54 protein-coding genes and 1 riboswitch (2 of these 55 cut by a window edge) are annotated in these 55,653 nt (G+C 71.7%); of the genes, 26 read left to right on the plus strand and 28 right to left on the minus strand.

The window, feature by feature from the left end; translation table 11 throughout:
• On the minus strand, positions 1–22 hold the 5' end (the start) of the coding sequence (locus tag EOT10_RS23205) for a phosphatidylglycerol lysyltransferase domain-containing protein (RefSeq protein WP_223281154.1). The gene continues 1,724 nt to the left of window position 1, outside the view; the window shows 22 of its 1,746 coding nt (coding positions 1–22); its start codon is at positions 20–22; its stop codon lies beyond the left edge, outside the window.
• Between the two features lie 157 nt (positions 23–179).
• Between EOT10_RS23205 and EOT10_RS23210 the strand changes: the two genes are divergently transcribed.
• Both EOT10_RS23210 and EOT10_RS23215 read left to right on the plus strand, forming a co-directional pair.
• The gene (locus tag EOT10_RS23210) at positions 180–1,454 is read left to right on the plus strand and encodes an alpha/beta hydrolase (RefSeq protein ID WP_127830213.1); all 1,275 of its coding nucleotides are present in this window, start codon (positions 180–182) and stop codon (positions 1,452–1,454) included.
• Positions 1,455–1,610: 156 nt separating this feature from the next.
• Positions 1,611–2,087: a YybH family protein gene (locus tag EOT10_RS23215; protein WP_127830214.1), complete on the plus strand. Its 477-nt coding sequence runs from the start codon at positions 1,611–1,613 to the stop codon at positions 2,085–2,087.
• On the opposite strand, the gene EOT10_RS23220 is transcribed toward EOT10_RS23215, so the two are convergent.
• Entirely contained in the window at positions 2,084–2,800 is a 717-nt protein-coding gene (locus EOT10_RS23220) for a class I SAM-dependent methyltransferase (RefSeq protein ID WP_127830215.1), read from the minus strand. The genes EOT10_RS23215 and EOT10_RS23220 overlap by 4 nt on opposite strands.
• Positions 2,801–3,142: 342 nt before the next feature.
• Between EOT10_RS23220 and rho the strand changes: the two genes are divergently transcribed.
• Genes rho through EOT10_RS23235 form a run of 3 tightly spaced genes read left to right on the plus strand, consistent with a single transcriptional unit; the run spans position 3,143 to position 5,445 of the window.
• Complete coding sequence (gene rho, locus EOT10_RS23225; RefSeq protein ID WP_127830216.1) at positions 3,143–4,309, plus strand: transcription termination factor Rho; 1,167 nt, start codon at positions 3,143–3,145, stop codon at positions 4,307–4,309.
• A 59-nt stretch (positions 4,310–4,368) separates the two neighbouring features.
• Positions 4,369–4,857 carry a GNAT family N-acetyltransferase gene (locus EOT10_RS23230; protein ID WP_127830217.1) on the plus strand — a complete coding sequence of 163 codons (489 nt, stop codon included), beginning with the start codon at positions 4,369–4,371 and terminating at the stop codon, positions 4,855–4,857.
• A gap of 48 nt (positions 4,858–4,905) precedes the next feature.
• Positions 4,906–5,445 (plus strand): inorganic diphosphatase, encoded by a 540-nt coding sequence (locus EOT10_RS23235; RefSeq protein ID WP_223281155.1) that lies wholly within the window; start codon positions 4,906–4,908, stop codon positions 5,443–5,445.
• Between the two features lie 25 nt (positions 5,446–5,470).
• Here the strand turns inward: EOT10_RS23235 and EOT10_RS23240 are convergent, their stop codons facing one another.
• Positions 5,471–5,833 (minus strand): ArsR/SmtB family transcription factor, encoded by a 363-nt coding sequence (locus EOT10_RS23240; protein ID WP_127830218.1) that lies wholly within the window; start codon positions 5,831–5,833, stop codon positions 5,471–5,473.
• Positions 5,834–5,922: 89 nt separating this feature from the next.
• Positions 5,923–6,145: riboswitch (cobalamin riboswitch) on the plus strand.
• A gap of 28 nt (positions 6,146–6,173) precedes the next feature.
• Here EOT10_RS23240 and nicT point away from each other — a divergent pair.
• The 5 genes from nicT to EOT10_RS23265 all read left to right on the plus strand — a co-directional run bounded on the left by nicT (position 6,174) and on the right by EOT10_RS23265 (position 10,245).
• Positions 6,174–7,268: a Nickel transporter NicT gene (gene nicT, locus EOT10_RS23245; RefSeq protein WP_127830219.1), complete on the plus strand. Its 1,095-nt coding sequence runs from the start codon at positions 6,174–6,176 to the stop codon at positions 7,266–7,268.
• A 42-nt stretch (positions 7,269–7,310) separates the two neighbouring features.
• Complete coding sequence (locus EOT10_RS23250) at positions 7,311–8,036, plus strand: YoaK family protein (protein WP_189491971.1); 726 nt, start codon at positions 7,311–7,313, stop codon at positions 8,034–8,036.
• A 116-nt stretch (positions 8,037–8,152) separates the two neighbouring features.
• Positions 8,153–8,791, plus strand: a complete 639-nt coding sequence (locus EOT10_RS23255; RefSeq protein WP_127830221.1) for a hypothetical protein — start codon at positions 8,153–8,155, stop codon at positions 8,789–8,791.
• Between the two features lie 265 nt (positions 8,792–9,056).
• Positions 9,057–9,632, plus strand: a complete 576-nt coding sequence (locus EOT10_RS23260) for a LuxR C-terminal-related transcriptional regulator (protein WP_348539244.1) — start codon at positions 9,057–9,059, stop codon at positions 9,630–9,632.
• Between the two features lie 229 nt (positions 9,633–9,861).
• On the plus strand, positions 9,862–10,245 hold the full coding sequence (locus EOT10_RS23265; protein WP_127830223.1) for a hypothetical protein: 384 nt from the start codon (positions 9,862–9,864) through the stop codon (positions 10,243–10,245).
• Positions 10,246–10,591: 346 nt separating this feature from the next.
• Here EOT10_RS23265 and EOT10_RS23275 read toward each other — a convergent pair whose 3' ends face one another.
• The gene (locus EOT10_RS23275) at positions 10,592–11,815 is read right to left on the minus strand and encodes a cytochrome P450 (protein WP_127830225.1); all 1,224 of its coding nucleotides are present in this window, start codon (positions 11,813–11,815) and stop codon (positions 10,592–10,594) included.
• Positions 11,816–12,449: 634 nt separating this feature from the next.
• Between EOT10_RS23275 and EOT10_RS23280 the strand changes: the two genes are divergently transcribed.
• From EOT10_RS23280 to EOT10_RS23295, 4 genes are all read left to right on the plus strand, one after another.
• Positions 12,450–12,962, plus strand: coding sequence for a transglycosylase SLT domain-containing protein (locus EOT10_RS23280; protein WP_127830226.1), 513 nt, complete (start codon positions 12,450–12,452; stop codon positions 12,960–12,962).
• 56 nt (positions 12,963–13,018) lie between these two features.
• Entirely contained in the window at positions 13,019–14,155 is a 1,137-nt protein-coding gene (locus EOT10_RS23285) for an LCP family protein (protein ID WP_127830227.1), read from the plus strand.
• Between the two features lie 235 nt (positions 14,156–14,390).
• A complete protein-coding gene (locus tag EOT10_RS23290) occupies positions 14,391–15,452 on the plus strand; it encodes a right-handed parallel beta-helix repeat-containing protein (protein WP_127830228.1) in 1,062 nt (353 codons plus the stop codon).
• Positions 15,453–15,503: 51 nt separating this feature from the next.
• Complete coding sequence (locus EOT10_RS23295; protein ID WP_127830229.1) at positions 15,504–16,550, plus strand: methyltransferase; 1,047 nt, start codon at positions 15,504–15,506, stop codon at positions 16,548–16,550.
• Positions 16,551–16,626: 76 nt separating this feature from the next.
• Here the strand turns inward: EOT10_RS23295 and EOT10_RS23300 are convergent, their stop codons facing one another.
• From EOT10_RS23300 to EOT10_RS23330, 7 genes are all read right to left on the minus strand, one after another.
• The gene (locus EOT10_RS23300) at positions 16,627–16,959 is read right to left on the minus strand and encodes a TcmI family type II polyketide cyclase (protein WP_127830230.1); all 333 of its coding nucleotides are present in this window, start codon (positions 16,957–16,959) and stop codon (positions 16,627–16,629) included.
• A gap of 28 nt (positions 16,960–16,987) precedes the next feature.
• The gene (locus EOT10_RS23305; RefSeq protein WP_127830231.1) at positions 16,988–17,464 is read right to left on the minus strand and encodes an SRPBCC family protein; all 477 of its coding nucleotides are present in this window, start codon (positions 17,462–17,464) and stop codon (positions 16,988–16,990) included.
• Between the two features lies 1 nt (position 17,465).
• Positions 17,466–17,726, minus strand: a complete 261-nt coding sequence (locus EOT10_RS23310; RefSeq protein ID WP_127830232.1) for an acyl carrier protein — start codon at positions 17,724–17,726, stop codon at positions 17,466–17,468.
• A 26-nt stretch (positions 17,727–17,752) separates the two neighbouring features.
• Positions 17,753–19,000, minus strand: a complete 1,248-nt coding sequence (locus EOT10_RS23315; protein ID WP_127830233.1) for a beta-ketoacyl synthase N-terminal-like domain-containing protein — start codon at positions 18,998–19,000, stop codon at positions 17,753–17,755.
• Complete coding sequence (locus EOT10_RS23320) at positions 18,997–20,265, minus strand: beta-ketoacyl-[acyl-carrier-protein] synthase family protein (protein WP_127830234.1); 1,269 nt, start codon at positions 20,263–20,265, stop codon at positions 18,997–18,999. Before EOT10_RS23320 ends, EOT10_RS23315 begins: the two co-directional genes overlap by 4 nt.
• Entirely contained in the window at positions 20,262–20,666 is a 405-nt protein-coding gene (locus EOT10_RS23325; RefSeq protein WP_127830235.1) for a cupin domain-containing protein, read from the minus strand. The genes EOT10_RS23320 and EOT10_RS23325 overlap by 4 nt, the downstream gene beginning before the upstream one ends.
• A 66-nt stretch (positions 20,667–20,732) precedes the next feature.
• Positions 20,733–21,857, minus strand: coding sequence for a SchA/CurD-like domain-containing protein (locus EOT10_RS23330; protein ID WP_127830236.1), 1,125 nt, complete (start codon positions 21,855–21,857; stop codon positions 20,733–20,735).
• A 235-nt stretch (positions 21,858–22,092) separates the two neighbouring features.
• Here EOT10_RS23330 and EOT10_RS23335 point away from each other — a divergent pair, with 235 nt between their 5' ends.
• Positions 22,093–23,763 carry an FAD-dependent oxidoreductase gene (locus tag EOT10_RS23335; protein WP_127830237.1) on the plus strand — a complete coding sequence of 557 codons (1,671 nt, stop codon included), beginning with the start codon at positions 22,093–22,095 and terminating at the stop codon, positions 23,761–23,763.
• A gap of 86 nt (positions 23,764–23,849) precedes the next feature.
• Here the strand turns inward: EOT10_RS23335 and EOT10_RS23340 are convergent, their stop codons facing one another.
• Both EOT10_RS23340 and EOT10_RS23345 read right to left on the minus strand, forming a co-directional pair.
• The gene (locus tag EOT10_RS23340) at positions 23,850–24,533 is read right to left on the minus strand and encodes a class F sortase (protein ID WP_127830238.1); all 684 of its coding nucleotides are present in this window, start codon (positions 24,531–24,533) and stop codon (positions 23,850–23,852) included.
• Between the two features lie 130 nt (positions 24,534–24,663).
• Positions 24,664–25,530: a hypothetical protein gene (locus EOT10_RS23345; RefSeq protein ID WP_127830239.1), complete on the minus strand. Its 867-nt coding sequence runs from the start codon at positions 25,528–25,530 to the stop codon at positions 24,664–24,666.
• 509 nt (positions 25,531–26,039) lie between these two features.
• Between EOT10_RS23345 and EOT10_RS23350 the strand changes: the two genes are divergently transcribed.
• Positions 26,040–27,431 carry an MFS transporter gene (locus EOT10_RS23350; RefSeq protein WP_127830240.1) on the plus strand — a complete coding sequence of 464 codons (1,392 nt, stop codon included), beginning with the start codon at positions 26,040–26,042 and terminating at the stop codon, positions 27,429–27,431.
• An 87-nt stretch (positions 27,432–27,518) separates the two neighbouring features.
• Here the strand turns inward: EOT10_RS23350 and EOT10_RS23355 are convergent, their stop codons facing one another.
• The 4 genes from EOT10_RS23355 to lnt all read right to left on the minus strand — a co-directional run bounded on the left by EOT10_RS23355 (position 27,519) and on the right by lnt (position 32,497).
• Positions 27,519–29,471 carry a helix-turn-helix domain-containing protein gene (locus EOT10_RS23355; RefSeq protein ID WP_127830241.1) on the minus strand — a complete coding sequence of 651 codons (1,953 nt, stop codon included), beginning with the start codon at positions 29,469–29,471 and terminating at the stop codon, positions 27,519–27,521.
• 90 nt (positions 29,472–29,561) lie between these two features.
• Positions 29,562–30,353 (minus strand): 3-hydroxybutyrate dehydrogenase, encoded by a 792-nt coding sequence (locus tag EOT10_RS23360; RefSeq protein ID WP_127830242.1) that lies wholly within the window; start codon positions 30,351–30,353, stop codon positions 29,562–29,564.
• Between the two features lie 55 nt (positions 30,354–30,408).
• Positions 30,409–30,888, minus strand: coding sequence for an NUDIX hydrolase (locus tag EOT10_RS23365; RefSeq protein WP_127830243.1), 480 nt, complete (start codon positions 30,886–30,888; stop codon positions 30,409–30,411).
• A 10-nt stretch (positions 30,889–30,898) separates the two neighbouring features.
• Positions 30,899–32,497 carry an apolipoprotein N-acyltransferase gene (gene lnt, locus EOT10_RS23370; RefSeq protein ID WP_127830244.1) on the minus strand — a complete coding sequence of 533 codons (1,599 nt, stop codon included), beginning with the start codon at positions 32,495–32,497 and terminating at the stop codon, positions 30,899–30,901.
• Positions 32,498–33,154: 657 nt separating this feature from the next.
• Here lnt and EOT10_RS23375 point away from each other — a divergent pair.
• Positions 33,155–34,231, plus strand: coding sequence for an O-antigen ligase family protein (locus tag EOT10_RS23375; protein ID WP_127830245.1), 1,077 nt, complete (start codon positions 33,155–33,157; stop codon positions 34,229–34,231).
• Between the two features lie 64 nt (positions 34,232–34,295).
• Here the strand turns inward: EOT10_RS23375 and EOT10_RS23380 are convergent, their stop codons facing one another.
• Both EOT10_RS23380 and EOT10_RS23385 read right to left on the minus strand, forming a co-directional pair.
• Positions 34,296–34,847, minus strand: coding sequence for a hypothetical protein (locus tag EOT10_RS23380; protein ID WP_127830321.1), 552 nt, complete (start codon positions 34,845–34,847; stop codon positions 34,296–34,298).
• A gap of 103 nt (positions 34,848–34,950) precedes the next feature.
• On the minus strand, positions 34,951–35,739 hold the full coding sequence (locus tag EOT10_RS23385; RefSeq protein WP_127830246.1) for a glutamate racemase: 789 nt from the start codon (positions 35,737–35,739) through the stop codon (positions 34,951–34,953).
• 58 nt (positions 35,740–35,797) lie between these two features.
• On the opposite strand from EOT10_RS23385, the gene EOT10_RS23390 reads away from it, so the two are divergent.
• On the plus strand, positions 35,798–36,973 hold the full coding sequence (locus tag EOT10_RS23390) for a glycosyltransferase (RefSeq protein ID WP_127830247.1): 1,176 nt from the start codon (positions 35,798–35,800) through the stop codon (positions 36,971–36,973).
• 12 nt (positions 36,974–36,985) lie between these two features.
• Here EOT10_RS23390 and EOT10_RS23395 read toward each other — a convergent pair whose 3' ends face one another.
• Entirely contained in the window at positions 36,986–38,269 is a 1,284-nt protein-coding gene (locus EOT10_RS23395) for a TerD family protein (RefSeq protein ID WP_127830248.1), read from the minus strand.
• Positions 38,270–38,528: 259 nt separating this feature from the next.
• Between EOT10_RS23395 and EOT10_RS23400 the strand changes: the two genes are divergently transcribed.
• From EOT10_RS23400 to EOT10_RS23415, 4 genes are all read left to right on the plus strand, one after another.
• Positions 38,529–38,966 (plus strand): DUF6643 family protein, encoded by a 438-nt coding sequence (locus tag EOT10_RS23400; protein WP_127830249.1) that lies wholly within the window; start codon positions 38,529–38,531, stop codon positions 38,964–38,966.
• Positions 38,967–39,011: 45 nt separating this feature from the next.
• Entirely contained in the window at positions 39,012–39,836 is an 825-nt protein-coding gene (locus EOT10_RS23405; protein ID WP_127830250.1) for an MOSC domain-containing protein, read from the plus strand.
• Positions 39,837–40,011: 175 nt separating this feature from the next.
• On the plus strand, positions 40,012–40,617 hold the full coding sequence (locus EOT10_RS23410; RefSeq protein ID WP_223281157.1) for an Rv1733c family protein: 606 nt from the start codon (positions 40,012–40,014) through the stop codon (positions 40,615–40,617).
• Positions 40,618–40,732: 115 nt separating this feature from the next.
• A complete protein-coding gene (locus EOT10_RS23415; RefSeq protein WP_127830252.1) occupies positions 40,733–43,141 on the plus strand; it encodes a right-handed parallel beta-helix repeat-containing protein in 2,409 nt (802 codons plus the stop codon).
• Here the strand turns inward: EOT10_RS23415 and EOT10_RS23420 are convergent.
• A complete protein-coding gene (locus EOT10_RS23420; protein WP_127830253.1) occupies positions 43,111–45,456 on the minus strand; it encodes a hypothetical protein in 2,346 nt (781 codons plus the stop codon). The genes EOT10_RS23415 and EOT10_RS23420 overlap by 31 nt on opposite strands.
• A 216-nt stretch (positions 45,457–45,672) precedes the next feature.
• On the opposite strand from EOT10_RS23420, the gene EOT10_RS23425 reads away from it, so the two are divergent.
• Together EOT10_RS23425 and EOT10_RS23430 are read left to right on the plus strand one after the other, a co-directional pair.
• Positions 45,673–46,500, plus strand: coding sequence for a DeoR/GlpR family DNA-binding transcription regulator (locus tag EOT10_RS23425; RefSeq protein WP_127830322.1), 828 nt, complete (start codon positions 45,673–45,675; stop codon positions 46,498–46,500).
• A gap of 65 nt (positions 46,501–46,565) precedes the next feature.
• The gene (locus EOT10_RS23430) at positions 46,566–47,063 is read left to right on the plus strand and encodes an SRPBCC family protein (protein WP_127830254.1); all 498 of its coding nucleotides are present in this window, start codon (positions 46,566–46,568) and stop codon (positions 47,061–47,063) included.
• Here the strand turns inward: EOT10_RS23430 and cds1 are convergent.
• Positions 47,060–48,199 carry an L-cysteine desulfhydrase Cds1 gene (cds1, locus tag EOT10_RS23435; RefSeq protein ID WP_127830255.1) on the minus strand — a complete coding sequence of 380 codons (1,140 nt, stop codon included), beginning with the start codon at positions 48,197–48,199 and terminating at the stop codon, positions 47,060–47,062. The two genes, EOT10_RS23430 and cds1, sit on opposite strands and share 4 nt — an antisense overlap.
• Positions 48,200–48,482: 283 nt before the next feature.
• On the opposite strand from cds1, the gene EOT10_RS23440 reads away from it, so the two are divergent.
• Together EOT10_RS23440 and EOT10_RS23445 are read left to right on the plus strand one after the other, a co-directional pair.
• Entirely contained in the window at positions 48,483–48,827 is a 345-nt protein-coding gene (locus tag EOT10_RS23440) for a hypothetical protein (RefSeq protein WP_127830256.1), read from the plus strand.
• Between the two features lie 209 nt (positions 48,828–49,036).
• The gene (locus tag EOT10_RS23445; protein WP_127830257.1) at positions 49,037–49,564 is read left to right on the plus strand and encodes an ATP-binding protein; all 528 of its coding nucleotides are present in this window, start codon (positions 49,037–49,039) and stop codon (positions 49,562–49,564) included.
• Between the two features lie 26 nt (positions 49,565–49,590).
• Here EOT10_RS23445 and EOT10_RS23450 read toward each other — a convergent pair whose 3' ends face one another.
• The 6 genes from EOT10_RS23450 to EOT10_RS23475 all read right to left on the minus strand — a co-directional run.
• Positions 49,591–52,161, minus strand: a complete 2,571-nt coding sequence (locus EOT10_RS23450) for an ABC transporter permease (RefSeq protein WP_127830258.1) — start codon at positions 52,159–52,161, stop codon at positions 49,591–49,593.
• Complete coding sequence (locus tag EOT10_RS23455) at positions 52,158–52,946, minus strand: ABC transporter ATP-binding protein (protein WP_127830259.1); 789 nt, start codon at positions 52,944–52,946, stop codon at positions 52,158–52,160. Before EOT10_RS23455 ends, EOT10_RS23450 begins: the two co-directional genes overlap by 4 nt.
• The gene (locus EOT10_RS23460) at positions 52,943–53,224 is read right to left on the minus strand and encodes an SHOCT domain-containing protein (RefSeq protein WP_127830260.1); all 282 of its coding nucleotides are present in this window, start codon (positions 53,222–53,224) and stop codon (positions 52,943–52,945) included. Before EOT10_RS23460 ends, EOT10_RS23455 begins: the two co-directional genes overlap by 4 nt.
• A 153-nt stretch (positions 53,225–53,377) precedes the next feature.
• Positions 53,378–53,968, minus strand: coding sequence for a DUF1097 domain-containing protein (locus EOT10_RS23465; protein ID WP_127830261.1), 591 nt, complete (start codon positions 53,966–53,968; stop codon positions 53,378–53,380).
• Between the two features lie 103 nt (positions 53,969–54,071).
• Complete coding sequence (locus EOT10_RS23470) at positions 54,072–55,322, minus strand: amidohydrolase family protein (protein WP_127830262.1); 1,251 nt, start codon at positions 55,320–55,322, stop codon at positions 54,072–54,074.
• A gap of 31 nt (positions 55,323–55,353) precedes the next feature.
• Positions 55,354–55,653: the end of an acetamidase/formamidase family protein gene (locus EOT10_RS23475; protein WP_223281158.1), read on the minus strand. 765 nt of this gene lie beyond the right edge of the window; the window shows 300 of its 1,065 coding nt (coding positions 766–1,065); its start codon lies off the right edge, out of view; its stop codon occupies positions 55,354–55,356.

The raw sequence follows: 55,653 nt of genomic DNA on the forward strand, positions 1-55,653 counted from the left end.
CGGCGGCGGGGCGTTGTTTCACAGTGACTGAGCGTAGAAGCGCGACACCACCGGGGAGTAAGAGCGACACAGGGGCTCGGTAAGAACACGGCCGAAGGCAAACCGTCCGTGTCCATCCTGCCTCTTTCCCCATGAAAACTGCTTAACAGTGCAGATGACGGCTGAAAGTTGAGGAAGACATGGGCCTGACGAGCCGGTCACTGGAATACGCAACGGTGCTGGCCGCACTGGTGTGCGTGGGGCTCACTGTCTGGGTGTGGCCCCGCCTCGCCCGGCGCGGGCCCGTGGCGGTCCTCGGACGACTCGGGGTGATCGCGGTCACGCAGTTGACGATCATCACCTCGTTCGCCGTGGCGGTGAACACCCAGTTCGACTTCTACGGTTCCTGGGGCGAGCTGCTCGGCCATGTCGACAAGGCTCCGGCCACGGTCACCGCCCTGGGCAAGTCCGGTGTCTACTCCACCGTCGGAGCGGTCCAGGGCCGGCTCGTGCAGCCGGCCGGACCGCAGGGCCTCGACCGCGTGAAGGGCCTGCCGCACGGGCCCGCCGCGCAGGTCGGCCGGGTCGAGTCCGTGCGCATCATCGGACGGCGCACCCGGGCCGTCGACCCGGGGTTCGTGTACCTGCCGCCGCAGTACTTCCAGAAGCAGTACCACCGCCAGCGCTTCCCGGTGATGGTCACGATCAGTGGCTATCCGGGCGGCATCATGAACCTCGCCCAGTATCTCCAGGTGCCGCAGACCGCACAGCGGCTGCTGCAGCAGAACAAGATGCAGCCGACGGTGATCGTCATGGTGCGTCCGACGATCGCGCCGCCGCGTGACACCGAGTGCGTGGACGTCCCGGGCGGCCCGCAGGCGGAGACGTTCTTCACGAAGGACCTGCCGGAAGCGATCAAGCAGACGTACCGCGTGGGACACGACCCGAGCGCGTGGGGCGCCCTCGGTTACTCGTCGGGCGGCACGTGCTCGCTCCAGCTCGCGATGCGCAACCCCAACGTGTACACGTCGGCCGCGTCCCTGTCCGGGGACTACAAGATCGCGGACGACCTCACCACGGGCAGCCTCTTCGGCTCGGGTCCGGCCGGCGCCCGGCGCCGGCGGGAGCACGACCTGGTGTGGCGTCTGAAGCACCTGCCTGTCCCGAACGTGTCGGTCCTGGCCGCCAGCAGCCGGCAGGGCGAGAAGGACTACGCCGACACGATGAAGTTCCTGCACGCGGTGAAGTCGCCCATGACGTCGGCCCAGATCATCCTGCCGCGCGGCAGCCACCACTTCACGACGTGGCTGCGGGAGATCGCGCCGGCGATGCAGTGGATGAGCGGTCAGCTGACGTTCCCGCAGGACATCACTCCGGCCCCGGCCAAGCACCGCCCGGGTGCGACCGCCCACAAGCCGGCCTCGGCGCCGGCCCACTCGCCCACGACCCAGGCCGCGGGGCGTCCGCGCCGGTGACGGCCCCTCCGAGTCCACCCCGGCGCGCCGGTGCCCGGGGCGGGCGGAGGTCCTCGCGCGGGGGCCGACCGGCCGCCGGTGATCGACGACCCGTTACGGTGGCCTGGCAGCACCGCCGTCCCGGCGCACCTCCCCCGCCCGACCAGGAGCACCCGCATGCCCCAGTCCGCCCGCCCCGCACTGGCCAGGCCCGGCGCGGCACCCGGTGACGTGGCCGCCGTGTGGTCCGTCGTGACGGGCATGTACGAGGCGTACGCAACCGGGGACCGGGCTCAGGTCGACGCGCGGCTCGACCCGGAGGCCACGATCTGGGACCCGTCGGCCGAGCCGCTGCTGCTCGGCAAGCCGGACCTGGACCGCGTACGGTCCGAGCGGCCGGCGGACGGGGACGGCCCCGTGAGCAGCGGGCCGCGCCCCTACGACCCGGTCGTCGACGTCTTCGGCGACACGGCCGTCCTGCGGTACTGGCTGCGCGCCGCGTTCGCGCCCGGGCCTGACGGCGCCCCGCTGCGTCCCGAACTGATCCGGAACACGGCGGTCCTGCGCAAGGATCCCGCGGGTGGACGCTGGCTGATCGTCCATCTCCACGAGGACGTCCGGCAGGCGGGCGGGGTGCCCGACACCGCGCGTTAGCGCCTTCTCGTGGCCACCAGGAGCCGGCACCTGGGGCTGCCGTCCCGCCGCTCACCTAGTTCCGGGAGCGCGTGGAGCGCCACGTCGAACCCGGCCCAGGCCAGCTCGCCGCGCACGTCGCCGAGGCGGAAGCCGCGGTAGTACATGACAAAGGGCGGCCGCCACAGCGCGTTCCGCACCCGCATCGCGCCGTCGAAGGCCAGCATCGCGAAGTAGCCGCGGGAACCGGGCCGCGCGGGCGCCGGCATCGGGAACGCGAAGCGGCCGCCGGGCTTCAGCACGGAGTGGACCTGGGCGAACAGTGCGGGCCGCTGCCGTGGCAGGAAGTGCCCGAATGCCCCGAAGCTGACGACCAGGTCGAACACCGGCCCGAAGGGCAGCGCGAGCGCGTCAGCGCGCACCAGGTCCGCGTCGCTCCCGTGCGCGGCGCGGCCCGCCGTGAGCATGCCCGCGCTGATGTCGACCCCTACGGGCCGCTCGCGGCACACCTGTCGCAGCACGCCGAGCCCCGCGCCGGTCCCGCAGCACAGGTCGAGCCCGCGCTCGAAGGGGCCGAGGCCGTGCAGGGCGCGGGTGACGGGGGCGAGGACGGAGCGGGGCGTCCGGAACGGCGTGTGGTCGAACCGGGGGGCGAGCAGGTCGTAGCCGTGCTCGACGGAGGACAGCGCCTGGACGGCGAGCTCCCGGACCGTGGGACCTTCGGGTGCGAACATCGGGGCCAGCATAGGGCGCCCTCGCCGGGCGCTCTTGCGGGGCGGCGCCCTCATGGTGTTACAGTGCAAATGGCACGTGTGCTAGCCGCCTCTTCGGCGCCGGTGCCAGTCTCCCTCCTCGAATCGCCGCGATTCCGGCGTTCGACGAATCGATGTCAGCGATGCGCCAGGCGGCGCCGACGCGCCGTACCCCGCATCGTTTCTCCCCCGGCCACAGGCTTCTGAGGGGCGTGTTGTCACCGCCCCGGCCCGCCGGATCCCCCACCCCTCCCCTGCTTCACCTCGTACGAACGACCTCGTACGAACTACCTCGTACGAACGTCCTCGAAAGGACTGATTCCGATGACCACCACACTCGAACCCCCCACCGCCACAAAGGCGTTCACGACGGCGCCGCCGAAGGAAGCGGTCGCGGTCCGGGCCGCGGGCGTCCTCGACGTCCCGGGCAGCGGGCCCGGGTTCCTGCGTCGCACCGACCTGCTGCCGACCTCGCACGACGTGCAGGTCCCGGTCGCACTGATGCGCCGACTGGGCCTGCGCAAGGGCGACTTGGTCGAGGGGACCTGCGGCAGGCCGCGTGTGCTCGCCGAGGCCGAGCGCGTCAACGGGCGCCCCGTCCACGAGCTGCGCGCGCGGCCCCGGTTCGGCGACCTCACTCCCCTGCACCCGCGGCAGCGGCTCCGCCTCGAAACGGCGACGGGCGGCGTGACGCCGCGCCTCGTCGACCTGTTCACCCCCATCGGCAAGGGACAGCGCGGGCTCATCGTCGCGCCGCCCAAGACCGGCAAGACCGTACTGCTGCAACAGCTCGCCGCGTCCGTCGCCGCGAACCACCCCGGGGCCCATCTGATGGTCGTGCTCCTCGACGAACGCCCCGAGGAGGTCACCGACATGCGGCGCTCCGTGCGCGGTGAGGTCTTCGCGTCGACCTTCGACCAGCCCGCCAGGACCCATGTCGCCCTGGCCGAACTCGCCGTCGAGCGCGCCAAGCGGCTCGTCGAGGACGGCCGGGACGTCGTCATCCTGCTCGACTCCCTGACCCGCCTGTGCCGCGCCCACAACAACTCGGCGTCGTCCGGCGGCCGTACGCTCAGCGGCGGTGTCGACGCCTCCGCGCTGATCGGGCCCAAGCGGTTCTTCGGGGCGGCCCGGCTCGCCGAGGAGGGCGGCTCGCTCACCATCCTCGCGACCGCGCTCGTCGACACCGGCTCCCGCGCCGACGACTACTACTTCGAGGAGCTCAAGAGCACGGGCAACATGGAGATCCGCCTCGACCGCGGCCTCGCGGAGCGCCGGATCCACCCCGCCGTCGACCTCGCCCGGTCCGGCACGCGCCGCGAGGAACTCCTGCTCTCCGAGGGCGAGTTGACGGTGATACGAGGTCTGCGCCGCGCCCTGCTGTCGCGGGACGGGCACGCCGGGGTCGAGACGCTCGTCGAGCGGATCCGGCAGACGCCGGACAACGCGACGTTCCTGCGGCAGGTGCAGTCCACCGTCCCCGGCGCGTGAGACGTCCGCCGTACACCTTCCCGGTCGATCGGCCGGCCAGGATGCGTAATACTCAGCCTATGAAGTCGAGCATTACAGCCGCGGGGAGCGCGGGGGACGGCGGGGCGGTCCGGGTGCGCCGGGCGACGGCCCGCGACGCCAAGCGGCTGACCCGGCTCGTCCGCACGTCCCGCGCCTACGAGGCCCCGTACGCGTCGATGGTGGCCGGCTACCGGGTGGGCCCCGACTACATCGAGACCCATCGGGTCTTCGTCGCGGTCGGCGCCGATGACCTGGTGCTCGGGTTCTACGCGCTCACGCTCGTACCGCCGGAGCTCGACCTGATGTTCGTCGCCGACGTGGCGCAGGGGCTCGGCATCGGGCGGCTGCTCGTCGAGCACATGAAGGACGAGGCGCGCGCGGCCGGGCTCACCTCGGTCCGTGTGGTCTCCCACCCGCCGGCCGAGGGCTTCTACCGGAGCGTGGGAGCCGTACGTACCGGCACGGTCGCCGCCGACCCGCCCGCCGTGATGTGGGACAGGCCCGAATTGGAGTTCCCGATCGGCTGACGCGCCCGCACTCCCGGGCGCACACTCGGGGTGGACGAGGAGGCCGGTTTGGACAACGAGGTCCGTCACACCGACGAAGCCCGCACCCCCGACGGGATCCACGCGTTCGACGTGACCGTGGAGATCCCCCAAGGCTCCCGCAACAAGTACGAGATGGACCATTCCGTCGGCCGGATCAGGCTCGACCGGATGCTGTTCACCTCCACCCAGTACCCCGCGGACTACGGATACATCGAGGGCACGCTCGGGCGTGACGGTGATCCGCTCGACGCGCTCGTACTCGTGGGCGATCCCACGTTCCCCGGCTGCACCGTGGAGTGCCGCGCGATCGGCATGTTCGTCATGCGGGACGAGAAGGGCATGGACGAGAAGGTCCTGTGCGTGCCCGCGCACGACCCGCGCCACGCCGCCGTGCAGGACATCGAGGACCTCTCCGAGTTCGACCGCCTGGAGATCACGCACTTCTTCGAGGTCTACAAGGACCTGGAACCCGGCAAGTCCGTCGAGGGCTCGCACTGGGAGGGCCGCGACCTCACGTACGCGGAGATCGCCGCCGCGCGCGACCGGGCCGCCGCCCGACGGGGCTGAAGGCGGCCACGGCGGCGCGCACGTGTCAGTGCGCGCCGTCCGTCGCGCAGTGCTTGAGCAGGTCCTCGGTCGCCGCGTCGACGACGCGGTAGCGCACGATCCTGCCCTCCTTCTCCCCCTCGACCACACCGGCCGCGCGCAGCAGCCGCAACGCCTGGGAAACCGCGGGGTCGTTCATGCCCGTGGCCACGGCGAGGTCCGAGACGGCCAGCGGCCCCGCGCGGTACAGGGCGAGCAGCAGTGCGAGCCGCCTGGCGTCGGCGAGGAGGGAGAACCGGTCGGCCCAGGCGCGGACATGTCCTGGCTCACCGATGGCGGCGATGGCGTCGCAGACCCGGTGGCCGTCGATCGTGCGACGGTCGGCGCGCTCGGCAGGGACGAGATGCATGGCCCCATCTTCTCAGCCGCCGATGTGATCTTGAATACCCGCGCACACCTACGCAGCTGTGCAGCCTTGCAGGCGTCGCGGCCCGGCCTCTACTGTGGGCGGGCCGTGGTGCTCGGGAATTCGGTGACAGTCCCTCAAGGACTCAGACCGAAGCGGCCCTCGCCACTGTGATCGGGCCCCGGGCCCCTCGGCAACGAGACGACCCGGGACGCCTCGCCCCACCACGCCACTGGCTGCTTCGCGCGGCTGGGAAGGCCGGGGCGGACGCGGACACCCGTCAGCCAGGAGACCGGCCACGGCATCTCACGAAGTGATCCACGAGGTGTTGGAGCGTGACCGAATGACCCTGCCTGTGAAGACCCCTGAAACCGGACGCTCCGCGTTCGCCTGGCGGCGCGAGGACACCGTCCGCACCGCCGGACTCCTCGCGGTGATCGCCGCACTCCATGTCGTCGCGTTCGGCATCCTGTTCCTGCTCGTCGTCCCGGAGCACTACGAGGTCGGCTCCAAGGCCTTCGGGATCGGCCTCGGCGTCACCGCGTACACCCTGGGGATGCGGCACGCGTTCGACGCCGACCACATCGCCGCGATCGACAACACCACCCGCAAGCTGATGGCCGACGGCAAGCGCCCGGTGTCGGTGGGCTTCTGGTTCGCGCTCGGGCACTCCAGCGTCGTGGTCGTGCTCGCCGCGCTCATCGCCGGCGGCACGCAGCTGGCCGGACGCATCATGAACGAGGGGTCGGCCACCCATCAGACGCTCGGCGTCATGGGCACCACGATCTCCGGGTCCTTCCTGTACCTCATCGCGGCGCTCAACCTCGTCGCCCTGGTCGGCATTCTGCGGGTGTTCCGGGCCATGCGCGGGGGCTCGTACAACGAGGCGGAGCTCGAACAGCACCTGGATTCACGGGGGTTCATGAACCGGATCCTCGGCCGGTTCACCAGGTCCGTCAGCCGCCCCGGCCAGATGTTCCCCCTCGGCTTCCTCTTCGGCCTCGGCTTCGACACGGCGACCGAGGTCACGCTGATGGTGATGGCGGGCAGCGGGGCCGCGGCCGGACTGCCCTGGTACGCGATCCTGTGCCTGCCGCTCCTGTTCGCCGCCGGGATGAGCCTGTTCGACACCCTGGACGGGACGTTCATGAACTTCGCGTACCAGTGGGCGTTCTCGAACCCCGTGCGCAAGGTGTTCTACAACCTCGCCATCACCGGCCTGTCCATCGCCGTCGCGTTCCTGATCGGGACCATCGAGCTCGTGGGTGTCCTGCACGACAAGCTCGACCTGCGGGACTCGGTGACCGGCTGGATCGCGGGACTGGACCTGGACAACGTCGGGTTCATCATCGTGGGCCTCTTCGTCGTCGTCTGGGCGGCGGCCATCGGGTACTGGCGGTTCGCGAAGGTCGAGGAACGGTGGGCCCTGCGGTCCTGATCCGGGAGGCCGCGGGGGCCGGGACTCCGTAAGGTCGTGCGGGTGAGCGAAGGCAGCGGTCCCGCGGCGGCTTCCGCGCCGGCGGCGCACCGGTCCGGCCTTCCCGCGGCCCTCACGGTGCTCACGCTGGTGAGCGGCTTCGTCGACGCGGTCAGCTATCTGGGCCTCGGCCATGTCTTCGCGGCGAACATGACCGGGAACGTCGTCATCATCGGCTTCGCCGCCGCCGGCGCTCCCGGATTCTCCGTCCTCGGGTCGCTCACGTCCCTCGGCGCGTTCCTCGCGGGCGCGGTGTGCGCGGGGCGGCTCTCGACGGCGTTCGCCGGGCGCGCCCGGCGAGCCTGGGTGCGGTCGGTCTTCGTCACCGAGGCGGTCCTGCTCGCGGTGGCGGCGGCCATCGCGTTCGACCGGCCGGGCGGGGCGACGTACGCGCTCATCGCGGTCCTCGCCTGGGCGATGGGGCTGCGCAACGCCACGGTCCGCAAGCTCGCGGTGCCCGACATGACCACCACGGTCCTGACCATGACGCTGACGGGGCTCGCCTCGGAGTCCTCGCTCGCCGGCGGGACCGATCCGCGGGCGGGGCGGCGGCTCGTCTCCGTGGCGGCGATGCTCGGGGGCGCCGCGCTCGGCGCGCTGCTCGTCCTGTACCACGGCCTCGGCTGGCCCCTCCTCGCCGGCGCCCTGCTCGTGACGGGCGCGGCGGCCTGTTGTCGCGAGTCCGGCGCCGCCGGGGACACGGGCGCGGGTGACCACCGATCGGCCTAATCCTGCGGGCGCCGTCCTCCCGGGCTAACTACCGTCCTGAGCAGGGCCGCAGCGATCTGCCGCGGCGCCACAGGGACCCGGAGAGGCGCCTCATGTTCTGCCCGATAGCCACCGTCATGACGACGACCGCGTGCCTGACCGCACTCGCGCCCGGGACCGTCAGCGCACCCCACCCGATGACCGCGCCCGCCAGGGTCACCGCGCCCGCCGCGGTGACCTCACAGGACTCCGCGGGCTCCATCGGCTCCGAGGTCCCTCGGGACAGCGTGGGCCCGTCCGGTGACAGCGCCACCGCGCGCGCCACGAGCGTCGCGGAGGTGTTCCTCTCCCCGACGACCGTGTCGGCCTCGTCCACGGTCGAGATCACGGTCTCCTGCGGACGCAGCGGGCAGGGTTCCATCACGGCCAGCTCCCACGCCTTCGCCGAGGGCTCCGTCACGCTCCCTTCGAGCGGCGGTGCGCGGGGCCAGGACGGCGACCGCACGCAGTACCGGGGGACGGCGCGCCTCGCCGGGGCGAGCGGCTTCACGGCCGCGGCCGGCTCACAGTTCGCCGTGGACGGGTCCTGCCCCGACGGCAAGCGGTGGAGCGCGCCGATGACCGTTGAGCACGACACCCCGCGTGCCGCCCGGGCCGGCGTCGGCGGCAGCGCGGAGAGCGGCGTCGACCTGGGCAGGATCGGCCTCGGCACGGCGCTCGCGGGCGGCTCGGCCTTCCTGCTGTGGCGCAGGACGCGCGCTCCGCGGGAGGGCTAGAGCCTGGTACTTGGAAGCCCGGGGCCTTGGGACTCAGCTCGTCAGCCAAATGGGCGGCACCTCGGACGGGCTAGCCCGACGGGCTGAACTCTCCGGTCCCGCCGAAGCTGAGGGCCAGGCGCCCGCGCGCGAGATCGGAGATGTCCATGAACGGTTGCGCTGAGGCGATGTCCACGGTCGTGCCGGAGCCGGACAGGCGTGCCCGCCTCTCCGCTCTGCCAGGCACCGGTCGCGGCCTGTGAGTACCAGATTCACGCGGATCGCGGTGATCGGGGACTGTCCCCTCTTCCGACACGGCGTTTCGCAATTGGTCCGCACGGCTCCCGACCTCCACCTGGTCGCCACGGCGTCATCTCTCCAGGCCGCGGACGGCACACTGCGTGGCGCCGATGTGGTCCTGATGGACCTTCAGCAGTCGCCCGCGAGGCTCGCCGCGACCGTGGCGGAGCTGCGGAAGCGGGGACACGCCGTCATCGTCACGTCGTCCGCTGTGCAGATCGACGCGGCTCAGGTGATCCGGGCAGGCGCCGACGGATATCTGAGCCGGCAGGCCGAGGGGGACGAATTGCTGACGGCGATTCGGGTCGTGGGCTCGGGCCGCAGTTACGTGTCCGCGCCCGCCGGCTATTTGCAGGAAAAATCACTGCACTTCACGGACCGGGAGCAGGAGGTCCTGAGGCTCATCGCCAACGGCGCGACGGACAGCGAAATCGCCGACAAGCTGTGCATCAGCAAGCACACTGTGCAGTCACATCTCGACCGGATCCACGGGAAAACGGGTTATCGGCGCCGCTCGGACCTCACCCGGCTCGCGATCGAATACGGGCTCACCGGCCCATGAAAGAGCCGCCGTGCACGGCTGCCGTGGCTAGTCGTACCCCGCCACTCGTGGGTAGTTGTCCCCCTTGACCACCACGGCGCGAAGCTGGACCTTGGTAGGGGAAAACTTCGCCGGACCAGTCGGAACAGCGAATCGGCATTCATTCCCGGACACGCTGCACCTTGACAGCCGAACGGGAATTCCATTCGCGTTTCGCTCTGCAGCGCGAGCCGATAAGCTAGGAGAAGTCATGCGCAATCGCATCGCAATTCTCTGCGCCACAGCGATACTCCCTCTGACAGCCGTGGCGTCGTTCGCGGCCGCGAACCAGGCAGCAGCCGACCCGGCAAGTGGTGAGGTCGTGGTCACAGGGTCGGTCGACGACTGCGGGACCGGATCAGCCCCCCGGTCGGTGCAGATATCCACGAACCTGGAAACCCAAACCGACGGAAATAAGGGCGTGGTGAGGGCGGGCGCGTACTCGGTCACATTCCAGAACATCCCCAGGCACAAGCACGTGAGGGCCACGGCCCTCGTGACCTGCAGAGACGACTCGTACACGGACCACCTCACGATCCAGCGGCCGCCCACATCGGGTGACCTGGTTCAGAGGGTGGATCTCACGGCGCCGTAAGGCCGCGCAGCCCCGGTCGGCATGACCGCCGCCGCACGACGACCGCTCGCACGCCGGCAGCCACCGTACAGGCGGTCGGCCGGGTTTCGACTCCGCGACCTGGCCGACCGCTTTTGCCGCGTACGGCTCCGTCCGGTCCGGCCTTTCTTTGCCCGGACCGGCGACGAGACGTCGTCCATGCTGGAGTTCTACCGCACCGCCCTGCTCCGTCGCCGCGAGTACCCCGCCCTCGGCGACGGCACCCACGCCGGCTGGAGGCCCCAGCCGGCGTCCTCGCGTCCAGCCGCGCTCCCGGCTTACGTTACGCGACCGACCCCCGCCCAATTCCCGCTGCCCGGCGTGCTGTTCACGCCCCCACGGGGGTGAACAGCACCGGCAGGGACTTCGGGCCGCGGGTGAACACGCCCTGCTCCACCGGGTCGAACCCGTCGGCGAGCCGCACATCGGGCATGGCGTCGAGGAGTTGGCCCACGCCGATCTCGACCTCCGCCTTGGCCAGGAGCGCGCCGACGCAGAAGTGCCGGCCGAGCGCGAAGGAGAGGTGGCCGGCGGCCGCCGAGAACGCGTTCGTGGCGGTGAGGTCCTCGCGGAAGATGTCGAAGCGGTCGGGCCGCGCGTAGCGGTCCTCGTCACGGTTGGCCGCGCCGATCAGACAGGTGACGGTCGCTCCCGCGGGGATCGTTCCGCCGCTCACCTCCACGTCGGTCGCGGACTGGCGCATGATCATGTGCACCGGCGGGGTGTGGCGCAGCGTCTCGGCGAAGGCGCGGGCGATCAGCGTGCGGTCCTCGCGGACGGCGTCGAGCTGGTCGGGGTGGGTGAGCAGGTTGGCGAAGATGCTGGCGATGGCCTTGTCGGTGGTCTCGCCGCCGGCCGCGAGCAGCAGGCTGCAGAACGCCTTGATGTCCTCGTCGCTCATGCGGACGCCGTCGACCTCGGCGGCGCACAGTGAGGAGAGCAGGTCGTCGCCGAGGTCGTCCCGGCGCCGCCGGATGACCGGGATCATGTACTCGGCGAACTCGACGCGGGTACGCTCCCCGGCCGCCGCCACCTCGGGGTCACCTGAGAGGTTGCCGAGGAAGGCGATGACGGTGGTGTACCAGCCGTGGAACCGCGCGTGGTCGGCCTTGTCCAGGCCCAGCATGTCGGCGATCACGTTGACGGGAAAGCGCGTCGCGTACGCGTCCACGAGGTCGACGGCGCCGTCGGCGCGGAACGTGTCGATCAGTTCACGGGAGTTGCGCTCGATGACCGGCAGGAACTTCTCCTGGAGGTCGCTCCCGCGGAAGGCCGGTGCGACGAGAGCGCGCCGCACCGCGTGCTCGCGCCCGCTGAGCTGAAGGATCGTCCTGCCGTGCACGGGCTCGATCTGCCAGTTGTAGTTGTCGGTCGTGAACTGCGACTCCTTGTCCTTGAAGACGCGCTCGACGTCGGCGTACCGGGAAATGATGTAACTCTGCGTGGGCTCATGCCAGATGAGGGGTGCGTGCTCGCGCATGGCCGCGTAGACGGGGTACGGATTCGCGGCGAACTCCGGCGACAGTATGTCGGGGACCTGTGCGGTGGACATGTTGCTCCTCAAGTCGGTGACTCGGTAACTGGCAAGGCCCTTCAGGTTATTGACACTCCGTCGACACAGACACCCCGTGGGGGTTCCCGCGGGAGGGTGTGCCGCACGGGCGGGCAGCAGGTCGCGTAAGCGGTGTGTCACGTAGGGCGATGGGGGCGCCCCTGCACGGGGCGATGAAGGCACCCCTGCACGGAGAGCCACACCCCCGGCACAGAAGCGGGGATGCGCTCGCCCTCGGGGTGCCGTCCAGCCTCCCTCGGAGCACCGTCCGGCCTCCCGCGGGGCGGGTCATGCGCGTGACCTGGGCAACTCCGGCGGGCCTGCGGCTGTGAGGCGCCCCATAGGGGCCACGTCACATACCAAGGACGTTAGTAGCGGGTGAGCCGCCGGTCGGCGTGCGCCCCCACACTCCGAGTCCAACATTTCGGACATTCCTCCGTAGTGGGGTAGTACGTCACATCCTTGCGCCCTCCTCAGGGCGCCGTTAACCATGGCTGACGTCCCGGAGAGCGGGTCGGAGCACGAGCGAAGGCGCTCGCCCCGATCCCTCCGTGCCACGAGGCATATCCCCCGCTCCGCTCCAGGTGCCGCCACACCGGCTGCCACCCCACGACGCCCAGAAGAGGTACTCCACGTGACCGTCTCCACCCCGATCACCGCCGTCACCCGCCCCAGCGCCTTCCGCCGCGCCACCGTCACGGTCCTGGCCGCCGCCGGCCTCGCGGGCGCCGCGCTGACCTTCGCCCCGTCCCCGGCGCACGCCGCCGAGCCCGCCGCGGCGCCGAAGGCCGCGCACGCCGTCTCGACGAAGGCGAAGCCGTCCTACCCGGACAACCTCGATGGCTGGATCCGTGAGGCCCTCTCGATCATGAAGGCCAAGCACATCCCCGGCTCCTACGAGGGCCTGCACCGCAACATCATGCGCGAGTCGTCCGGCAACCCGAACGCCGTGAACAACTGGGACGTCAACGCGGTCAAGGGCACGCCGTCCAAGGGCCTGCTCCAGGTCATCCAGCCGACCTTCGACTACTACCACGTCGCCGGCACCTCCCACAGCCTGACCGACCCGGTCGCCAACATCACCGCGGCCGCCAACTACGCCGCCGACAAGTACGGCTCGATCGACAACGTCAACTCCGCCTACTGAGGCACCCGTTATCGATCCCGCCGAACCGATCCCCCTCGAACGGAGGGCAAGCGCACATGCCGCACGACAGCGGAGACGAAGGGCGCGCGCCCACCACGGACGCCCCTGAACACGCCGGCTACGGCCCGGCCAACACGCACCGCTCACGAGGCGGCTCACGCAAGAGGCGGTGGCGCGCCGTCACCGGCGCCGCGCTCGGCGTCGCCCTCGTCGCGGGCGGGGGCGTCGCCTACGCCTGGTCGCACCTGAACGGGAATCTCAAGAGCACGGACATCAACGCCGCGCTCGGCAAGAACCGTCCGGACGCGAGCCACGACGGGGCGATGAACATCCTGCTCCTCGGTTCCGACTCGCGCGCGGGGACCCACGGCCGGTACGGCAGTGGGATCACCGGCGCGCGCTCGGACACGGCGATGGTGCTGCACGTCGACAAGGCCCACAAGAAGGCCTCCGTCGTGAGCATCCCGCGCGACACGATGGTCGAGCGGCCCGCGTGCGCGAAGCCGTCCGGCGGCACGGTGCCGGGCGCGCGGCAGGCGATGTTCAACGAGGCGTACGAGGTCGGCGGTCCCGCCTGCACCGTGAAGACGGTGGAGAAGATGTCGGGCGTCCGCATGGACCACTACCTCGAGGTCGACTTCGAGGGCTTCAAGAAGTTCGTCGACGAGCTCGGTGGTGTCGACATCACCACCCACCGGGCCATCAAGGACGCCAACAGCCATCTGTCGCTGAGCGCTGGCAAGCACACCCTCAAGGGTGAGCAGGCCCTGGCGCTCGTGCGGACCCGGCACGGCGTCGGCGACGGCAGCGACCTCGGCCGGATCCAGCTCCAGCAGGCGTTCATCAAGGCACTGATCCACCGCGCCGAGTCCATCGGCGTGATCAGCAACCCGGCGCGGGCCTACGACCTCGCCGACACCGCGACCAAGACCGTCAGCGCCGACTCCGGCCTCGCGTCCGCGGACAAGCTGCTGGGCCTCGCGAAGGACCTCAAAGGCATCAGCCCGGCCCATATGAACATGGTCACGCTGCCGGTCAGCTACGACGCCCAGGACGCCGGCCGCGTCCTGCCCCTGCCCAAGGCGTCCCACCAGGTCTGGCAGGCCCTGCGCGACGACCGGCCCATCCCGAAGTCCGCGACCGCGAACTCGGTGGCCGCGCGGACCGACTCACCGGTGTCCGCGGGCGCCTAGGGCCTTTCGTCTGGATCACGCCGTCAGGGCAGGTCTCTGCGGCCGAGCCACGCCGGCTTCACCGGCACCCCGTCGTCGTACCGTGCCACGGTCGTCCCCGATGACGGGGTGCCGGTGTGCTCCGGTGGTGTCGCGCCACGCACGCTTCCGCCCGGAATCACCCGCCCGGCGAAGGGTCTGCCCGCCTGGGCCATCAGCAGTGGCAGGCCGGAACACCGGCTCATAGCTTCGCCGTATGACCAAACGACAGATTGTGCGTCTCGCCTGCGTCGTGGCCGCCTTCGCGTCGGGCCTCGGGGCCGCCCCGCCGGCCGCCGCCCACACGGTGCACCGCGTGAACCCGGGCGAGTCGATCCAGCAAGCCGTGAACTCCGCGAAGCCGGGGGACGTCATCCGCCTCGCCCCCGGCACTTATCACGAGAGCGTCTCCATCACCGTGTCCGGCGTGACCCTGCGGGGCTCCGGCGCCGGGTCCACCGTCATCGTCCCCGGCACCTCGTCCACCGACAGCGCATGCGCCAAGGCGGGCAACGGCATCTGCGTCACCGGGAAAGAAGGCGCCCCCGTCGAAGACGTCACCGTCCGCTCCCTGACACTCCGGGGCTTCGCCAAGACCGGCCTGTGGGCGACGCGGACCGACGGGCTGCGGGTCCTGAGGGTGAGCTCGGAGAAGAACGGCCAGTGGGGCATCGCCCAGGAGCGGTCCGTGCGCTCGGTGTTGCGCCACAACGTCGCCGAGGGCAACGGCGACGCGGGACTCTTCCTCGCCAACACGGTCGCCGCCGAAGAGGGCGCCCTGGACACCCAGAACACGGTGCTCAGCCACAACCTTCTGCTCGGCAACCGGATCGGCGCCACGGTTCGGCGCCTGCGGGACCTGACCGTCGATCACAACGAGGCGACCGGCAACTGCACCGCGATGTTCCTCGTCGGCGACGAGAACAAGCCGCGCCCCGGCGCACTGCGCGTGCTCCACAACTACGTCCACTCCAACAACAAGTACTGCCCCAAGACCGCCCGGCTGCCCTATCTGCAGGGATCGGGGATCGTCCTCACCGGTGTCGAGGACACGCTCGTGGCGGGGAACACCGTCGAGGACAACGTGGGCAAAGCCCCGATGTCGGGCGGCATCGTGCTGGCCCGCAGTTTCCAGAACGCGCTCAACCAGCGCATCGAGATCCGCGACAACATCGCCCTGCGCAACAGCACCGCCGACCTGGCCGTCCAGGACAAGGGCGCGGGCAACGTCTTCCGCGACAACCGGTGCGCGGTCTCCCAGCCCGGCGGAATGTGCTGATCCCCAGAGCATGTCCGCACCCCCATCACGCAGGCAGAAGCGAGGCAACACATGACGACCGTTGATCCGGCTCCCGCGCCGGAGTCGGCTCCCGCGCCGCCCATGAGGCTGAGGGAGCTGGTTTTCGGGGCGGCGTGCGCCGCCGCCGTACGCGCGGCAGCCCGCCTGGGTGTCGCAGACGCCCTGGACGAGACACCCAAGAGCGTGGAGGACCTGGCCGCGGCGGTGAAGACTCAGCCGCAGACACTGCGCCGGCTGCTGCGCGCGCTGTCCAGCCAGGGGGTGTTCACCGAGCGCCCGGACGGCACGTTCGCGCACACGGAGATGTCCCGTCTCCTGCGCGAGGACGATCCGCACAGCCTGCGCTACATCGCCCTGTGGTGCACCGAGCCGTGGACCTGGGACGTGTGGCCGAAGCTCGACGAGGCGGTGCGCTCCGGCCGGAACGTCTTCGAGGACGTGTTCGACAAGGAGTTCTTCACCTACCTCAACAACGACGCCCCCGAGTCGGCGCACGTGTTCAACCGGGCGATGACGACGTCCAGCGAGCAGTCGGCGCGGGACGTGGCCGAGCTGCTCGATCTGCGGGGCGTGACCTCGGTCGCGGACATCGGAGGCGGCCAGGGCCAGGTCGTGGCCGGTCTGCTGGAGAAGCACCCCGGGATGCACGGCACGCTGCTCGACCTGCCAGGCGTCGTCGAGAACGCCGATCCCCGTCTGCGTGAGGGCGGGGCACTGGCCTCCCGTGTGCGCATCGTGGCCGGCGACTGCCGTGAGGACATCCCGGTCCAGGCGGACGTCTACATCATCAAGAACATCCTGGAGTGGGACGACGACAGCACGCGCAGGGCGCTGGCAAACGTGCGCAGGGCGGCGCGTCCGGGTGCCCGTGTCATCGTCATCGAGAACCTCGTGGACGACACCCCGTCGATGAAGTTCACGACGTCGATGGATCTGCTGCTGCTCCTCAACGTCGGCGGTGCGAAGCACACCCGGCAGAGCATGGTCGACCGGCTGACGGACGCGGGTCTCGTCATCGGTGAGATCCGTCCCGTGAACCCGTACCTGCACGCCTTCGAGTGCACCGTCCCCCACTGACCGGGCTCAACCCGAGGCCGCCGGCCCCGCGTCTGACGCGGAAGCCGGCGGCCTCGGGTTGTGTCCGGACGTCCCGTCAGGACGGGGCGCCGCGCTCCCAGCGGTAGAAGCAGTGCGCCATGGCGTCCTTGGGGCTGCGCCAGGTCTCCGGGTCGTACGCGCTGACGTACGGCGAGAGCTGCTCGCTGACACTGCGGAACTCGGGGTGTCCGGCCACCTGGGCGATGGCGGATGACGGGTCCTGGTCCGACTCGATGAGGTGCAGGTACACGTCGCCGAACTGGAACAGGCTGCGCCGGTTGACGCCGATGAGGTGCGGCAGTTCGCCTCGGTCGGAGGCGGCGAACACGTCGGAGATCGCCGGCGCCGAACCGGGCGCCATGCGGGCCACGATCAGGGCGTGGTGCATCGGGTTTCCTTCCTGGGCGGGCCGGCGGTCAGCGCGGCACGGACGCGCTCTGGCGCTCCCGCGCGACCTTTTCGATCTTGTCGCGGATGAGTGCCATCTGGGTGACGGAGTTGCGGTTGATGTTCTCCGTCATCCAGGAGTCGTCGACCGGCGCGTCGGGCTTCATCGCGAAGTCCTGCACCCAGTCCATGCGGGTGCCTTCCGGGGTCTCGGTGTAGTCCCACCGGATGTCCATGTGGGCGAAGGGACCGGTCTCGACGCGGCGGGCGCGCACGGTGCGCTCGGCGCGGTTGACGGTCCGCTCCGAGACCCAGCTCCAGACCTTCCCGTTGTCGTCCGGGTGCATGGTCAGGCGGAAGCTCGTCGTGTCGCCGTCGCGGGAGAGCACTTCGAGGGACGCGTACTCGCTGAAGAGCTCCGGCCACTTCTCGATGTCGTTGGTCATGTCCCAGACGAGGTCGAGGGGGGCGTCGATGGTGATGCTGTTCTCTGTGTGTCCCGACATGTCAGGCTCCAGCTTTGAGGGTGTTGTTGACGAGGTCGAGGAACTCGCGGGGCGTCTTGCAGCGCTCCGAGTCCGGGGGCAGCGACTGGCTGTACCGGTTCTCGATCTCGCCGACGATGCCGAGCAGGCCGAGCGAGTCGATGCCGAACGAGTCGAAGGGCCTGTCCGGGTCCTGCGTGAGTTCCTGGGGGTCGACGGTGATTCCGGCCGCCTTCTTCATCAGGGTGGCCAGTTCGTCGAACGTCACTTCGGTGGTGATCATGCGAGTGTTCTCCTTCCCGCCCGGTGCTACAGGGCGGAGTCGCTGCCGCGGCGCACTACGAGCGCCGCGTTGGAGCCCATGAGTCCCCTGCTGAGGACCAGGGCCGTGCGCAGCTCGGCGGGGCGAGCGCGAGACATCACCAGATCGAGGTCGTGGCAGATGTCGAACACGTTGGGGGTGGGGGGGATCAGGCCGTGTTCCATGGCGAACACGGCGGCCGCCACGTCCAGGACGGGGGCCGCACAGTAGGCCCTGCCCATGCCGGTCTTGGGTGCCGTGACGGGTACGCGCCTGCCGTGCGCGCCCAGGGCGTCGGCGATCGCCAGTGCCTCGGCGCGGTCCGCGTCGGGGACGCCGAGGGCGTCGGCGAACACGACGTCGATCTCTTCGGGGGCGCAGCCGGCCTCGTCGAGGGCGCCACGGATCGCGTGGGCGAGACCCTCTCTCGACCGCTCCCACTGGGAGGCGCCGGTGAAGGTGGCGGCATGACCGGCCACGACGGCGCGAACGGGTGCCTCCCGCTCGCGGGCGCGGTTCTCCTCCTCCACCACGACGACGGCGCCGCCCTCGGCCGGCGTGAACCCGCGGGCTGCCGTGGTGAAGGGCAGGTAGGCGCGTTCGGCGTCCTCGGCGGTGCTGAGCTCGGGGTATCCGAGCTGGCACACCATCGAGTACGGGGCGAGGGGGGCCTCCGCGGCGCCGACGACCATGGCCCCGGTTCCGCGCCGGACGGCGCGGGCCGCGTGTGCGAGGGCGTCCAGGCCGCCGGCCTCGTCGCTCGCGACGACACCGCACGGCCCCTTGAAGCCGCTCCAGATGGAGATCTGGCCGGTGCTGGCCGCGTAGAACCAGGCGATGGACTGGTAGGGGCCGACGAACTTGGAGCCCTGGCCCCACAGTTTCTGCAGCTCGCGCTGCCCGAACTCGCCGCCGCCTGATCCGGCGGCGGTGACGACGCCGATCGAGTACGGGTCGTCGGGCTCACCCCTGCTGAGGCCCGCGTCTTCGAGGGCCAGGGCCGCCGCGGCCATCGCGAAGTGGCTGAACCGGTCCGTCTGGACCAGGAACGGCTCCTCGATGTGATCCTCGGCGTCGAAGGTACGGACCTCGCCCCCGATACGGAGCGGCAGGTTCTCGCATCCCTCTCGGGTGATCCGGTCCAGGACGAAGAGGCCCTCTCTGACGGATTTCCAGTAGGCGTCCGCGTGCAGTCCGTTGGGCGCGATCACACCGATCCCGGTGATGGCCGCGCGCCGGGGGCGCTGACCGCTCATCGTGTCCTCCCGCCGGGCCCGGCCAGCAGCACCGCGGACTGGAAGCCGCCGAATCCGCTGCCTACGGAGAGCACGTTCCTCAGCTTCCGCGGGCGTGCGGTGCGCGGCACGTAGTCCAGGTCGCACTCGGGGTCGGGCGTCTCGTAGTTCGCGGTGGGCGGCACCACTTGGTGCTTCAGGGCGAGGACGCAGGCGACCACTTCGATCGCGCCGATCGCGCCCAGGGAGTGGCCCACCATGGATTTGATGGAGCTCATGGGGGTGTCGTAGGCGTGGGCGCCCAGGGACAGCTTGACCGCGGCCGTCTCGTGCCGGTCGTTCTGTCTGGTGCCCGAGCCGTGGGCGTTGACGTAGTCGATCAGTGTGGGGTCGAGGCGAGCCTGGCCGAGGGCGGTGTCGATCGCCCGGGCCATCTCCAGACCTTCGCTGGTCAGACCGGTCATGTGGTAGGCGTTGCCGTAGGTGGCGTAGCCGCTGATCTCGCAGTACACGTGCGCACCGCGGGCGCGGGCGTGTTCGGCCTCCTCCAGGACGAGGACCGCCGCTCCCTCGCCCATCACGAAGCCGTTGCGGTCGGCGTCGAAGGGTCTGGAGGCGTGCTCGGGATCGTCGTTGTTGGGTGAGGTCGCCTTGATGGCGTCGAAGCACGCCATCGTGATCGGTGACACCGGGGAGTCGGACGCGCCGGCGATGCAGATGTCGGCCCGGCCCTCCTCGATCTGGTGGAAGGCGTAGCCCACCGCGTCGAGTCCCGAGGTGCAGCCGGTGGAGACGGTCTGTACGGGGCCCTGGGCGCCGAACTGTTCGGCGACGACCGCGGCGAGCGTGCTCGGCGAGAACGCCATGTGCAGTTTCGGTTCGGCCGCGCGGTGGTCCACGTCCCATCGCTGCCCGCCCTCGCTGACGAGGACGTAGTCGTGTTCCAGGCGCGTGGTCCCGCCGATGGCGCTGCCCAGGGAGACGCCGACGCGCCAGGGGTCCTCCCGGCCGGTGTCCAGTCCGGAGTCGCGCACGGCCTCGCCGGCGGCGACGACCGCGAACTGGATGTAGCGGTCGGCGTGTTCGCGAATCTCGGGGTCGAGTCCGTGTGCGTCCGGGTCCCAGTCGCATTCGGCGGCGATACGTGAGCGCAGGCCGACCGGGTCGAACAGTGTGATGCCGCGGGTCGCTGTACGGCCGTTGGCCAGGAGGTCCCAGAACGCCGTCGCCCCGATCCCGCCGGGAGCGACCACACCGACACCGGTGACAGCCACCCGCCGGGTCACTTTATGACCTCGCTGGGCACGGTCTCCTCGGTGTCGACGTGCCCGAGGCGCGGTTCCGGGGCGAGCGGGCCGAGGTGGAAGACCATGCGGGCCTCGACCTCGCCGACGTTGCGGAAGCGGTGCCGCATGTTGATCGGGATCAGGAGTCCCTGGTCCGGCCGCAGTTCGTGCGTGTCACCGTCCAGGTCCACCTCCAGGGCGCCCTGGACGACGTACACGAACTCCTCGGAGTACGGGTGGTAGTGCTCGCCGATGCGCTCGCCGGGCTGGACGAGGGCCAGGCCCATGAAGCCGCTGGTGGAGCCGACGTTGGCGGGCGTGAGCATGGCCCGCAGGTCACCTCCGCGCCGGCGGTTGGGCTCGGTCTCGCTCAGGTCCACGATGCGTGGATGCTTGATCATGGTTGATACCTCCGGGTGGGGCGATGGGGTTCCGGGCCGTGCCCGCGGACACCCCGGGGTGGTCCGTCAGGAACCCGCCGAGCTGCGGTCGGTGACGGGCGTCATGTCGGCGTGCGACAGGAGCCGGTTGATGTTGCGGTCCGTGTACAGGGAGCCCTCCACGCCGATCGCGGCGCCGTCGAGCAGACGATCGACCTCGGGGTCCCCCTCCAGGCCCTTGAGGCCGACGGCCGCGACGGGGTCGGCGTCGAGGTCACCCGTGATGTCGATGAGGCGCACCACGATGTCGTCCCGCTGGAAGACCGTGCTGGCGTACACCGGGTTGGCGGGGTCCTCCGCGGCTGCCGCGTCCTGGTGGGCGAGCAACCGGGCCAGCTCCATCCCGCGGCCTTCCTTGGCGGGGTAGTGGAGCGCGTGCCGGCGCAGCTCCGCGGGGGCCTCACGGTCGGACACCACGTGGTGGACGGCCGGGAGCGCGGCCCGCGTGAAGAACACGCGCGCGGACTCGGGGTCGGTCAGGTCCCTGTGCTGCTCCAGGTAGGGGTTGATGGCTTCCTCGACCGCCCTGACCTCGGGCTGACGGGCCACGTGGCGCAGCGCCGCCAGGAGGTCGCCCTCCACCTCGACGGCCCGCACGACGCGGTTGCCGTGCATGAAGAGCGAGGTGCGGCGCAGGCGCGTGGTGTCGTCGACCTGGGCCTGGGGCGACTGGTACCCGGCCAGGATCTCCGCGACCTTGGACTCGGAGCCCGGCTTGACGGTGAACGTGAGGGCGTGGCGCGCGGCACCGTCACCGACGCGGGCGGCCACCTGTGTGGCCGGCGTCTTCGGCTCGGGCGTGCGCGGCTGGGCCGGGGTGGTCTCGCGGAGGATGCTGTAGCGCATCGACCGGGTGTCCCTGACGCAGCTGTGCATCGGCCGGACGGTCTCGACGTGCTCCTCGCTGTTCACCCAGGCGAGGAACGGCGGGGCGCTCTCCCACTCGCTGGTGATGAGCCACTGCGAGGGGTTCTCGATCGACTGGCAGAGCTGGTCGCTGAGGTGGCCGGGCACGGACGCGACCTGGTTGCGCATGTGCTCGTACGCGTCGAGGAACTGCTGCTGGGCTCCTTCGTACAGATCGAGCAGGAGTATCACCCGCAGCCTCGAGCCGTCGAACGCCGACTGCGATATGCGTCCTGAGATGGTCATACGGCACGCCTCTCTCATCTTCACGGAGGGTCGGGGGCGCGACCGTCGCGTCCGAATCAGCGCGGTCGCCATGAGCCGATCGTTGTTGCGACCCCCGGCGGGCGCGATCCGCACGGTCCGGACGGGTGAACCAGTCGTCCGGGTGCTGCTTCCAACGCGCGCAGTGGTACAGCGCGGCGTTGCAATGTGGGTCCAGATCCCTCTCTCACGTCGCAGGTGACGCTGGAGGCAATCAATGAACCGATCGGAAGAGGCCCCGGAGGCCACTCAGCACACGCCGGTGCTCATCGTCGGCGGCTCCCTCGTGGGCCTGTCCACCTCGCTCTTCCTGGGGCGACTCGGCGTTCCGCACGTGCTGGTCGAGCGCCACTCGGGAACGTCGATCCATCCGCGCGGACGCGGCAACAACGTGCGCACGATGGAGCTGTTCCGGGTGGCGGAGGCACAGCGGAGCATCGAGGAGGCCGCGTCGGTCCTGGCCGACAACCACGGCATCCTCCAGACCCCGACGCTGGTGGGTGACGCCGGCGAGTGGCTGTTCAAGGAGATCGACCCGGGTGGCGGACTCGCCCGTTTTAGCCCCGCCGGCTGGTGCCTGTGCAGCCAGAACGACCTGGAGCCGGTGCTCCTGGAGCGCGCCCGGGAGCTGGGCGGCGATCTGCGGTTCCACACCGAGCTGATGTCGTTCGAGCAGGACCCCCAGGGCGTGACCGCGCGGCTCAAGAGCCGGGACACGGGCGAGCACACCACCGTCCGGGCGGACTACCTCGTCGCGGCGGACGGGCCGCGCAGCCCGGTCCGCGAGCATCTCGGCATCGGGCAGAACGGCCCCGGCGACCTGTTCCACAACGTGAGCATCACCTTCACCTCACGCGCCCTCGCGGACGTCGTGGGCGACCGGCGCTTCATCGTGTGCTACCTGACGAACCCGGAGGCCGACGGCGCGCTCCTGCCGGTCGACAACCGCGAGCACTGGGTGTTCCACGCGCCGTGGCACCCCGAGAACGGCGAGACGCTGGAGGAGTTCACGGACGAGCGGTGCGCGGAACACATCCGGCGGGCGGTCGGGGTGCCGGACCTCGACGTGAAAATCACCGGCAGGGCCGCCTGGCACGCCGCCGAGCGGGTCGCCGAGCGGTACGCGGACGGTCGGGTGTTCCTCGCCGGTGACTCGGCCCACGAGATGTCCCCCACCGGGGCGTTCGGTTCCAACACCGGTATCCAGGACGCGCACAACCTCGCCTGGAAACTGGCCGCCGTCCTCGGCGGCTGGGCCGGCCCCGGCCTGCTGGAGTCCTACGACGAGGAGCGCCGGCCGGTCGCCGAGGCGACGAGCGCACGCGCCTCCTCGCGGTCGGTCGAGCACAGCCACCCCGGGTACACCCCCGGCCCGGGAGCGGGCGGCCCCGGAGGCAGGAAGGGCGGGATCCTCAACGTGGCGCTCGGCTACCGCTATCCGCGCGGGGCCGTCCTAGGCGCCGATCCGGCGACGCCCGTCGTGCCCGAGGGCATGCGGCTCACGGGAGAGCCCGGCAGCCGCGCCCCCCACCTGTGGCTGAACCGCGCCGGCGCCCGGATCTCCACCCTCGACCTGTACGAGCGGTCCCTGGTGCTCCTGAGCGCGGGCGACGACAGCGGCGACGGTGACGCCGGCTGGCATTCCGCGGCGAAGCGCCTCGCGGAGGTGATGTCCGTACCGCTCGACTCGTACCGGATCGGATCCGGGCCCGGCGCCGAGCTGTCGCCCGCGACCGACGCGGACTGGGCGCAGGCGCACGGCGTCCGCGCGGGCGGTGCGGTCCTTGTCCGCCCGGACGGATTCGTCGCGTGGCGGTCCGAGGGGCCCGCGGCGGACCCCGAGTCGGAACTGCGGAACGCGCTCACGGCGATCCTGGCCCGGAACTGACAACTCCGCTCACTCCGCCCGGGAGGGGGCGGGGAGCGGAGCGGGGCGAACGGGGGAGGGCGAAGGGGTGCGGGGCGTACAGCCGTTCAGACGAGGTGGGCGAAGACCACCAGGTTGTCGGTGTAGTCCTTGACGGAGCGGTCGTACTCTCCGGCGCACGTGATCAGCCGGACCTGGGCCTGCGGGGTGTCCCCGTACACGCGCTTGTCGGGGAAGTCGTCCTTCGCGAACTCCTCGACGCTGTCGACCACGAACGAGGCCGTCCGCTTGTCGGACCTCTTCACGGTGAAGTGGTCGCCCTTCTTCAGGTCGCTGAGGCCGGCGAACACCGCGGCCGAGGTCTTCGTGTCGACGTGTCCGGCGATGATCGCGGTGCCCGCCTCGCCGGGTGACACACCGTCGGCCTGCCAGCCGACCAGGTTCGTGTCGTCGGCGGGCGGAGGCTGGAGCTGACCCGTGGGGCCGATGGCGAGACCGGTGAAGGGGGCGTCCACACCGATCTTCGGGATGAGCAGCCGTGTCGGTGTCGCCCGCGGCAGATGCTTGCCCTCGGCCGGCACGCCCGAGGAGGACGGTGCGGGGGCCGGCGCATGTGTGGCCGCGGAGCCTGTCGTACCGGACGGGCCGGACTGTTCGTCATGACCGCCGCCGAACAGGCTGACTGCCAGGAACACGATTCCGAGGGACCACGCGATCCACGCGCCGGTACGGAAACGGCGCCCGGGCGGCGCGGACTCGGGTCGAGCGGGGGAAGGCAACCGGGCTGCCATCAGGAACCACCTCACGGGAACGAGCGGAGCGGGTACTGCACAGGGAGCGGGTACTGCACAGAAGGGAACGGCCAGCCGGGCCGCCGCGTAGTGTTCACGCGGCGGCCCCGGCCGCTATGACAGGCACCGGTCAGGACGCGTCGGACGCGCTCTTACGGCGCATCGCGTAGACGCCTGCCGCGGCGACCCCGAGGATCGCCAGGCCGCCGGCGGTGACACCGGGCGTGGCGAGACCGCCGCCACCGGTGTGCATGCCACCGCTGGGCTTCTCGTTGTCGGAGCCCCAGGAGTCGTTGCCCTGCTCGCCGTCCTTCTTGTAGGTCTCCGGGTCCCACTTCTCCTTGTCCTTGGTCCAGTCGTCGCCCTTCACGGCGGTCAGCGCGCCGCCGCCGGTGTGCATGCCACCGTGGGGCTTGCCGTGCTCGTCGCCACGGGAGTCCGAGTCGTCCTTCTTGTTCTCGTCCTTCTTGTTCTCGTCCTTCTTGTTCTCGTCCTTCTTGTTCTCGTCCTTGCTCCAGTCGTCGCCCTTCACGACGGACAGCGCGCCGCCACCGGTGTGCATGCCACCGTGGGGCTTGCCGTGCTCGTCGTCGCCGGAGTCACGGCCGTGCTCGTCGTCGCCGGAGTCACGGCCGTGCTCGTCGTCGCCGGAGTCACGGCCGTGCTCGTCGCTACCGGAGTCCGAGTCGTCCTTCTTGTTCTCGTCCTTGTTCCAGTCGTCGCCCTTCACCGAGGTGAGCGCACCGCCGCCGGTGTGCACGCCACCGCTGGGCTTGCCGTGGTCGCTGTCCTTGTCGTGGCCGCTGTCCTTGTCGTGGCCGCTGTCCTTGTCGTGGCCGCTGTCCTTGTCGTGGCCGCTGTCCTTGTCGTGGTCGCTGCTGTAGGAAGAGTCATCGTGGTTCCAGTCGCCCCCCGCGGCGGCGAGGGCGCCGGGAGCAGCGATCGCGAGGGCGGCCGTGGCCGTCGCGGTAGCGAGGAGCATGCGGGCAGAACGCATCGTCGAGTCCTTCCGCCGTGGCCGGACCGCTGACTCTTTGTCAGCTCGTGAGACCGGCCCCGACGTGATCACCGTCAGCCAGACCTGACGCGCGCACCACTTGAGCCATCCACCCGGATCACCCCCGCGGCCCCTTGCCTGCCGGTGCCCGTCCACTCTCCGCGGGTCAGTCACCGATCCTGATCAGGCATTTAACGGCGTGTGAGGATGTGTCGGCGGCCGGCGAAGCGCTGTCGGCACAACCCGATCGGCCGCGACACGAGTGCGCGCCCGCGTCCCTCGAACGCTTCGTCCGGCCCATCCCCGCCCTTCCCCGCTCTTCCCGGTCCGGCCGGTCGCTGACGATCCGTCCACAGGGAGTGCGCGCGCAGATCACCGCCCCCTCATGGTGGCCCCGCGCATAGCCACGCCCGAAACTATGGTGCCCCACCACATGTGCCGTTGACCTGCGTCTTTCTACCTTGTGCCCACACGGACCCGTCCCCGCCAACGCCTGGAAGTGGTGCCACATGGCCTCCGCAGCAACCGCTCCCCCACCGCCCGCGAACCTCCGGCGGATCGTCGCCGCGAGCCTCATCGGCACCACGATCGAGTGGTACGACTTCTTCCTGTACGGCTCCGCGGCCGCGCTCGTCTTCAACACGCTCTTCTTCCCCGGCACCGACCCGCTCGTCGGGACGCTCCTCTCCTTCCTGACGTACGCCGTCGGGTTCGCGGCCCGCCCCCTCGGCGCGCTCGTCTTCGGGCACTTCGGCGACCGCATGGGCCGCAAGAAGCTGCTGGTCCTGAGCCTGCTCATGATGGGCGGCGCGACCTTCGCCATCGGCCTCGTACCGACGTACGCCACGATCGGCGCGGCCGCCCCGGTGCTGCTCACCGTGCTGCGCCTGGTCCAGGGCTTCGCGCTGGGCGGCGAGTGGGGCGGCGCCGTGCTGCTCGTCTCCGAGCACGGGGACGGCAGGCGGCGCGGCTTCTGGGCGTCGTGGCCCCAGACCGGTGCCCCTGCCGGACAGTTGCTCGCCACGGGCGTGCTCTCCCTGCTGACCGCCCTCATCTCCGACGCCTCCTTCAGCTCGTGGGGCTGGCGCATCCCGTTCCTGCTGTCCGGGGTCCTCGTCATGGTCGGACTGTGGATTCGTCTCTCTGTCGATGAATCGCCTGTCTTCAAGGAGGCGTTGGCCCGCGCCGAGGAGCGGAAGGCCGCGGCCGGCGGCGCCGCGGAGAAGACGCCGCTGATCGCCGTCCTGCGCCACCACTGGCGTGACGTCCTCGTCGCCATCGGCGCGCGCATGGCCGAGAACATCAGCTACTACGTCATCACCGCCTTCATCCTCGTGTACGCGACCACGTCGGCCGGCGTCTCGAAGCAGACCGCGCTGAACGCCGTACTCATCGCCTCGGCCGTGCACTTCGCCGTGATCCCGGCCTGGGGCGCACTCTCCGACCGGCTCGGGCGCCGGCCGGTGTACCTGTTCGGAGCCGCCGGCATCGGCCTGTGGATGTTCCCGTTCTTCGCCCTCATCGACACGGGCACCTTCGGCAACCTCCTCCTCGCCGTCACCGTCGGCCTCGTCCTGCACGGGGCGATGTACGCGCCGCAGGCGGCCTTCTTCTCGGAGATGTTCGCGACCCGCATGCGCTACTCGGGCGCTTCCATCGGCGCGCAGTTCGCCTCCGTCGCGGCGGGCGCTCCCGCCCCGCTGATCGCCACGGCCCTGCTCGCCGACTACGGCACCTCCACCCCGATCGCCCTCTACGTGATCGCCGCGGCCGTGCTGACGCTGATCGCCGTGGGCGTCGCGAAGGAGACCCGGCACCGCGATCTGGCCCACGTCGAGGAGGACGGCGCCGCGGGCGAGGCGTCCACCGTGGGGCACGCCGCTGACGCACGGACCGCCTGAGCCCGAGCCCGAACCTGAGCCCGACCCGCCCCGCCCCGCCCGTCACCGGCCTCCGTACGCAGCCCGCGTACGGGGGCCGGGCTCCCTTCAGGCGCTCGGGGCGGGTCGGTCCGGTATCGCCCCGGTCAACCGGTGCAGCCGCAGCGCGAGTTGGATCTCCAGGGCGCGGGCGGGTGACTGCCAGTCGGGGCCGAGCAGGCGGCCTATGCGTTCGAGGCGCTGCGCCACCGTGTTCACATGGACGTGCAGCGCGTCCTTGGTGCGGGCCGGGCTCATGCCCGAGGCGAAGTACGCGTCCAGCGTCCGCACGAGGTCGGTCCCCCTGCGCCGGTCGTACGTCACGACCTCGCCCATGGTGCGGTCCACGAATCCGGAGACGTCCCTGCTGTCCGCGAGGAGCAGCCCGAGGAAGCCGAAGTCCTCCGCGGCCGCGCCCTCCCCCGCTCTGCCGAGCAGGCGCAGGGCGTCCAGGCAGCGCTGCCCCTCCGCGTAGGCCGCCGCGACGGTGTGGGTGCGGGTGGCCAGGTCCTCCAGGGGCGCCGACGCTCCGACGGTGACCGGCTCGTGCACGGCACAGGAGAGGTGCCTGGCCGTGCGGCGGGCGAGGTCGGAGGCCCGGTCCGCGGCTCTCAGGGGGAGCAGCAGGACCGTACCCCCGTCACGCGCGGCGGCGAGGCCGTGCCCGGTGGCGGCGAGATGGGACGCGGCGGACCACAGGCGGCGCCGGGCGGCGGCCTCCTGTTCGGCGTCGGCACCCGGGGTCTCCAGGCGCGCGGCCAGGACCACATGGACGGCGTCCAGGTCGGCGTGCAGCCTGGCGGCACGCTCGCGCAGCAGGCGCGGATCCCGGTCGCGCGCGTCGAGGAGGTCGTCCAGCAGCTCGCCCCGTACGCGCTGTTCGGCCTCGGAGGCGGAGCGCCGGGCGAGCAGCAGGAGCGAGGTGACCATCGCGGCGCGCTCCAGGGTGCGCTGGTCGACGGGGTCGAGCCCGGGGTGCCCGCGCAGGACGAGGGCGCCGAGCAGTTCGTCGCCCGCCGCGACGGCGGCGACCCAGTCGTCACCGTCCCGCACGGCGTGCCCGTCGGCGCGCGAGGCGTCGAGGGGGGTGGCGGGGGCGGTGACCGCGTCGGCGAACTCCACCGTCCCGTCGAGGACTTGGGAGACGGCGGCCGCCACGTCGTGGACGCCGCCGCCCCGCAGGACCAGTTCGGCCAGGCGGTCGTGGACGTCGGAGGCCCGCTCGATGACGCCGCTGCGGTCCCGGATGATCTCGTTGGCGCGCTCCAGCTCGCCGAGCGCCTCGCGGGTCTCGGAGAGCAGGTTCGCGGTGTCGATGGCGGCCGCGGCGAGCGCCGCGAAGGAGCCGAGCAGCGCGATCTGCTCGCGCTCGAAGACCCGCGCACGCCGGTCCGCGGCGAACAGCACGCCGATGACATGGGGCCCCAGCATCAGCGGTACGCCCAGGATCGCGACCAGTCCCTCGTCGTGCACGCCGGCGTCGATGGTGCGTGTGTGCTGGAAGCGCACGTCGTGCGTGTAGTTCTCCGTGACGTAGGGTCGCGCGGTCTGGGCGACGAGCCCGCCGAGCCCCTCCCCCATGCCGAGCCTGAGCTGCTGGAAGCGCGCGGCGACGGAGCCCTCGGTGACCCTCATGTAAGTGTCGCCCCTGGCCGGGTCGTTCAGCGTCAGATAGGCGACGTCCGTGCCGAGGAGCGAACGGGCGCGCTGCACGATGGCCTGGAGGACGGCGCTCAGGTCGCGCAGCCCCGCGAGGTCGTGCGCGGTCTCGAACAGGGCGGACAGCTCCGCCTCGCGGCGTCGTCTGCCCTCCAGGTCCGCGCGGACGCGCAGGGCGAGCGCCTTCGCGCGGTCGAGGGCGTCGATCCGCTCCTGCGGCTCGCCCTCGGCGCGGGCGACCAGCACGGGCTGTTCGTAGGCGTCGGCGGACGCGCCCCGGGCGAGGAGCTCGAGGAACGGCGTCTCGGCGCTCGATGCGGGGCTCGCGGGCTCTGCGGCGTACTGCGTTGGATCGTGCGACATGCTCACCAGGATTACCCGCCGCACGGCCGGCCCCGCCAGCCCTGTGGACGACTCGATGGATCAGACAAAACCCGTCACTCACAAGGGTGGTCAGTGTGCGGTCCAGCCTCCGTCCATCACCAGGGACGTCCCGGTGATGAAGGAGGCCTGCGGGCTGCACAGATACGCGACCGCCTCGGCGACCTCGTCGGGTTCGATGAGCCGCTTGAGCGCGCTGTCCTGGAGCATGACCTCGGCCAGGACACGTTCCTCGGGGATGCCGTGGGCGGCTGCCTGGTCGGCGACCTGCCTCTCGACGAGGGGGGTGCGGACGTAGCCGGGGTTCACGCAGTTCGAGGTGACGCCGTGCGGGGCGCCTTCGAGCGCGGCCGTCTTGGAGAGCCCTTCGAGGCCGTGCTTGGCGGCGACGTAGGCCGACTTGAACGCGGAGGCGCGCAGCCCGTGCACGGACGAGAGGTTCACGATGCGCCCCCAGCCCTGCTCGTACATGTGGGGCAGCGCGCCGCGCACGAGGCGGAAGGGTGCCTCCAGCATCACCGTCAGGACGGTGTGGAAGACGTCGGGCGGGAACTCCTCGATGGGGCGCACGAGCTGGAGCCCCGCGTTGTTGACGAGGATGTCGGCGCCGGCGGCGGACTCCTCGGCGGCGTCCAGGTCGGTGAGGTCCAGGGCGCGCGGCTCGATGCCGCCGGCGGTGGCGGCGGCCTGCTCGGCCAGCGCGTCCAGTCCCGCGCGGTCCCGGTCGACCGCTCTCACCTCGGCCCCGGCGGCGGCGAGCCGCAGCGCGCAGGCGCGGCCGATGCCGCTCGCGGCGCCGGTGACGAGTGCGATGCGGCCGCCGAGGTCGAGCGGCGCGGTGAGGGGCGTGGTGGGCGCGGTCATGCTTCGCACCCTAGGCAGCGGCCGCGCCCCGCCCGATGTGGTCGGCACCCATACTTCAGCGCTCGGACATGGTCTCGAACCATGTCGGCCCGTCGGCCGCCGCCTGCTTGATCCGCAGCAGGCAGAAGTCACCCAGCGGGGGCAGCGCGTCCAGCTCGAACCAGGCCACTTCAAGGGACTCGTCGTCGTTCACGCGCGCGTGGCCACCGGTCGCACGGCAGCGGAACGATATGTCGGTGAACTGGCACTGGTCGCCGTTCGGGTACGTCACCGGCTTGAGGGTCTTCACCAGGACGACCCGCTCGGCCACGCACTCGACGCCCGTCTCCTCGTACACCTCCCGCACGGCGGCCTCGGCGGGCTGCTCCCCCGGCTCCGGGATCCCGGCGACGACCGCCCACTTCCCGGTGTCGGCCCGCCGCCCGAGGAGGACCCTGCCCTCGTCGTCGAAGACGACGGCGCTCACGCCGGGCAGGACGAGGAGGTGGTGGCCCACGGAGGACCGGATCGTGCGGATGAAGTCTGGAGTGGCCATGCCCGCGACCCTATCCGGCGGCGCGTCGGCCCCTGCGGGCGCGCACCACGGACCAGCCGAGACCAGCCACGCCGATCGCCACGAGCAGCGCCTCCGGCCCGCCGCCCAGGCGCGTCGCGAGGGTCAGCGAGGTCCGCCTGGGCACGTCGGCGACGAGGGTGTCGGCGACGAACATGCCGGTGTGCCGGGCGACGGACCCGTCGGGCCTGATGACCGCGCTGACCCCGCTGGTGACCGGCACCATCACGGCGCGGTCGTGCTCCACGGCGCGCACCCGGTCCATGGCGAGCTGCTGGTAGGTCATCTGGCTGCGGTCGAAGGTGGCGTTGTTGCTGGGCACGGAGAGGATCTGCGCGCCCGCCTTCACCTGGTCGCGCACGACGGAGTCGAACGCGGCCTCGTAGCAGGTCACCGGCCCGACCCTGGTGCCCGCCATGTCGAAGACGACGGGCTTCTTACCGGCCACGAAGCTGCCCGCGCGGTCGACGTCCTTGCTGAAGATCCGGAAGAAACTGCGGTACGGCATGTACTCGCCGAAGGGCTGGAGCTGCCGCTTGTCGTAGACCGCGCCGGGGCCCGTCTTCGGGTCCCAGAGGATCTGCCGGTTACGGGGCGTGCCGTCCTCGGCGTTGACCACGGCGCCGACGGAGATGGGTGCGCCGACGGCCTTGGCCGCCTTGTCGATCTCGGCGTACGCGTCGGGGTTGACGTAGGGGTCGATGTCGGAGGAGTTCTCCGGCCACAGGACCAGGTCGGGCTTCTTGGTCCGGCCCGCCTCGATGCGCGTCGCGAGCTTCATCGTCTCCCGTACGTGGTAGTCGAGGACGGCCCGGCGTTGGGAGTTGAAGTCGAGGCCCATGCGCGGCACGTTGCCCTGGATGACGGCCACGCGCGCGGTGCCGTCCTCGGGCGCGTCGGAGACGAGCGACGCGGTGGCCGCTCCGGCGATGACGGGCGCGACGGTGAACACGGCGGCGACCACCACGCCACGGTCCCGCACACCCCGTACGTCCTTGAGTCGCAGCGCGAGCGCGGTGAGGCCGAAGCCGCACAGGACGACCGCGAAGCCGAGGAGCGGGGTGCCGCCCAGGGACGCGAGCGGCAGGAACAGGCCACTGGGCTGACCGAACGCGAGCTTGCCCCAGGGGAACCCGCCGAACGGGAAGCGGGCCCGCAGCGCCTCGTCCGCGATCCATACGCCCGCGGCCCAGAGCGGCCACAGCGGCAGCCGTGACACACAGGCGATGCCGAGGCCGGCCAGGCCCACGACCAGCGCCTCCGTGGCGGCGAGCGCCAGCCATGGCAGCGGACCGACGTCGACGCCCGTCCAGGACAGCAGCGGTACGAGGAAGCCGAGGCCCATGAGGAAGCCGAGGCCGAAGCCCGCGCGAAGTCGCCGCCCGTGCACGGACGCGCCGAAGAGCGCGAGCGCGAGGGGCGCCAGCCACCACAGTTCACGGGGCGGGAAGGAGGCGTACAGCAGCACTCCGGAGAGTGCCGCCGCGACGGCCGGGGCGATCCGGCGCAGCAGGCGGGCCCCGCGCGAGGCGGGCTCCGGCTGCGGATCGAGCTGCTCCGGGCCGTCTACGGAAGTTGCGGTGGCGGTCACCCCGGGAGTGTACGGCGGCCCACCTGCACGGGGACACGGCGGTCCGCGTGGGACCTTGCCCGGGGCGCGGGGGCCTCGGCGCAGGCGCTGGGCCCGACCACGACAGGCCTCGCCCGGCGCCGGGGCCTCGACCACAGGAACCTGCCCCGCCAGGCGCTGGGGCCGAGCACGGGAACCTGCCTCGCCAAGCGCCAGGGCCCAACCACGAAGGGCCTCGCCCGACGCCGGGCCGAGCACGGGAACCTGCCTCGCCAGGCGCTGGGGCCCGACCACGAGGGCCTCGCCCGACGCCGGGGCCCGACTACGGGAGCCTGCCTCGCCAGGCACTGGGGCCCGAGCACGGGAGCCTGCCTCGCCCGGCGCCGGGGCCCCGACCACGGGAACCTGCCTCGCCAAGCGCCAGGGCCCAACCACGAAGGGCCTCGCCCGACGCCGGGCCGAGCACGGGAACCTGCCTCGCCAGGCGCTGGGGCCCGACCACGAGGGCCTCGCCCGGCGCGAGAGCCGCTCCGTGCAGCATCGTTCCTGCACAACCCGTCCACAAATCCCGTGTCAGCCGTTACCGTGTGCCCGAGTCCCCGACGAAGGGCCGGATCCGGCCATGACGCTCGGGGCCCGTCACAGTCGGGGGGCGACGGGGTGGTGGGGACCACGGGGATGTCGTCGACGGCCGGTCCGTCGACGGAAACGGAGTACGAGCGGCACAACGTCGCGGACGTGGCGGGTGTCGTCGCGCTCGGGGCGTGCGCCGTCTGGTCGCTGATCACGGCGACGGCCCGCGCGGGCCGGCCCGAGGGCGTACTGCTCGCGGTACTCGCCGTGGCGGCGGGTTACGTGTGCGGCCGGATCTCCGGGGCGCTCGTGCCGATGGCGGCGCCCTGCGCGGCCGCCCTCGCGGAACTCGGGCTCGCACTCGCGTCCCCGCACGCCGTGCCCGCACCTGACACCGGATCACCCCTGGGCCGCACGGGCGCGACCGCCGCCCTCCTGGTGCTCGCCACCGGAGCGGCCTGCTGCGCGGCCTGGGCGACACGGCGCCTCCCCGCGCGCGTGGCCCTGTTCCTGCTGGCCGGCGGCGCGGTCGTGGCGGCCGTCGACGCCGGTTCCGTCGTCGCTGTCACCGCGTGCACGGGCGTCCTGCTGTGCTCCCTCGCATCGGCCCGGATGCGCTACCGGGGCCTGGGGCTCGCCGGGTTCGGACTCGTGACGGCCCTGGTGACCGGACTCGCCCTGGCCCTGCTGAAAGGCGTACTCCCCTCAGGGCTCGACGACTCCCTGTCGGGGCAGCTCACTCAGCACCGGGTCCTGCTCTGGCGGGACGCGTTGCGCCTGACCGAGTCAGAGCCCGGTCTCGGCGTGGGTCCCGGGCGCTTCGGGGAGCTGAGCCCCACGGCCGGCGAGACGCTGCTGTCCGACGGGAAGCCGCATTCGGCGCCGCTCCAGATGGCCGCCGAGCAGGGCCTCGTCGGCGTCTGCCTCCTGGTGGCGGTGTTCTGCTGGCTGCTCTACGTCCTGTGGCGCTCGGCGCGCTCCACTCCGGTGGTCCTGACGGCGGGCGCGGCCCTGACCGCTCTCGCCGCCCTGGCGACGCTCGGCAACGCCCTGAGCTTCACGACCGTGACGGCGGGCGCGGGTCTGCTCGCGGGGGTGGCGACGGCGAGACCGTGGGGTGACGAGCCCCCGGACAGCATCACGGCCGCCCCGATACGTGCCCGGGACGGCCGTGCGTCATAGAGGTCGCAGATGAGACATCGCAGATGACACAAATGCCATATACGGGACAGGTGGGGTGGCGCGGTCAGACTGGGGAGCCCCTCCGTGGTGGCTTGAGCCGGTCGCGGATGGCGGTCACCGCCGACTCCGCGTCGTCCACCGTGACGGTGAACTTCCTGCCGTCGCCCAGGATCAGCACGACGCCCTCGCCGCGCCGGACGATGACGGCCGTGCCCTGGTCGGGGCGCCAGCGGTAACCCCAGCCGCCCCACTGCCGGGGCGTGACGCGAGGCTCGAACTCGGCGCCCACGACATGGGAGAGGGGAATGCGGCGGCGCGGAAGCCCTATGTGGCCGCACCGCACCTCGAGGGAGTCCTTGTCGACCTTCACGGCCACATGGACGAAGGCGAGGGTCCCGAAGAGGACCAGGAGACCGGCCGCGATGCAGCCGACCACCGACATCGCCAGCGGCGCGATTCCGGATGTCCACGTGGAGTCCACGGCGAGCTGGACCCCGAGCGCCAGGAACGCGGCTCCACCCAGCGCCGCCAGCCACTGCACGCGGTTGCGCGCACGGCCGGTCCAGACGTCGGGGGCGACGGACACGCGCCGCTCGCTACGGGAGTGGTCCCTCATGAAATCGAGAGTACTCATGTTCCACAGCGAAGGCACCGGGCAGCACAGCGTGACGGCGCCCGCGTTCGGCCGCCACGAACCGTCCGGGTGATCCCCTACATCGTCACCCTGCGTGGCTGACGGCCTGGAGCAGCCTGCCCTCGGCGTAGGCGAGCGCGGCGGGCAGCTGCAGCGCGGACGGGCGGCCGCTGAGGAGGACCGTGAGCGCGCCCTGCGTGCGGGCGTCGGCGTCCGGGCCGGAACCGATCCTGCGCAGGGCCTGCGCGGCGACGGCGCCGGCGCTGCCGTGCAGCACGAGGGGCGGCGTTCCCGGCTGCTGGACGGCGGCGCGGATACGTTCCGCCACGAGTTCGTAATGGGTGCAGCCCAGGACGACGGCCCTTACATCACGAGGGGTGAGCGCCGCGGCGGCGGCGATCGTCCGGTCGATGGCGTCCTCGTCGGCGTGCTCCACCGCGTCGGCGAGTCCGGGACAGGGCACCTCGGTGACCTCGACCCCGTCCGCGAACTCCTGGATGAGGCCGCGCTGGTAGGGGCTGCCGGTGGTGGCGGGGGTCGCCCAGATGGCGACGGGCCCGGAGCCGGCGGCGGCCGGCTTGATCGCCGGGACCGTTCCGATGACCGGGATCCCGGGTTCGAGGCGGGCCCGCAGGGCCGGCAGGGCGTGGACCGTGGCGGTGTTGCACGCCACGATGAGCGCGTCCGGGCGGTGCTGTGCGGCGGCGTCGGCGACGGCCAGCGCCCGCTCGACGATGCCTTGCGGACTGCGCGGCCCCCAGGGCATGCCGTCGGGGTCGGAGGAGAGGATGAGCTCGGCGTCGGGGCGCAGGCGCCGTACCGCGGCCGCGGCCGCGATGAGTCCGATTCCCGAGTCCATGAGCGCGATCTTCACCCGGAAACCATAGACGATGGGCCTTGTACGGGGTGTGGGGTGGGGCAGACTGCGGCAAATGGACGCCGTTGTGTGGATCACCGCAGCATCGCTGGCCGCGTGGGTGTGGCTGCTGGTCGGGCAGGGCTTCTTCTGGCGCACGGACCTGCGCCTCCCTCCGCGTACGGATCCCGCCGAGTGGCCTTCGGTCTGCGTCGTCGTCCCCGCCCGCGACGAAGCCGCCGTGCTGCCGGAGAGCCTGCCCTCGCTGCTCGCGCAGGACTATCCGGGGCGGGCCGAGATCTTCCTCGTCGACGACGGCAGCACGGACGGCACCGGGGCGCTGGCCGGGGAGCTGGCCCTGCGGCACGGCGGGCTGCCACTCACGGTCGACTCGCCGGGCGAGCCCCCGGCGGGCTGGACGGGCAAGCTCTGGGCCGTGCGGCACGGGATCGGCCTGGCACGCGCGCGTGACCCCGAGTACCTGCTCCTCACCGACGCGGACATCGCGCACGAGCCGGACAGCCTGCGGGAACTGGTGGCCGCGGCCCGTGCGGGCGGCTACGACCTCGTCTCGCAGATGGCGCGGCTGCGCGTGGAGAGCGTGTGGGAGCGCCTTGTCGTGCCGGCCTTCGTGTACTTCTTCTCGCAGCTGTACCCGTTCCGCCGGATCGCGCGGAAGGGCTCGCGTACGGCGGCGGCCGCGGGCGGCTGCGTGCTCCTGAGCGCGGGGGCGGCCGAGCGTGCACACGTGCCCGACTCGATCCGGCACGCGGTCATCGACGACGTGGCGCTCGCCCGCGCGGTAAAGGGGTCAGGAGGCCACATCTGGCTGGGCCTGGCCGACCGCGTCGACAGTGTGCGCCCCTACCCGCGCCTCGGCGATCTATGGCGCATGGTGTCGCGCAGCGCGTACGCCCAGCTGCGCCACAACCCGCTGCTCCTGGTGGGCACGGTGGCCGGGCTCGCGCTCGTCTACCTGGTGCCGCCGGTCGCGCTGGTCTCCGGCCTCGCCACCGGCAGCGGGCTCACCGCCCTGTTCGGCGGGCTCGCCTGGCTGCTGATGACGGCGACGTACGTCCCGATGCTGCGCTACTACGGGCTGCCGCTGTGGACGGCGCCGCTGTTGCCGGGTACCGCGTTCCTCTATCTCCTCATGACGGTCGACTCGGCGGTGCAGCACTACAGGGGACGCGGTGCGGCCTGGAAGGGGCGTACGTACTCCAGGCCGGACCCCGCGCCGGAACGGCAGTAGCCGCGCGGGCCACTACTTCCTGCCCGGCGTCCAGTTCATGCCCCACCCATAGGCGTAGTCGACGGTGCGCTGGGGGCTCACTCCGCGCTCCGGCACGAGGTACCGGGCCTCGCGCTGCACGGTCAGGTCGCTTCCAGTGTTCGTGATCAGCGCGAGGGCGCACACCGTCGACGGCACGGTGCACTCGTCCAGGGAGAAGTCGACGGCCGCGCCGAACTGGGGCTGGAGCGTGACGGTCGCGTGCAGGTCGGCGAAGCTGCGGGCGCCTTCGTAGATGGTGACGAAGATGAGGACGCGCCGCAGTTCGTTCTTGTGGTCGAGGTTGATCGTCAGGTTCTCGCCGCTGGAGACGGCGCCCGTGCGGTCGTCGCCGTCGAGGTGGATGTACGGCGGGCGTTGCAGCGCTCCGAAGGCGTTGCCCAGCGCCTGGACGACGCCCTTGCGGCCGTCGGTGAGCTCGTAGAGGGCGCACAGGTCCAGGTCGAGGTCCGCGTGCTGGGCCACGGCCCGGCCCAGTTTGCTGCCCCACCCCTTGAACTGCTTGTGCACCTCCCAGTTGAGGTTGACGCGCATCGCGCCGGAGGTGCCGCCCTGCTTGGTCAGGGAGACGGACGGCGCCGCCTTCGTGAGCGTCACTTTGGTGAGGCGGACGGGCTGCGTGGGCGCGGCGGGGGGCATGGGCGGAGGCGGCGTCACGGGGGCGGCGACCGGCGGCGCGGGCTGCACGGGGGCGGGCCGAGCGGGGGTAGGAGGCGTCTGCGCGGCCGGCTGCGGTTCGTCGACCGTGATCCCGTAGTCGGTGGCCAGGCCCGCCAGGCCGCTGCCGTATCCCTGGCCGACGGCCCGGAACTTCCAGGTGCCCTGGCGCCGGTACAGCTCGCCGAGGACGAAGGCGGTCTCCACGCTCGCGTCGGCGCTGTCGTAGCGCGCGATCTCGGCGCCGCTCGCCGCGTCGAGGACTCTGATGTGGAGGCCGGGGACCTGTCCGAACGTGCCGCCGTCCGACGAGGCGGCGAGCACGACGCTCTCGATCGCGGGCTCCACGCGCGCGAGGTCGACCGCGAGCGTGTCGGTCACCTGGCCGTCCGCGTTGCGCTTTCCCTCGTGCCGTACGGCCCCCGAGGCGTGCGCCGGCTGGTTGTAAAAGACGAAGTCCGCGTCCGAACGGACCTTTCCGGAGACGAGCAGCAGGGCGGACGCATCCGTGTCGGGCACGCCCGCGCCCGAACGCCACCCCAATTCGACGCGCACAGCAGACGCCGGCACGACGACATTCTGACCTTTAGACATTGACATGTCCGCCCCCAACAGAGATCTCCGGGTACCTGACCAACCTATTCCCCGCGCCGGAAAGGGCACGAGGACATGCGTTTGATGATCACTGGACAACCGCCGGTAACCCGCCAGGAACTCGCCTTTACACGATCCGAACGCCGACCGACGACCGTTTTTGCCAAGTTCGCTCGCATTGGGGATCGCAAGTCACTGACGACACGCAAAACAACCCTCTTATCGGTCTCCCCAACCAGCACATCGTGGGCTTAACTTATGTGCCATGACCTCCCCCCGCTCCACCTATGGCGGCGGTTACTACTCCGCGCCGTCCTTCCCGGACACTCCGATCTACGACTCCCTCGTCGCAGAGCGGGGCACACCCCAGATCGCCCCGATCCGGGTCCCTGCCATGTACGACACCCCCGGCAGCCACCTGCCAGCGCTTCCCTCGGCGCTTCCCGCGCTGCCGGCAGCGCCCTCCGCGCCCATGCCCCAGTACGGCTACGCCGCACCGCAGCAGGCGCCTCTCCAGCACGCTCCGCAGCCGTACATCCCGCAGCAGGCCACCGCTCCGCGCGGTTACGCGGGCATGCAGCAACCGCAGCAGCAGCGGCCCGCGCCCGGCACCGGTTACGAGGCCATGCGCCCCGCGGCGCCCCGCCCCGCCGCCGCGCCGTACGAGGATCCGTACAACCGTCAGCAGTACCGCGGTTATTGATCTCCTGGCCATGGGGCTGTCCTCGCTTGCTGGCAGGATGGCCCCATGCCGAACGCCTCGCTCCACTCGCTCCACATCCACCCACTGAAATCGGTTCGGGGACACGCGCCGCGCGAGGCGGCCGTGGAGCCGTGGGGTCTCGCAGGAGACCGCCGGTGGGTGCTCGTCGACACCTCGGGCAAGGTGGTGACCCAGCGTCAGTACCCTGGCCTCGCGCTCACGGCCGCCGCGATACCCGACGGTGACAGTCTGCGCATGTCGGCCCCCGGCCGCGCGCCCCTGACCGTGCCGGTACCCGACGCGGCCGGGACGACGACGGTGAACATCTTCGGCGACAAGGTCGAGGCCGTGCTCGCCGAGGACGCGGCGCACCGCTGGTGGAGCGCACACCTCGACGCCGACGTCCGGCTCGCCCACCTCGACGACCCGGCGACGCGGCGCCCCGTCGACCCCGCGTACGCGAAGCCCGGCGAGACGGTCAGTTTCGCGGACGGTTACCCTCTGCTGCTCACCACCCTGTCCTCGCTCGACGCCCTCAACTCCCTCATCGCCCAGGGCGACCACTGCGACGAGGGCCCGCTGCCCATGAACCGCTTCCGGCCCAACGTGGTCGTGGACGGCACCCCGCCCTGGGCGGAGGACGACTGGTCACGCATCGCCATCGGCGAGGTCACGTTCCGTATCACGAAGAAGAGCGGGCGCTGCGTGGTGACCACCACGAATCAGACAACCGCGGAGCGCGGCAAGGAGCCCCTGCGGACGCTCGCCCGCCACCGCCGCTTCGGTGACCAGCTGTGTTTCGGGACGAATCTGGTTCCCGAGACGACGGGCACGCTCCGGATCGGTGACGCGATCACGATCCTGGAGTGACTGATCGCCCCATGTGAGGGAACCCCGCGCCAGGACACGGTCGTTGGAGCACAATGGAAAGGCCGGGACCGGCAGAGGCCGACGTCGAGCGGGGTGATTTCCCTCTCTCTTCGACCCACTCACGCGTGAGCCGTGCCGTTCACGGTTAAAACGGACGCGGAAGGGGGTGCTGGCCGTGCGGGCAATCGCCGGACTCTGGCGGTGGCGGCACAATCCGCTGCGCCGTGCGACCGACCTCGCGGAGGCCTGGGTCGCACTGGCGGCGGTGCTGCTGATCGTCGTCGTCGCACCGCTCATCGGCGTCGCGACGGGAGCAGCGGCCCAGGGGGCCCTGCTGCACTCCGTACAGGAACAGCGCAAGGACCGCAGGGAAGTTCCCGCCACGGTCGTCCGGAAAGTGGCCCAGCCGCCGCTCGACCCCGACCCCGAGACGTCCTCCGCGAGAGACGCGCACAGCCGGGTCGTCGCCGACTGGACGGGACCCGACGGCACGCACCACCACGGCAAGGTCCTGGCGAACCTCAAGACCCCGCACCCCGGTGACCGGTTCCCGCTGTGGGTCGACGCCGGCGGTCAGGTCGTGGGCCGCCCGCTGGACACGGCGACGGCCACCACACACGCCGCACTGGCCGGATTCGGCACCGCGGCCGTCGCCGCGGGCCTGGTCGAGGGCACGCGCCGCCTGATCGTCTGGCGCATGGTCCGCCGCCGGTACGAGCGTTGGGACCGCGCCTGGGACAAGGCGGGACCCGACTGGGGCAGGACCGGCGCGGGCAGCTGAGCCGCCGTACGGACCGGTCAACTCAGCGGCTGCGCGCACGCTACGGTGGACCCACCTTCGCCGCGGGGATCGCAGCGAGGACCCGCGTACGACGAGGTGGGGGCACGACAAAGCCATGGCACAGGGCACGGTCCAGGTGACGCACACCGGCACGTCGCGGTGGCGGCGCCGCACTGGGGAGTACGCATCGCTCGCCGCGGCCCTGGAGGCCGCGGGAGACGGTGACGTGCTGACCGTGGCGTCGGGCACGTACAGAGAGAACCTCGTCGTCGAGCGCGCGGTCACCCTGCGGGGCCCCGAAGGTTCGCCCGGGTCGGTGCGGATCGCCCCCGTCGACGGGGTGCCGCTCACGGTGCGCGCGTCCGCGACCGTCGCCGATCTGCATGTCGAGGGGCAGGACTCCGCGGCCCCCGCCCTGCTGGTCGAGGAAGGCGCTCCCGAGTTCGCGGACCTGCGCATCGTCACCCGCTCCGCGGCCGGCATAGAGGTGCGGGGCGGCGCGCGGCCGACCGTACGACGCTGCACCGTCGACAATCCCGGGGGCATCGGCATCGTCGTACTCGACGGCGGGGGCGGGGTCTTCGAGGAGTGCGAGGTCGTCTCGGCCGGGCAGGCGGGCGTGGCCGTACGGGGCGGCGCACACCCGCGTCTTGAGCGCTGCCGGGTGCACCACGCGTCGGGTTCCGGACTGTCCGTCACCGGCGAGCACAGCGGCCTGGAAGCCGTCGGCTGCGAGGTGTACGAGGTCAAGGGCACGGGGGTGCAGGTCACCGGCCGCGCCACCGCGCACCTCACGGACTGCGACGTGCACCGCACGACGTCGGACGGTGTCACGCTCGACACGGACGCGGTCCTCACCCTCGCCGACTGCCGTATCCACGACATCCCGGAGAACGCGATCGACCTGCGCTCCCGGTCGGTCCTGACGCTGACCCGCTCGACGGTGCGCCGGTTCGGGCGCAACGGCCTGTCGGTGTGGGACCCGGGCACACGCGTGGACGCCAACCAGTGCGAGATCCACGACAGTACGGGGGACTACCCCGCGGTGTGGGTGAGCGACGGTGCGGCCGCCGTCCTGGAATCGTGCCGCGTGCACGACGTGCCGGACGCCCTGTTCGTCCTTGACCGGGGCTCGCGCGTGGACGTCGTCGACAGCGACCTCTCCCAAGTACGCAACACGGCCGTGTCGGTGAGCGACGGAGCCACCGCACAGTTGGACGACTGCCGCATCCGCGAGGCCGCGACCGGCGCCTGGTTCCGTGACCACGGCAGCGGCGGCACCCTCGCCGGCTGCACCGTCGACGCCGTCCAGACCGGTGTCATCGTCACCAAGGGCGCCGACCCGACGATCGAGCGCTGCACGGTCACCTCCCCCACCGAGGCCGGCTTCTACGTGTCGGCTGAGGGCCGGGGAGGCTTCCACGGCTGCCGCGTCACGGGCAGCGAGGGCTACGGCTTCCACATCATCGACGGCTGCCGCACGACGCTCAAGAAGTGCCGTACGGAACGGTGTTCACGCGGTGGTTACGAGTTCGCCGAGGACGGACCCGTCGTCGAGGAGTGCACGAGCGACGAGAGCGGCGGGGTCCGTCCGGCCGGCAGGACAGCCGCGCCCGCGCCCGCCGTGCAGACGGCCACCCAGACCGTGGGACTGCTCAGCGCGCTGCCCGGCCAGCGGGCGACGGAGCCCTCCGTGGAGGCACCGGCCACCACCCGTACGCCGACGGACGTCCTCGGTGAACTCGACACCCTGGTGGGTCTGGACAGCGTCAAACGCGAGGTGCGCGCCCTCACGGACATGATCGAGGTGGGCCGGCGCCGCCAGGAGGCGGGCCTCAAGGCGGCCTCCGTCCGGCGCCACCTGGTGTTCACGGGCTCCCCCGGCACCGGCAAGACGACCGTGGCACGCCTGTACGGCGAGATCCTCGCCTCGCTCGGCGTCCTGGAGAACGGCCATCTGGTCGAGGTGTCGCGGGTCGACCTGGTCGGTGAACACATCGGCTCGACCGCCATCCGCACCCAGGAGGCCTTCCAACGCGCCCACGGCGGCGTCCTGTTCATCGACGAGGCGTACGCGCTGTCCCCCGAGGACTCCGGTCGCGACTTCGGGCGTGAGGCCATCGACACCCTCGTGAAGCTGATGGAGGACCAGCGCGACTCCGTCGTGGTGATCGTCGCGGGCTACACGGCCGAGATGGAGCGCTTCCTTTCGGTCAACCCCGGTGTGGCGTCCCGTTTCTCACGGACCATCACGTTCTCCGACTACGTGCCGGAGGAGCTGCTGAGGATCGTGGAGCAGCAGGCCGACGAGCACGAGTACCGGCTCGGCGAGGGCGCGTCCGAAGCGCTTCTGAAGCACTTCACGGCGCTCCCGAAGGGGCCCGCCTTCGGCAACGGCCGCACGGCGCGCCAGACCTTCGAGTCGATGGTGGAGCGCCACGCGGGCCGGGTCGCCCAGCTCGCCGAGCCGACCAAGGACGACCTGACCCTGCTCTACGAGGCGGACCTGCCCGAACTGCCTTGAGATCCGGCGGACTCGGCGGCCTCTCCGTCCGGGCGTGGTGCCGGGACCTCCGGGCGCAGACGGGCCAGCAGGCGGGCCCGCTCCTCGGCGAAGACCGGGTCGGCCTGGTAGTCGGAGTGGCCCAGGATCGCCGCGGGCAGCGGGTGTTGCTCGGTGCGGCCGTAGGCGAGGGGGTCCTTGAGGGGCGGGTGGTCGACCTGGGGGCCGCCTTCGCCGGGCAGCCGGACGGGCCCGCCGATCGGGTCGGTCTTGCGGTACAGGTTGCGCCAGCAGTCGACCTGGCGGTGCAGAGCGGTGAGCGCCTCGGGGCCGAAGTGGGCGGGGAACCAGCGTCCGTAGAGCCGCTCCAGGGGTGAGCCGTAGGTGAGCAGGGCGACGCGTCGGCGGACCGTGGGGGGCAGCTGCCAGGCGGCCGCCGCGGCGAGGACGCTGCCCTGGGAGTGGCCCGACAGGACGAGACGGCCGCCGGTGGTGCGGGTCCAGGTGGCCATGCGCCAGGTCAGGTCCGGGACGGCGCGCTCCGCGTAGCAGGGCGGCGCGAAGGGGTGTGCGGCGCGCGGCCAGAACGTGCCGACGTCCCACAGGATGCCGATCGTCCGGCGGGCCGACGCGTCGCGGTAGGCGCGCCTGCCCCAGGTGACGAAGAGTATGAAGCCGAGGCCGATGAGCCAGGAGCCCATCGCCTGCGCGGTCTGGGCGGCGCCCTCGACGATGTCGGGCGCGCCCTGCGCGGCCCGGCCGGGGACCTGATGGGTGGCCCAGGCGCCGACGAGTGCCCCCGCCCCGAGGAAGAGGGTCACGGCGGAGACGACGCCGATGATCATGGGCGCCTGGTCGGTGAGGGCGGCACGCGCGCGCGTGCCGGCGATGCGGCTGGTGCGGGCGGCGTCCTCGGGCTCCCCCGGGTAGTCGGTCGCGAGGGTGGCGGCCTCGATGCGCTTGAGGCGCAGGGTGCGTACGGCGAGGATCGCGCACACCACGGCGACGGCGACCAGGAGGGGCGGGATCACGGAGGCCTGCCAGGACAGCAGGACGGGCGGTCCGGCGAAGGTGCTGTCCGCGCCCGGGGTGCCGGGGCCGTCCAGCCAGTCGGCGACGCGCTGGGCGACTCCTCCGGACATCACGCCGCCCAGGGCGCAGGCGAGCATCGCGGTGGCGGGGCCGCCGAGGCCGCGCAGGGCGGCGCGGGAGTCGCGGGCGCGGCGGTGGATGGCGTGCGCGACCAGGGCGAGCGCCACGATCAGCGCGCCCTGCACGAGGACGATGCCGCCGAACGTGGCGTCGCCGGGGAGCCGGCCGTGGGACCGCCACTCGGGGCGTGACCAGCCGGCGTAGAGGAAGGTGAGGACGAGGAGGGTGAGTGCGGCCGCGGGCAGACGGCGGACGAGGGTGCGGTCGAGGGTCCGGTCGATCTTGTGCTCGCTGCGGCCCCTGCGGCACACCACCCAGATGACGATGACCGCGCCCACGACGAGGGCGCCGTCGAGGAGCCGGCCGAGCACGTCGAGGAGGGCGGGGCCGCCGCTCTCGCGGTCGAACCTGGCGGCGGAGGTGCCGACGGCCGCCGCGACGGTGAGCAGGCCCGCGGCGGTGTGCGCGGCGCGCAGCCGGGCGACGAGGCGGCGCCCGTACCAGAACCCGGGCCTGCCGAGCGCGGTGGTGGGGGCCTCGTCGGGGTCGGGCTGGTGAGGAAGGGGCTGCTGGGACTCATACGCGCTCCAGGTGCGGTGGGAGAGGTACCACAGGAGTGTGGTGAGGGCGGTGGGGACGGCGGAGGCGAGGGCGAGGCGGCGGCCGGGCTGGCTCCACCAGCCGCCGTGTCCGTGCGCGTCGACCGCCAGGAAGCCGAGCCAGGAGCGTCCTTCGGCGCACGCGTGCGTGCCCGCGCACTGCCAGGCCGTCAGATCGAGCGCCACCTCGCAGGCCGCGGCGACCAGGAGGACGGTGAGGCTGAGGCCGGCGAGGCGCACAAGGAGGCCGTAGGCGCGCACGGTCCGCGTCCGGCGGTGGGCGTCGGGACGCATCCAGTGGGCGAGGTTGACGACCATGAAGGGCAGCAGCAACAGCCATAAGGCGCGCGAGCCGTTGCCCGAGGTGAGGTTGCACCAGACGTACGCCTCGGGAACGGGCTTGCCCCGGTAGTCGTCGGGGCGTTTCTCCGCGTCGACGTCGGCGGCGCGGCGGTAGACCGCGGCCGTGTCGTCGCCGGAGACGCGGACCGTGCGCGGGTCGTCGAGCATCGCCGCGGGTGTGGTGCCCCCCACGCCGTGGACCAGTAGTTCGAGAGCGGTCTCGGCCGCCGTGTCACGCTCCACCGTTCGGTTCCCCCGATTGACGTGTACGTGTGGTGCCGGAATCAGAATCCCCGCTGACGCCCGCGCTACGCATCCGCCCTCACGGAATCTCCCCCATCCGTGCGACCGCACGTCATACGGGCCGCGCGAGCGGGCAGTGGTACGGGTGTCGGTGGCGCGTGCGAGGATGTGGCGACCGTGGACGGCTGTGACGAGGCGAAGGGATCCGACAAGGACGTGAGCGAGAATCAGAACCTCCTCGCGGAGCAGCGCCGGGCCCTGATCCTCGACGAGGTGCGGCGTCGAGGCGGCGTCCGGGTCAATGAACTCACCCGCAAGCTGGGTGTCTCGGACATGACGGTCCGCCGTGATCTCGACGCGCTCGCCCGGCAGGGCGTCCTGGAGAAGGTGCACGGCGGCGCGGTCCCGGTGGTCGAGGCGAGTACGCACGAGCCGGGCTTCGAGGCGAAGTCGGGGCTCGAGCTCAGCGCCAAGGAGGACATCGCGCGGGCCGCGGCGGCCCTGGCGGCGCCGGGCACGGCGATCGCGCTGTCCGGCGGCACGACGACCTACGCCCTTGCCCACCATCTCCTGGACGTGCCGGACCTGACCGTGGTGACCAACTCGGTGCGGGTGGCGGACGTGTTCCACAACGCGCAGCGCACGTCGGGGCAGCGGCAGGGCGCCGCGACCGTGGTCCTGACGGGCGGGGTGCGGACGCCGTCGGACTCGCTGGTGGGGCCCGTCGCGGACCAGGCCATCGCGGCGCTCCACTTCGACGTGCTGTTCCTCGGTGTGCACGGCATATCGCTGGAGGCCGGCCTGTCGACGCCGAACCTGGCGGAGGCGGAGACCAACCGGCGGCTCGTGCAGTCCGCGCGCCGGGTGGTCGTTGTCGCCGACCACACCAAGTGGGGGACGGTGGGCCTGAGTTCGTTCGCCTCGCTCGACCAGGTGGACACGCTCGTGACGGACGCGGGGCTGCCCGCGGAGGTGCGTGCGGAGATCTCCGACGAGCTGCGGCTCGTCATCGCGGGCGAGCCCGACACAGGTACAGACATCTGACAGCTCGACGGCTATGGTGACCCCTGCCTGACCACCGACCGATTCCGCTTGGGGGCGACACGTCCATGGCACGCCGACTGACGCCCGTGGGGCTCGAGTTCACCGAGTCCGCACCGCTGCGCCTGGTCTTCGCCCGTGAGGTGGCCGCCCCGCCGCGGGCGGTGTTCCGGGCACTCGCCGAGGACGTGGCGGGCTGGCCCGAGTGGTTCTCCGCGGTCACCGCCGTCCGTCCGACGGACGGCGGCGCGGGGCGCGAGGTGCGGCTCAGGGGCGGGGCCTGGATGCGCGAGACGATCCTCGCGGCCGATCCCGACGAGGTGTACGCGTACCGGGTGGACGAGACCAATGCGCCGGGGGTGCGGGCCCTGGTCGAGGAGTGGCGGCTGACGCCGTCGGGCACCGGCGGGACGCGGGTGCAGTGGACGTTCGCGGCCGACGGGGCCGCCGCGTTCCGGATGGGTCTGCGCCTCGGCCGCGCCGGGCTCGGCCGCGCGTTCCGCGACGCGGTGTCGGCGCTCGACCGCAGGATCGCGACGAACTCCCGCGATTCCAAGGCGAGTTAAGAGCTCGGCCAGACGCCCGTCGCGAGCAGCGTCTCGATGGCACGGGTGTACGGCGCGATGTCCAGGCCCTGGTCGGCCAGCCACTCGTCGGAGTAGTACTTGTCGAGATAGCGGTCCCCGGGGTCGCACAGCAGGGTGACGACGCTGCCGGTCCTGCCCTCGGCGACCATCTCGGCGACGATCTTCAGCGCGCTCCACAGGCCCGTGCCGGTCGAGCCGCCCGCCTTGCGGCCGATGGCTCCCTCCAGGGCGCGTACGGCGGCGACGCTCGCGGCGTCCGGCACCTTCATCATGCGGTCGATCGCGCCGGGCACGAAGCTCGGCTCCATACGGGGTCTGCCGATGCCCTCGATACGGGACCCGCAGTCGCACGTGACGTCGGGGTCGCCGGTCGTCCAGCCCTCGAAGAAACATGAGTTCTCCGGGTCGGCGACGCAGATGCGGGTGTCGTGCTGCATGTAGTGGACGTACCGGGCGATGGTCGCCGAGGTGCCTCCGGTGCCGGCGGTCGCGACGATCCAGGTGGGCTCGGGGTAGCGCTCGAGTTCCAGCTGCCGGTAGATCGACTCGGCGATGTTGTTGTTGCCGCGCCAGTCCGTGGCCCGCTCCGCGTACGTGAACTGGTCCATGTAGTGGCCGCCGGTCTCGACCGCGAGGGCCGCCGACTCGTCGTACATCGTGCGCGGGTCGTCGACGAAGTGGCACCGGCCGCCGTGGAATTCGATCAGGCGGATCTTCTCGGAGCTGGTGGTGCGGGGCATCACGGCGATGAAGGGCACCCCGATGAGCTTCGCGAAGTACGCCTCGGAGACGGCGGTCGAGCCGCTGGACGCCTCGATGACGGGGCGTCCGGGACGGATCCATCCGTTGCACAGGCCGTACAGGAACAGGGAGCGGGCCAGCCGGTGCTTGAGGCTGCCGGTGATGTGCGTCGACTCGTCCTTCAGGTACAGGTCGATGCCCCACTCCTCGGGGAGCGGGAAGCGCAGGAGGTGGGTGTCGGCCGACCGGTTGGCGTCGGCCTGGACCTTGCGCACGGCCTCTTTCAGCCAGCTCCGGTAGTCGGCGTCGGTGTGGTCCACGTCGAGCGTGTCCAGCGTGGACGACGTGGCTGACGTGTCCGACGTGATTGGCATGACTGACGGGACTGACGTGGCTGACGGGTGCTGCTGAGGGGTGCTCACCGCATGGCTCCTTCGCGTCGTTCGGCGCGCCGGTCCGACGCCGTCCGTATCCGGCCGTACGACCGGTCGGACGCCCCGATCATAAACACCTTCCGCACGCTTCTCACCTGCATAAACACACCTTTGGGCAACCCAAAGGAAGGCCTGTCCCCCGACGCGCTGGTGCCGGGGCCCGTGTGAGGGCAGACTGCATAGCGGAGCCGGTGAGCGCTCCCGGCGAGAGGGGTGGAACGACATGGCGGAGCCGGAGTTCACAGCGACGGGTGTGCGCATAGGTCGACTTCTGCGCTCGCTCACCCGGGCGGGCGAGGTCCGCATCGAGGGCGGCCGTCTCGAACTGCTCACGAGTTACGGCAGCGAAATCGACAGCGCGCCGCTCAAGGACGTGCGGGCCGGCAAGGCCTGGTTCGCGCCGGGCGACCGGGCGCTCGCCGATGTCGGCGGCAGGCGCTACCTGCTGAAACTCGGCGCCGACCGCGACGCGGCGGCCCCGGCCGCCCGCCTTTCCGGCGACGGCGGACCGTCCACGACCCGCCGTTTCCTGGAGGCGGTGCACAGGGCGCGCGGCCGGCGGACGTAGCCCGGCGCCTGCGCGGGGGCCCCGTCCGCGAGTTGCAGGCTCGCACCCCCTGGGTCAGTCTGGTCACACATCACTACTCAGGGTTTACCGGCGATAACGCTGCGAACCAGCCCGCCGGACACGCAGCAGGCGGGCCCCTGCTTCTCGCGGCCCCCTGCTGGATCGGTACTCCGCCTTCTTCCGGACCTTCAATTCGGGGAGTCGCAGCCGTGATCAGCCACCCAAGCAGGCATTGCACGGTGGAGCTCCAGGCCCTGCCGTCGCGGATCCGCCAGGTTCGCCGCATCATCTCGGCGCAGTTGCGCTACTGGCACCTGGATCCGCTGATAGACCAGGCGACACTCGGCGTGACCGAGCTGCTCACCAACGTCCACCGGCACGCCGGTCCCGACAAGATGTGCACCGTCGAGATCGAGCTGCTGCTCGACCGGCTCACAGTGTCGGTGCACGACCACGACCCGCATCTGCCACAGGTGTGCGAGGCCGACCCGGTCGCGACCTGCGGCCGGGGCCTCGCCCTGGTGGCCGCCGTCAGCGAGAGCTGGGGAGCGCGGCCGCAGGGCGAGCACGGAAAGGTCGTCTGGTTCACGCTCCCCGCGCCGTCCCCGACGACGGCTCAGGAGCCGGGGCCCGAGTACCGGGTCGAGGACGCCTTCCCCGAACTCACCGAGCCGGCTTCCCCGGTGGACCGCCGCACGGCCCGACATGCTCCCGCCCGGTCGGCCGTTGTCGGCTGACCGGGCGGTGACCAGCCCGGCTCACGTCACTCCGTGGCGATGGCCCGCAGCACGTCCAGGCGTGCGGCGCGCCGGGCCGGACGCAGGCCCGCCAGGGCTCCCGCGGCCAGGCCCACCAGGGCGACGACGACGAGCTGGAACGGGGGCAGGGCGAACGCGAACGCGCTGTCGCTCGTGCCGTCCGACGCCTCGACCAGGACCCAGCCGAGGAATGCGCCGAGCAGCAGACCGCCCGCGGTACCGAACGCGGCGACCAGGACGGACTCCCACCGGACCATGGCCCGCAGTTGGGCGCGGGACTGGCCGACTGCCCTCAACAGGCCCAGCTCACGCGTGCGTTCGTGGACGGCCAGGGTGAGCGTGTTGGCGATGCCGAGCAGGGCGATCAGCACGGCGAGGGCCAGCAGCGCGTAGACCAGGGTCAGCATCATGTCGATGCCGCTCGCGGACGACTTCGCGTACTCGTCGCGTGTCTGCACGTCCGGATTCCCGTACGCCGCGGCGATCTTGGAGACGGCGGCCTTGCCGTCGGCCGTGCTCACGCCGTCCTTGAACGTGACGGCGATCAGCGTGTCGGAGTCCTGGGCGCGGTGCGGGGCCCATGCCTCGCGCGTGATGACGTAGTCACCGGCGAGCTCGGACCGGCCGTACACCGCGCGGACGGTGAAGTTCTGGCGTCGGCCGTCGGTGAAGGCGAGGCGGGCGGTGCTGCCGGGTTCGAGGTGCTGTTTGCCGGCCTCCTTCTTGGTGATCGCGATGCCGGTCGTGCCGAGGTGATCGAGGGAGCCGCGCACGGTGCCGAGGTCGAAGGACCTGGCGAGCGCGGCCGGGTCGGTGACGGTGAGCGCGCGGCCCGCGCCGTCGACGTCCGCTACGCCCTTGCCCAGGCCGACGGCGGTCGCGACCTGCGGCTGCCGGGCGATGGCGGGGGCAAGGCCCGGGCTGAGGCCGCTGCCGCCCGCGCCGAACGAGGGCGAGGACACGGCGACATCACCGGCGAACGAGCGGGACACGGTCTGGTCCATGGTCGCCTTCAGCGAGGCGCCGAAGACGGTGAACAGGGAGACGACGGCGACGCCGATCATCAGCGCGCTCGCGGTGGCCGCCGTGCGCTTCGGGCTGCGCAGGGCGTTGCGCCGGGCGAGGGCGCCGGTGACGCCGCGCAGCTTGTCGAGGGGGCTGCCGAGGACGCGTACGGCGCGCGACGAGGCGACGGGGCCGAGCACCACGAACGCGGCGAGGATCAGCACGCTGCCGAGTCCCGCGAGCCAGACGGACGGTGTGGCGAGGACGCCGACGAGGATGACGGCGATCGCCGCGAGTCCCAGGGCCGTGCCGAGGACGGCGCGGCGGCGCGAGGCGCCGGACTGGTCGACGGCCGTCTCGCGCAGGGCAGCGAGGGGTGCGGTGCGTCCGGCGCGCAGCGCGGGCAGGAGCGCGGAGCCGAGGCAGACGAGGATGCCGACGGCGATCGGGAGCAGCATGGACAGGCCGCTGATCACGAGGGCGCCGTCGGGGAACGGGAAGCCGATGACGGGGAACAGTGCCTGGAGTCCGGCCGCGATGCCGATGCCGCCGGCGAGACCGGCGAGGGACGCGAGGACGGCGACTGCGCTCGCCTCGACGAGTGTGGCCGCGGTGACCTGGCGGCGGGAGGCGCCTAGGGCGCGCAGGAGCGCGTTCTCACGGGTGCGCTGGGCGACGACGATCGCGAACGTGTTGTGGATCGAGAACGTCGCCACGAGCAGGGCGATGCCGGAGAACACGAGCAGGAACGTGGTGAAGAGGGTGAGGAACTGGCCGGAGATCATGTCGGTGTTCTCCTGCGCGGACGCCTGGCCGGTGATGGCCTCGACTCCCTTGGGCAGTACGGGAGTCAGGGCGTCGACGAGTTCCCGCTGGCTGGTTCCTGGGCCGGCCCGCACCTGGATGGAGGCGGCCTCGCCGGGCTCGGGAGTGAGGTACTTCTCGGCGTCGGCCCGGGTCATGCCGGTGAACGTCACCTGCCCCATGCCGTCCTCGCCGCCGAACGTCGCGAGTCCGACGATCGTCACCTTGACGGGGTCGGGCGTGCGCAGGGTCGTGGTGTCGCCGATCTTGAGGCCGCCCTTGTCGGCGGCTCCCCGGTTGACGACCACCTCGCCGGTCTTCGACGGTACGTGTCCCTGCGCGAGGCGGTAGGGGTTGAGCCGGCGGTCGGTGATCCAGTTGCCCGCGAGCGTGGGCGGTCCCTGGCCGCCGATCGCCTTGCCGTCGCTGCCCACGAGTTGGCCCGCGCCCTGGATGTCGGGCACCGCGGCCGCGACACCCGGAGTGCTCGCCAGTTTCCCGGCGAGCGACGCGGGGACGGGCTGCCGGGTGCCCTGCCGCTGGCCGGGGGTCGTGATCACGTTGGTGCTGCGGACGACGGCGTCGGTGCCGCTCGACGCGTTGCCGAACAGGGTGTCGAAGCTGGCGCGCAGGGTGTCGCCCATCACGAGGGTGCCGGCGAGGAAGGCGACGCCGAGCAGGATGGCCAGGAAGGTGCCGGCGAAGCGCCGCTTGTGGGCGCGCAGCGACGCCAGGCTCAGGCGCGCGGAGGTACTGAGGGAACTCATGACGGCCCCTCACCCTCGCGTCGTGCGCCGCCGGACGCGTCGAATGCCTTCATGCGGTCGAGGACCTTGTCCGCGGTGGGGTCCGGCATCCGGTCGACCAGGCGGCCGTCGGCGAGGAAGACGACCTCGTCGGCGTGGGCGGCGGCCACCGGGTCGTGGGTGACCATCACGACCGTACGGTCCATCTGCCGCACGGCCCGCCCGAGCAGTCCGAGGACCTCCTCGCCGGAACGCGAGTCGAGGTTGCCGGTCGGCTCGTCGGCGAAGACGACGTCGGGGCGGCCCGCGAAGGCCCGGGCCACGGCGACGCGCTGCTGCTGCCCGCCGGACAGCTCGGACGGGCGGTGGTGCAGCCGGTCGCGCAGTCCGACGACGTCGACCAGGGCGTCGATCCACTCCCTGGACGCGTCGCCGTCCTTCGCGCCCGCGAGGTCCATCGGCAGCGTGATGTTCTCCGCGACCGTCAGCGTCGGCACCAGGTTGAAGCCCTGGAACACGAAGCCGATCCGGTCGCGGCGCAGCAGGGTCAGACGGCGGTCGTCGAGGGCGCTCAGGTCGGTGTCGCCGATGAAGGCGGAACCGGCGCTGAGCGTGTCGAGGCCCGCCGCACAGTGCATGAGCGTGGACTTGCCGGAGCCGGAGGGACCCATGATCGCGGTGAACCTGCCGGCCTCGAAGCCGACGCTCACGCCGTCCAGTGCGCGGACCGCGGTGTCGCCGCCGCCGTAGACCTTCACGGCGTCGACGACACGGGCCGCGGTCCGCGTGCGCGTGGCGGTGCTCACTCCGCACCGCCCTTGGTGCGGCCGAACTCCTCGTTCAGGACGGAGCTGCGGCGCCAGTACTCGTCCTCGTCGATCTCGCCCGCGGCGAAGCGACGGCCGAGGACGGCGAGGGGCGAGTTCTCGTCGGCGGCGGGCCGCCACGGGCCGCCCCGGCGGCGCCCGCGCCACCCGGTACGCCGCAGCAGCGTGACGACGCCGATGACGACGGCCGCCCAGATCAGCGGGAAGAACAGGATCCACGGGCCGGGCCCGCCGTCCCAGTTCGCCAGGGTCTGCATGAGAGTCATCTCCTCGGAACGTGTGTTCACGTCTTCTCGATGACTCGAGAATCGCTCCGAAGGGGGGTCGAAGTCGTCGTACAGCCAGCGGCACCGCGTGTACCACCAGGGGAGTACGGCGCTTGCCTTCCCCTACTCTCGGCGCAGCCTGCCCTACTCGGCCTGCGCGGTTCCGGCCTGTGTCGTGCGGCCGTCGTGGTGCACGGGGCCCGCGGAGGCCACGACCGACGTCGGCACCGGCGAGAGGACCGGGTACATGAGCCGGTTGGACAGGTACGCGAAGACCGGCCCGAGCGCGTTCATGGCGACCACGCAGACCCACGCCGCCCAGATGTTGCCCGGCTTGAAGCCGAAGCCGCCGAAGAGCGTGCCGAAGTAGCTGGCGAAGCCGAAGAACATGCCGGGGATCAGCGAGAACATCTTGATCCGGCCCGTGTACATCAGGGCGGTGTTGACGACCAGGATGATCAGGGCGAGGACCGCGTCCTGGGCGATCTGGCTGTCGCCGAAGGCCATGCCCACGTGCTGGTCGACGAAGACGATGATCAGGGCGAACGTGGAGCCCGCGGGCATCGTGCACCACAGCCTGCGTGCGTTCGCCCAGCTCGGCCCGCCGAGCGCGAAGACGGCCGCCCACGAGATGAAGATCGCCCAGGGCGGGAGATGGAGCGCGGTCCCTCCGATGAACGCCGTCAGGCCGGCGAGTACGGAGGCAACGATTTCGTGAGAGAGGCGTTCGCGCATGGGGATTCCTCTGCTGGATCTGCTGGATCTGCTGGAGTCGGGTGGCAGAGCGCGGGTGCCGTGCGGAGGCATGTGGGGGCGTGGGTGGGAGATCCGGTGGGGGTCAGTGGATGAGGAGTTCGCTGGTCCTGCTCGTGCGCGCCACCACCTTCCCCGCCTTGACGACCTGGGCGCGTTCGGGCCGGTCGAGGACGATGTCGTCGTAGATCTGCGTGTCGAGGACCACCAGGTCGGCGCGGGCGCCGGGCCGTACGCCGTAGTCGTCGGCGATGCCCACCACGCGGGCCGCGTCGTGCGTGACCATGCGCAGCACCCGGTGGAGGTCGGCGGGCCCGGACAGATGGCCGGTCTGGGCGAGGAGCAGCGCCGTGTCCAGCGGGTCGGCGCGCCCGAAGGGGGTGAAGGCGTTGCGGATGTTGTTGGAGGAGCAGGCGGCGAGCACGCCGTGGTCCCACAGTTCGCGTACCGGGGCGATCCCCCGACGGACCGCGTGGGTGTCGCGGCGGCCGCTGAGGTGCAGGTCGGTCGCGGGCAGCGGCACGACCGCGACGCCCGCGTCGGCGAGAGCCGCCATCGCCCGCGCCCGGTCCTCGGGCGCCCGGCCGCCGAGCGAGGTCATATGGCCGAGCGTCACCCGTCCGCCCAGGCCCCGTCGCGCCGTCTCACCGGCGATGAACTCGGCGAGCGCGTACCGGGGATCGGTGGCGTCGTCGGCGAAGTCGGCGTGCAGATCGGCCGGTACGCCGTGCCGCGCCGCGAGGTCGAGGACGAGCCGGACGTGACGGTGGCAGTCGTCGAGGGTGGCCTCGTTGTAAGTGCAGCCGCCGATCACGTCGGCGCCCGCCGCAAGCGCCTTGACCAGCAGCTTCTCGGTGCCGGGTGACCTCAGGACGCCTTCCTGGGGGAACGCCACGATCTGGAGGTCCACCACCTCGCGGTACTCCTCGCGCAGTTCGAGCAGCACCTCGACGCCGAGCAGCCCCGCGATCGGGTCGACGTCCGGGTGGGCGCGGATCACGGTCGTGCCGTTGAGGACCGCCGCTTCAAGGACGCGCCGCGCCCTCGCCCGTACGTCGTCGTACGTGAACGCGGCCTTCAGCTCGCCGGTCACGGCGATCGCCCCGGCGAGGGTCCCGTCCGGGTTGGGCCGGACGCTGTCCAGAAGGGCCTTGTCGAGATGGAGGTGCGGTTCGACGAAGCCGGGCAGGACGACCCGGCCCGCGCAGTCGATCACCTCGTCGGCGTCCAGGCCCGAGGCGTCCCCGACGGCCCGCACCCGGCCGCCGTCGATCACCACGTCGCTGACCGACGGGCTCTGCTCGACGCGTGCTTGACGCAGTATCAGTTGAGTCATGCGGGGCTCCCGTTCCGTGTCGGTCGGGCGGTCAGCCCGGGAAGTCCGCCTTGCGGATGAGGCAGTGGACGCCCTGGACCTCGTCGACGACCTGCGAGATCTCGAAGTCCGCGGCCGCGCTGAGGTAGGCGTACGCGGCGACGCTGTCCATGCCGAAGCGGTCCGTGAGGAAGCGGACGGCGGCCCGGACGGCAGCGCGCATCGCCTCGTTCAGGTCCTCGTGAAGGCCGACGGGGATCCAGTGCCGGTCGGTCTCCCCGAACGGGTACTGGAGCGTCTCGGACGCCGCGCGGGCCTTGTGGCCCTTGAGGAGGCTGAGCCGGAACGTGCC

It is taken from the genome of Streptomyces antnestii (assembly GCF_004005495.1).
GTDB lineage: Bacteria > Actinomycetota > Actinomycetes > Streptomycetales > Streptomycetaceae > Streptomyces > Streptomyces antnestii.

Bases quoted from the DNA above. Each gene is read 5' to 3' on its own strand.
- EOT10_RS23210 (WP_127830213.1), top strand. From the start codon at position 180: ATGGGCCTGACGAGCCGGTCACTGGAATACGCAACGGTGCTGGCCGCA.
- EOT10_RS23215 (WP_127830214.1), top strand. From the start codon at position 1,611: ATGCCCCAGTCCGCCCGCCCCGCACTGGCCAGGCCCGGCGCGGCACCC.
- EOT10_RS23220 (WP_127830215.1), bottom strand. From the start codon at position 2,800: ATGTTCGCACCCGAAGGTCCCACGGTCCGGGAGCTCGCCGTCCAGGCG.
- rho (WP_127830216.1), top strand. From the start codon at position 3,143: ATGACCACCACACTCGAACCCCCCACCGCCACAAAGGCGTTCACGACG.
- EOT10_RS23230 (WP_127830217.1), top strand. From the start codon at position 4,369: ATGAAGTCGAGCATTACAGCCGCGGGGAGCGCGGGGGACGGCGGGGCG.
- EOT10_RS23240 (WP_127830218.1), bottom strand. From the start codon at position 5,833: ATGCATCTCGTCCCTGCCGAGCGCGCCGACCGTCGCACGATCGACGGC.
- nicT (WP_127830219.1), top strand. From the start codon at position 6,174: ATGACCCTGCCTGTGAAGACCCCTGAAACCGGACGCTCCGCGTTCGCC.
- EOT10_RS23255 (WP_127830221.1), top strand. From the start codon at position 8,153: ATGACGACGACCGCGTGCCTGACCGCACTCGCGCCCGGGACCGTCAGC.
- EOT10_RS23265 (WP_127830223.1), top strand. From the start codon at position 9,862: ATGCGCAATCGCATCGCAATTCTCTGCGCCACAGCGATACTCCCTCTG.
- EOT10_RS23275 (WP_127830225.1), bottom strand. From the start codon at position 11,815: ATGTCCACCGCACAGGTCCCCGACATACTGTCGCCGGAGTTCGCCGCG.
- EOT10_RS23285 (WP_127830227.1), top strand. From the start codon at position 13,019: ATGCCGCACGACAGCGGAGACGAAGGGCGCGCGCCCACCACGGACGCC.
- EOT10_RS23290 (WP_127830228.1), top strand. From the start codon at position 14,391: ATGACCAAACGACAGATTGTGCGTCTCGCCTGCGTCGTGGCCGCCTTC.
- EOT10_RS23295 (WP_127830229.1), top strand. From the start codon at position 15,504: ATGACGACCGTTGATCCGGCTCCCGCGCCGGAGTCGGCTCCCGCGCCG.
- EOT10_RS23300 (WP_127830230.1), bottom strand. From the start codon at position 16,959: ATGCACCACGCCCTGATCGTGGCCCGCATGGCGCCCGGTTCGGCGCCG.
- EOT10_RS23305 (WP_127830231.1), bottom strand. From the start codon at position 17,464: ATGTCGGGACACACAGAGAACAGCATCACCATCGACGCCCCCCTCGAC.
- EOT10_RS23310 (WP_127830232.1), bottom strand. From the start codon at position 17,726: ATGATCACCACCGAAGTGACGTTCGACGAACTGGCCACCCTGATGAAG.
- EOT10_RS23315 (WP_127830233.1), bottom strand. From the start codon at position 19,000: ATGAGCGGTCAGCGCCCCCGGCGCGCGGCCATCACCGGGATCGGTGTG.
- EOT10_RS23325 (WP_127830235.1), bottom strand. From the start codon at position 20,666: ATGATCAAGCATCCACGCATCGTGGACCTGAGCGAGACCGAGCCCAAC.
- EOT10_RS23330 (WP_127830236.1), bottom strand. From the start codon at position 21,857: ATGACCATCTCAGGACGCATATCGCAGTCGGCGTTCGACGGCTCGAGG.
- EOT10_RS23335 (WP_127830237.1), top strand. From the start codon at position 22,093: ATGAACCGATCGGAAGAGGCCCCGGAGGCCACTCAGCACACGCCGGTG.
- EOT10_RS23340 (WP_127830238.1), bottom strand. From the start codon at position 24,533: ATGGCAGCCCGGTTGCCTTCCCCCGCTCGACCCGAGTCCGCGCCGCCC.
- EOT10_RS23345 (WP_127830239.1), bottom strand. From the start codon at position 25,530: ATGCGTTCTGCCCGCATGCTCCTCGCTACCGCGACGGCCACGGCCGCC.
- EOT10_RS23350 (WP_127830240.1), top strand. From the start codon at position 26,040: ATGGCCTCCGCAGCAACCGCTCCCCCACCGCCCGCGAACCTCCGGCGG.
- EOT10_RS23355 (WP_127830241.1), bottom strand. From the start codon at position 29,471: ATGTCGCACGATCCAACGCAGTACGCCGCAGAGCCCGCGAGCCCCGCA.
- EOT10_RS23360 (WP_127830242.1), bottom strand. From the start codon at position 30,353: ATGACCGCGCCCACCACGCCCCTCACCGCGCCGCTCGACCTCGGCGGC.
- EOT10_RS23365 (WP_127830243.1), bottom strand. From the start codon at position 30,888: ATGGCCACTCCAGACTTCATCCGCACGATCCGGTCCTCCGTGGGCCAC.
- EOT10_RS23375 (WP_127830245.1), top strand. From the start codon at position 33,155: ATGTCGTCGACGGCCGGTCCGTCGACGGAAACGGAGTACGAGCGGCAC.
- EOT10_RS23380 (WP_127830321.1), bottom strand. From the start codon at position 34,847: ATGAGGGACCACTCCCGTAGCGAGCGGCGCGTGTCCGTCGCCCCCGAC.
- EOT10_RS23390 (WP_127830247.1), top strand. From the start codon at position 35,798: ATGGACGCCGTTGTGTGGATCACCGCAGCATCGCTGGCCGCGTGGGTG.
- EOT10_RS23395 (WP_127830248.1), bottom strand. From the start codon at position 38,269: ATGTCAATGTCTAAAGGTCAGAATGTCGTCGTGCCGGCGTCTGCTGTG.
- EOT10_RS23400 (WP_127830249.1), top strand. From the start codon at position 38,529: ATGACCTCCCCCCGCTCCACCTATGGCGGCGGTTACTACTCCGCGCCG.
- EOT10_RS23405 (WP_127830250.1), top strand. From the start codon at position 39,012: ATGCCGAACGCCTCGCTCCACTCGCTCCACATCCACCCACTGAAATCG.
- EOT10_RS23415 (WP_127830252.1), top strand. From the start codon at position 40,733: ATGGCACAGGGCACGGTCCAGGTGACGCACACCGGCACGTCGCGGTGG.
- EOT10_RS23430 (WP_127830254.1), top strand. From the start codon at position 46,566: ATGGCACGCCGACTGACGCCCGTGGGGCTCGAGTTCACCGAGTCCGCA.
- cds1 (WP_127830255.1), bottom strand. From the start codon at position 48,199: ATGCCAATCACGTCGGACACGTCAGCCACGTCGTCCACGCTGGACACG.
- EOT10_RS23440 (WP_127830256.1), top strand. From the start codon at position 48,483: ATGGCGGAGCCGGAGTTCACAGCGACGGGTGTGCGCATAGGTCGACTT.
- EOT10_RS23450 (WP_127830258.1), bottom strand. From the start codon at position 52,161: ATGAGTTCCCTCAGTACCTCCGCGCGCCTGAGCCTGGCGTCGCTGCGC.
- EOT10_RS23460 (WP_127830260.1), bottom strand. From the start codon at position 53,224: ATGCAGACCCTGGCGAACTGGGACGGCGGGCCCGGCCCGTGGATCCTG.
- EOT10_RS23465 (WP_127830261.1), bottom strand. From the start codon at position 53,968: ATGCGCGAACGCCTCTCTCACGAAATCGTTGCCTCCGTACTCGCCGGC.
- EOT10_RS23470 (WP_127830262.1), bottom strand. From the start codon at position 55,322: ATGACTCAACTGATACTGCGTCAAGCACGCGTCGAGCAGAGCCCGTCG.